Source organism: Comamonas sp. SCN 65-56, from assembly GCF_001724135.1.
In the GTDB taxonomy this organism is placed as follows: domain Bacteria; phylum Pseudomonadota; class Gammaproteobacteria; order Burkholderiales; family Burkholderiaceae_C; genus Comamonas_C.
Window position 1 is genome coordinate 1 of sequence record NZ_MEDS01000026.1, and the last position, 45,324, is coordinate 45,324.

46 protein-coding genes and 1 pseudogene are annotated in these 45,324 nt (G+C 65.9%); 32 read left to right on the forward strand and 15 right to left on the reverse strand.

The features are described 5' to 3' along the window. Window positions 1-106 precede the first annotated feature (106 nt). Together ABS45_RS15810 and ABS45_RS15815 are read right to left on the reverse strand one after the other, a co-directional pair. Entirely contained in the window at window positions 107-751 is a 645-nt protein-coding gene (locus tag ABS45_RS15810; protein ID WP_291557315.1) for an OmpA family protein, read from the reverse strand. 13 nt (window positions 752-764) lie between these two features. Then, a complete protein-coding gene (locus ABS45_RS15815) occupies window positions 765-917 on the reverse strand; it encodes a hypothetical protein (protein WP_291557317.1) in 153 nt (50 codons plus the stop codon). Between ABS45_RS15815 and ABS45_RS15820 the strand changes: the two genes are divergently transcribed. The 3 genes from ABS45_RS15820 to gap are packed head-to-tail and all read left to right on the forward strand — an operon-like array spanning window position 850 to window position 5,195. Then, entirely contained in the window at window positions 850-2,079 is a 1,230-nt protein-coding gene (locus ABS45_RS15820; RefSeq protein WP_291557320.1) for an MltA domain-containing protein, read from the forward strand. The two genes, ABS45_RS15815 and ABS45_RS15820, sit on opposite strands and share 68 nt — an antisense overlap. A gap of 45 nt (window positions 2,080-2,124) precedes the next feature. Beyond that, complete coding sequence (gene tkt / locus ABS45_RS15825; protein WP_291557323.1) at window positions 2,125-4,164, forward strand: transketolase; 2,040 nt, start codon at window positions 2,125-2,127, stop codon at window positions 4,162-4,164. 29 nt (window positions 4,165-4,193) lie between these two features. After that, window positions 4,194-5,195, forward strand: coding sequence for a type I glyceraldehyde-3-phosphate dehydrogenase (gene gap, locus ABS45_RS15830; protein WP_291557325.1), 1,002 nt, complete (start codon window positions 4,194-4,196; stop codon window positions 5,193-5,195). Window positions 5,196-5,267: 72 nt separating this feature from the next. On the opposite strand, the gene ABS45_RS15835 is transcribed toward gap, so the two are convergent. The 4 genes from ABS45_RS15835 to purE form a co-directional block, all read right to left on the reverse strand. Further along, on the reverse strand, window positions 5,268-6,254 hold the full coding sequence (locus tag ABS45_RS15835) for an SGNH/GDSL hydrolase family protein (protein WP_291557327.1): 987 nt from the start codon (window positions 6,252-6,254) through the stop codon (window positions 5,268-5,270). Between the two features lie 63 nt (window positions 6,255-6,317). Next, a complete protein-coding gene (locus tag ABS45_RS15840; RefSeq protein WP_291557329.1) occupies window positions 6,318-7,316 on the reverse strand; it encodes an L-threonylcarbamoyladenylate synthase in 999 nt (332 codons plus the stop codon). Window positions 7,317-7,330: 14 nt separating this feature from the next. Continuing rightward, entirely contained in the window at window positions 7,331-8,500 is a 1,170-nt protein-coding gene (locus tag ABS45_RS15845) for a 5-(carboxyamino)imidazole ribonucleotide synthase (protein WP_291557332.1), read from the reverse strand. Next, window positions 8,497-8,994, reverse strand: a complete 498-nt coding sequence (gene purE, locus ABS45_RS15850; protein WP_291557336.1) for a 5-(carboxyamino)imidazole ribonucleotide mutase — start codon at window positions 8,992-8,994, stop codon at window positions 8,497-8,499. The genes ABS45_RS15845 and purE overlap by 4 nt, the downstream gene beginning before the upstream one ends. A gap of 120 nt (window positions 8,995-9,114) precedes the next feature. On the opposite strand from purE, the gene trxA reads away from it, so the two are divergent. Then, complete coding sequence (gene trxA, locus ABS45_RS15855) at window positions 9,115-10,008, forward strand: thioredoxin (protein WP_291557340.1); 894 nt, start codon at window positions 9,115-9,117, stop codon at window positions 10,006-10,008. Next, a complete protein-coding gene (locus tag ABS45_RS15860) occupies window positions 10,008-10,823 on the forward strand; it encodes an META domain-containing protein (RefSeq protein ID WP_291557342.1) in 816 nt (271 codons plus the stop codon). The genes trxA and ABS45_RS15860 overlap by 1 nt, the downstream gene beginning before the upstream one ends. On the opposite strand, the pseudogene ABS45_RS15865 reads toward ABS45_RS15860, so the two are convergent. Then, window positions 10,813-11,683 (reverse strand): annotated as a pseudogene (locus ABS45_RS15865) (phosphoribosylaminoimidazolesuccinocarboxamide synthase). The gene ABS45_RS15860 and the pseudogene ABS45_RS15865 sit on opposite strands and share 11 nt — an antisense overlap. Before the next feature lie 216 nt (window positions 11,684-11,899). Here ABS45_RS15865 and raiA point away from each other — a divergent pair. From raiA to ABS45_RS15880, 3 genes are all read left to right on the forward strand, one after another. Next, entirely contained in the window at window positions 11,900-12,250 is a 351-nt protein-coding gene (gene raiA / locus ABS45_RS15870; protein WP_024539721.1) for a ribosome-associated translation inhibitor RaiA, read from the forward strand. Window positions 12,251-12,366: 116 nt separating this feature from the next. Next, on the forward strand, window positions 12,367-14,526 hold the full coding sequence (ppk1, locus tag ABS45_RS15875) for a polyphosphate kinase 1 (RefSeq protein ID WP_291557345.1): 2,160 nt from the start codon (window positions 12,367-12,369) through the stop codon (window positions 14,524-14,526). A gap of 2 nt (window positions 14,527-14,528) precedes the next feature. After that, window positions 14,529-14,990: a histidine phosphatase family protein gene (locus ABS45_RS15880; protein ID WP_024539719.1), complete on the forward strand. Its 462-nt coding sequence runs from the start codon at window positions 14,529-14,531 to the stop codon at window positions 14,988-14,990. 61 nt (window positions 14,991-15,051) lie between these two features. On the opposite strand, the gene ABS45_RS15885 is transcribed toward ABS45_RS15880, so the two are convergent. Together ABS45_RS15885 and ABS45_RS15890 are read right to left on the reverse strand one after the other, a co-directional pair. Then, the gene (locus tag ABS45_RS15885) at window positions 15,052-15,402 is read right to left on the reverse strand and encodes a hypothetical protein (RefSeq protein WP_024539718.1); all 351 of its coding nucleotides are present in this window, start codon (window positions 15,400-15,402) and stop codon (window positions 15,052-15,054) included. Between the two features lie 59 nt (window positions 15,403-15,461). Then, window positions 15,462-16,940: a Ppx/GppA phosphatase family protein gene (locus ABS45_RS15890; protein ID WP_291557351.1), complete on the reverse strand. Its 1,479-nt coding sequence runs from the start codon at window positions 16,938-16,940 to the stop codon at window positions 15,462-15,464. Between the two features lie 141 nt (window positions 16,941-17,081). Here ABS45_RS15890 and ABS45_RS15895 point away from each other — a divergent pair, with 141 nt between their 5' ends. Then, window positions 17,082-17,549, forward strand: coding sequence for a PTS sugar transporter subunit IIA (locus tag ABS45_RS15895; protein WP_291557353.1), 468 nt, complete (start codon window positions 17,082-17,084; stop codon window positions 17,547-17,549). 22 nt (window positions 17,550-17,571) lie between these two features. Beyond that, window positions 17,572-18,531 carry an HPr(Ser) kinase/phosphatase gene (gene hprK, locus ABS45_RS15900; RefSeq protein ID WP_291557355.1) on the forward strand — a complete coding sequence of 320 codons (960 nt, stop codon included), beginning with the start codon at window positions 17,572-17,574 and terminating at the stop codon, window positions 18,529-18,531. Between the two features lie 9 nt (window positions 18,532-18,540). Here the strand turns inward: hprK and fur are convergent, their stop codons facing one another. Beyond that, on the reverse strand, window positions 18,541-18,960 hold the full coding sequence (gene fur / locus ABS45_RS15905; RefSeq protein ID WP_291557357.1) for a ferric iron uptake transcriptional regulator: 420 nt from the start codon (window positions 18,958-18,960) through the stop codon (window positions 18,541-18,543). 72 nt (window positions 18,961-19,032) lie between these two features. Here fur and ABS45_RS15910 point away from each other — a divergent pair, with 72 nt between their 5' ends. The 6 genes from ABS45_RS15910 to ABS45_RS15935 all read left to right on the forward strand — a co-directional run bounded on the left by ABS45_RS15910 (window position 19,033) and on the right by ABS45_RS15935 (window position 23,061). Continuing rightward, a complete protein-coding gene (locus ABS45_RS15910) occupies window positions 19,033-19,593 on the forward strand; it encodes an outer membrane protein assembly factor BamE (RefSeq protein WP_291557360.1) in 561 nt (186 codons plus the stop codon). Window positions 19,594-19,644: 51 nt separating this feature from the next. Beyond that, window positions 19,645-20,460: a 4-hydroxy-tetrahydrodipicolinate reductase gene (dapB, locus tag ABS45_RS15915; RefSeq protein ID WP_291557363.1), complete on the forward strand. Its 816-nt coding sequence runs from the start codon at window positions 19,645-19,647 to the stop codon at window positions 20,458-20,460. Between the two features lie 20 nt (window positions 20,461-20,480). Next, on the forward strand, window positions 20,481-21,143 hold the full coding sequence (locus ABS45_RS15920) for a MotA/TolQ/ExbB proton channel family protein (protein ID WP_291557365.1): 663 nt from the start codon (window positions 20,481-20,483) through the stop codon (window positions 21,141-21,143). Between the two features lies 1 nt (window position 21,144). Further along, window positions 21,145-21,570 carry a biopolymer transporter ExbD gene (locus tag ABS45_RS15925; RefSeq protein WP_291557367.1) on the forward strand — a complete coding sequence of 142 codons (426 nt, stop codon included), beginning with the start codon at window positions 21,145-21,147 and terminating at the stop codon, window positions 21,568-21,570. A 105-nt stretch (window positions 21,571-21,675) separates the two neighbouring features. Continuing rightward, window positions 21,676-22,725, forward strand: coding sequence for an RAMP superfamily CRISPR-associated protein (locus ABS45_RS15930; protein ID WP_291557369.1), 1,050 nt, complete (start codon window positions 21,676-21,678; stop codon window positions 22,723-22,725). Between the two features lie 9 nt (window positions 22,726-22,734). After that, window positions 22,735-23,061, forward strand: coding sequence for a hypothetical protein (locus tag ABS45_RS15935; protein ID WP_291557371.1), 327 nt, complete (start codon window positions 22,735-22,737; stop codon window positions 23,059-23,061). A 27-nt stretch (window positions 23,062-23,088) separates the two neighbouring features. On the opposite strand, the gene ABS45_RS15940 is transcribed toward ABS45_RS15935, so the two are convergent. From ABS45_RS15940 to ABS45_RS15955, 4 genes are all read right to left on the reverse strand, one after another. Beyond that, complete coding sequence (locus ABS45_RS15940; protein ID WP_291557373.1) at window positions 23,089-23,502, reverse strand: type II toxin-antitoxin system VapC family toxin; 414 nt, start codon at window positions 23,500-23,502, stop codon at window positions 23,089-23,091. Next, on the reverse strand, window positions 23,503-23,733 hold the full coding sequence (gene vapB, locus ABS45_RS15945) for a type II toxin-antitoxin system VapB family antitoxin (RefSeq protein ID WP_291557376.1): 231 nt from the start codon (window positions 23,731-23,733) through the stop codon (window positions 23,503-23,505). 187 nt (window positions 23,734-23,920) lie between these two features. Beyond that, the gene (locus ABS45_RS15950; RefSeq protein ID WP_291557421.1) at window positions 23,921-24,349 is read right to left on the reverse strand and encodes a type II toxin-antitoxin system VapC family toxin; all 429 of its coding nucleotides are present in this window, start codon (window positions 24,347-24,349) and stop codon (window positions 23,921-23,923) included. Next, complete coding sequence (locus tag ABS45_RS15955) at window positions 24,346-24,636, reverse strand: type II toxin-antitoxin system prevent-host-death family antitoxin (protein WP_291557377.1); 291 nt, start codon at window positions 24,634-24,636, stop codon at window positions 24,346-24,348. The genes ABS45_RS15950 and ABS45_RS15955 overlap by 4 nt, the downstream gene beginning before the upstream one ends. A gap of 177 nt (window positions 24,637-24,813) precedes the next feature. Between ABS45_RS15955 and ABS45_RS15960 the strand changes: the two genes are divergently transcribed. From ABS45_RS15960 to csx2, 3 genes are read left to right on the forward strand one after another with little or no spacing between them, the layout of a single operon-like run. Next, window positions 24,814-25,077 carry a hypothetical protein gene (locus ABS45_RS15960; protein WP_291557379.1) on the forward strand — a complete coding sequence of 88 codons (264 nt, stop codon included), beginning with the start codon at window positions 24,814-24,816 and terminating at the stop codon, window positions 25,075-25,077. Next, window positions 25,074-25,379 carry a CRISPR-associated protein Csx16 gene (gene csx16, locus ABS45_RS15965; RefSeq protein ID WP_291557381.1) on the forward strand — a complete coding sequence of 102 codons (306 nt, stop codon included), beginning with the start codon at window positions 25,074-25,076 and terminating at the stop codon, window positions 25,377-25,379. Before ABS45_RS15960 ends, csx16 begins: the two co-directional genes overlap by 4 nt. Beyond that, window positions 25,376-26,344: a TIGR02221 family CRISPR-associated protein gene (csx2, locus tag ABS45_RS15970; RefSeq protein ID WP_291557383.1), complete on the forward strand. Its 969-nt coding sequence runs from the start codon at window positions 25,376-25,378 to the stop codon at window positions 26,342-26,344. The genes csx16 and csx2 overlap by 4 nt, the downstream gene beginning before the upstream one ends. Before the next feature lie 196 nt (window positions 26,345-26,540). On the opposite strand, the gene ABS45_RS15975 is transcribed toward csx2, so the two are convergent. Beyond that, window positions 26,541-26,723, reverse strand: a complete 183-nt coding sequence (locus ABS45_RS15975; protein WP_291557385.1) for a hypothetical protein — start codon at window positions 26,721-26,723, stop codon at window positions 26,541-26,543. A 413-nt stretch (window positions 26,724-27,136) separates the two neighbouring features. Here ABS45_RS15975 and leuS point away from each other — a divergent pair, with 413 nt between their 5' ends. From leuS to gshB, 13 genes are all read left to right on the forward strand, one after another. After that, window positions 27,137-29,869 (forward strand): leucine--tRNA ligase, encoded by a 2,733-nt coding sequence (leuS, locus tag ABS45_RS15980; protein WP_291557387.1) that lies wholly within the window; start codon window positions 27,137-27,139, stop codon window positions 29,867-29,869. Between the two features lie 5 nt (window positions 29,870-29,874). After that, window positions 29,875-30,375 carry an LPS assembly lipoprotein LptE gene (gene lptE, locus ABS45_RS15985; RefSeq protein ID WP_291557390.1) on the forward strand — a complete coding sequence of 167 codons (501 nt, stop codon included), beginning with the start codon at window positions 29,875-29,877 and terminating at the stop codon, window positions 30,373-30,375. A gap of 20 nt (window positions 30,376-30,395) precedes the next feature. Next, on the forward strand, window positions 30,396-31,445 hold the full coding sequence (gene holA, locus ABS45_RS15990) for a DNA polymerase III subunit delta (protein WP_291557392.1): 1,050 nt from the start codon (window positions 30,396-30,398) through the stop codon (window positions 31,443-31,445). A gap of 319 nt (window positions 31,446-31,764) precedes the next feature. Beyond that, window positions 31,765-33,477 (forward strand): methyl-accepting chemotaxis protein, encoded by a 1,713-nt coding sequence (locus ABS45_RS15995; protein ID WP_291557393.1) that lies wholly within the window; start codon window positions 31,765-31,767, stop codon window positions 33,475-33,477. A 48-nt stretch (window positions 33,478-33,525) separates the two neighbouring features. Further along, the gene (locus tag ABS45_RS16000; protein ID WP_291557395.1) at window positions 33,526-34,362 is read left to right on the forward strand and encodes an NAD-dependent protein deacetylase; all 837 of its coding nucleotides are present in this window, start codon (window positions 33,526-33,528) and stop codon (window positions 34,360-34,362) included. Between the two features lie 273 nt (window positions 34,363-34,635). Continuing rightward, window positions 34,636-35,466 carry an SDR family oxidoreductase gene (locus tag ABS45_RS16005; protein ID WP_291557396.1) on the forward strand — a complete coding sequence of 277 codons (831 nt, stop codon included), beginning with the start codon at window positions 34,636-34,638 and terminating at the stop codon, window positions 35,464-35,466. Between the two features lie 42 nt (window positions 35,467-35,508). After that, entirely contained in the window at window positions 35,509-36,831 is a 1,323-nt protein-coding gene (locus ABS45_RS16010) for a glutamate-5-semialdehyde dehydrogenase (RefSeq protein ID WP_291557399.1), read from the forward strand. 20 nt (window positions 36,832-36,851) lie between these two features. Next, window positions 36,852-38,330: a Trk system potassium transporter TrkA gene (gene trkA, locus ABS45_RS16015; protein ID WP_291557402.1), complete on the forward strand. Its 1,479-nt coding sequence runs from the start codon at window positions 36,852-36,854 to the stop codon at window positions 38,328-38,330. 16 nt (window positions 38,331-38,346) lie between these two features. Further along, window positions 38,347-39,813, forward strand: coding sequence for a potassium transporter TrkG (locus ABS45_RS16020; RefSeq protein ID WP_291557405.1), 1,467 nt, complete (start codon window positions 38,347-38,349; stop codon window positions 39,811-39,813). A gap of 47 nt (window positions 39,814-39,860) precedes the next feature. Continuing rightward, the gene (gshA, locus tag ABS45_RS16025; protein ID WP_291557408.1) at window positions 39,861-41,129 is read left to right on the forward strand and encodes a glutamate--cysteine ligase; all 1,269 of its coding nucleotides are present in this window, start codon (window positions 39,861-39,863) and stop codon (window positions 41,127-41,129) included. Between the two features lie 56 nt (window positions 41,130-41,185). Beyond that, on the forward strand, window positions 41,186-43,057 hold the full coding sequence (locus ABS45_RS16030; RefSeq protein WP_291557411.1) for a potassium transporter Kup: 1,872 nt from the start codon (window positions 41,186-41,188) through the stop codon (window positions 43,055-43,057). Between the two features lie 21 nt (window positions 43,058-43,078). Then, window positions 43,079-44,263 (forward strand): benzoate/H(+) symporter BenE family transporter, encoded by a 1,185-nt coding sequence (locus ABS45_RS16035; RefSeq protein WP_291557414.1) that lies wholly within the window; start codon window positions 43,079-43,081, stop codon window positions 44,261-44,263. An 11-nt stretch (window positions 44,264-44,274) separates the two neighbouring features. After that, entirely contained in the window at window positions 44,275-45,225 is a 951-nt protein-coding gene (gene gshB / locus ABS45_RS16040) for a glutathione synthase (RefSeq protein WP_291557417.1), read from the forward strand. The last annotated feature ends 99 nt before the right edge of the window (window positions 45,226-45,324 follow it).

Genomic DNA, 45,324 nt, shown 5'->3' on the forward strand with positions numbered 1-45,324 from the left:
ACAATGTTCGATAAGGGCGAATTGCTCGGGTGTGATCTCCATGGTCAGCAGTGTCATTCATCCGAACCATTCATTCAATTAGTGTTAACACTCCCTAGTGGGGAGGTCAACCCTGCTGGCGATCGCCGACGTAGATTTCCACACGGCGGTTGCGCGCACGGCCTTCGGCCGTGTCGTTGCTGGCGATCGGCTCGCGCGAGCCACGACCGGCCACCTGGACATGCGCCGCGTTCACGCCGCGGTCCGCCAGGTAGTTGCGCACGCTGGTGGCGCGCTCCAGCGACAGCGGGTTGTTGATCGCATCCGAGCCGGTCGAATCGGTGTGGCCGATGATGCGCACGTCGGCGTTCGGGCTGGCGCGCAGGCCGCTGGCAAAACGGTCCAGGATGGCGCGGAAATTGGGCTGGATATCGGCGCGCCCGGTGGCAAACGAGATATCGCTGGGGATATCGAGCTTGAGCTGGTTGTCCGCCGTCTGCGTCACCGCCACGCCGGTGCCTTGCGTGGCGGCCTGCATCTCGCGCTTCTGCTTTTCCATGTGCTGCGACCAGATGTAGCCGCCCAGTGCGCCGGCACCCGCACCAATCACCGCGCCCGTGCCTGCGCTGCCGCCCACAATAGCCCCCAGCGCCGCGCCCCCCAGCGCGCCCACGCCGGCGCCGGTGGCAGTGTGACGCTGGGTGTCGCTCATGTTGGCGCAGCCGGTGAGCAGTGCCGCGGCCGCTACAGTCGAAATGATCAATGTGCGCATGGTGTCTTTCCTTTCATGGACGCTTGGAACCGGGTGATTCGGTATCGTCTGCCGGGTCCTGGTCCGCATGCAGTTCGCCCTTCTTGCGGCCGGAAAACATGGTCCACCAGATCAACAGCAGAAAGAGCACCAGCGCCAGCAGGGCTTCAAGGAAAATCAGCAGCATGTCGCTCAGTCTCTTGCGTCAAATCATCGTTGTTGCGATTGTAGGAGTGCTGACCGCGTGCGGCACGCGCCCGCCCGCGCCACCTGTGGCTGAGCCAAGTGGCGAGGCTGGAACGCTGGGTCCGCCGCGCCTGGGCCCGCTGGGCGGGCCGCTGGCGGTTCCGGGCACGCTCGCGGGGTACCGCAGCCGCTGGGTGCCGGTGGATTGGAACGATCTGCCGGGCTGGCAGCAGGATGCAATGCATGAAGCTTGGCAGGCGTGGCTGCGCAACTGCGAGCGCCCGGCGCCGGCGTTTGTGCCCCTGTGTCCCGAGGTGAGGCGCCTGGCGATTGCTGGCGAAGAGGAGCAGCGTGCCTGGATGCAGCAGCGCCTGCAGCCCTACCGCATCGAGGCGCAGGATGGCAACCTCAATGGTCTGCTGACCAGCTATTTCGAGCCCGTGCTCGAAGGCGCGCGGGTGCGAGGCAATGGTTTCGAGGTGCCGATCTATGCACCACCGCCGGGCCTGCCGGCCAAACAACCCTGGTACACGCGCCAGCAGATCGAGAGCGATTCACAGGTGCAGGCGCAGCTGGCGGGGCGCGTGATCGCCTGGGTGCGCGACCCGGTGCAGGCCATGGTGCTGCATATCCAGGGCACGGGGCGCCTGCGCTTGCATGAGCCCGATGGCAGCACACGCCTGGTGCGCCTGGCCTATGCCGCAACCAATAACCAGCCTTATCAGAGCGTGGGACGCTGGCTGCTCGACCGCGGCCTGGTGCGCGACGCCACCTGGCCGGGCATCAGCGCGTGGGCGCAGTCCAATCCGGGCCGGGTGCAGGAGATGCTCTGGGGCAATCCGCGCTATGTTTTTTTTCGCGAAGAACCACTCGACGGTGTTGCTGCGGACGAGGGGCCGCGGGGTGCGCAAGGCGTGCCGCTCACGCCCGGGCGCTCGATTGCGGTGGACCGCACCAGCATCCCGTATGGCACGCCGGTGTGGCTGGTCAGCGAGGGGCCGGTCGTCCGGCTCGATCGCCTGGTGATGGCGCAGGATACGGGCAGCGCCATCGTCGGCGCGGTGCGCGCGGACTATTTCGCGGGCTCGGGCGATGCAGCGGGTGCTCTGGCGGGGCGCCTGAAACAAGGCCTGCGCCTGTGGGCGCTCTGGCCGCGCCAGTAAAATAGAACGTTCTCGTGCACCTGCGCGCTGGCGCGCGCCCTCCCCATGGCCAATGCCTCACAAATGGCGAACGCAATCCGTGCGCTCGCGATGGATGCCGTTCAACTTGCCAACTCCGGCCACCCCGGCGCGCCCATGGGCATGGCCGACATGGCGGTGGCACTCTGGGGGCGGCATCTGTCGCACAACCCGGCCCATCCACACTGGGCCAATCGCGACCGCTTCGTGCTGTCCAACGGCCACGGTTCCATGCTCATCTATGCCTTGCTGCATCTGACGGGCTACGACCTGCCGATGGCCGAGCTGAAGAACTTCCGTCAGCTGCACAGCAAGACCGCCGGTCACCCCGAGGTCGGAGTGACGCCGGGCGTGGAAACCACCACCGGCCCACTGGGCCAGGGCGTGACGAACGCGGTCGGCATGGCGCTGGCCGAAAAGCTGCTGGCCGCCGAATTCAACCGTGATGGCCACGCCATCGTCGATCACCACACCTACGTCTTCCTGGGCGACGGCTGCCTGATGGAAGGCATCAGCCACGAGGCCTGCGCGCTGGCGGGTGCCTGGAAACTCAACAAGCTCATCGCGCTGTACGACGACAACGGCATCAGCATCGACGGCCAGGTCAGCCCCTGGTATGTGGACGATGTGGCGCAGCGCTTCAACGCTTACCAGTGGAGCGTGATCGGCCCGATCGACGGGCACAACCCGGATGTCGTGGACGCTGCCATCGCCCAGGCGCGCGAGGAGACGGAGCGCCCCACGCTCATCATCTGCAAGACCCACATCGGGCACGGCAGTCCCAACCGCGCGGATACCGCCAAGGCGCACGGCGAGCCGCTGGGGGCGGATGAAATCGCGCTCACGCGCGCCGCGCTGGGTTGGAACCACGCACCATTCGAGATTCCTGCCGAAGTCTACGCCGACTGGGATGCCAAGGCGGCAGGGGCGGGGCGCGAGGCGGCGTGGAACGAGCGTTTTGCCGCCTATGCGGCGGCGTACCCGGAAATGGCCAGCGAGTTCACGCGCCGCATGGCGGGCGAGCTGCCCAAGAGCTTCGCGCAGACCGCGGTGGACGCCGTCGTCGAGGCCCACACCCGACAGGAGACCGTGGCCAGCCGCAAGGCAAGCCAGATCACGCTTGAACCGCTGACGGCGAAGATTCCCGAGCTGCTCGGCGGCAGCGCCGACCTGACCGGCTCCAACCTCACCAACACCAAGAGCACGCCGCAACTGCGCTTTGACGCGGCCGGCGCGGTGGTGATGAACGAGGCGGGCCAGGGCGGACGCCACATCAACTACGGCGTGCGCGAGTTCGGCATGGCCGCGATCATGAACGGCATCGCGCTGCACGGCGGCTTCATTCCGTATGGCGGCACCTTCCTGACCTTCAGCGACTACAGCCGCAATGCCATCCGCATGGCGGCGCTGATGAAGCAGCGCGTGATCCATGTTTTCACGCACGACAGCATCGGCCTGGGCGAGGACGGCCCGACGCACCAGCCGGTGGAGCATGCGGCCAGCCTGCGCCTGATTCCTGGCCTGGACGTCTGGCGCCCGGCCGATACCGCAGAAACCGCCGTGGCCTGGAGCGTCGCGCTGACCAATGCGCAGCGCCCGACCGCGCTGCTGCTCAGCCGCCAGAACCTGCCCTATCTGCCCAAGAAGGCGCTGGGCGACATCTCGCGCGGCGCCTATGTGCTCGCCGAGCCACAGGCTGTCGGCCTGAAGAAAAAGGCCCAGGCGGTGATCATCGCCACCGGTTCCGAGGTGTCTCTGGCACTGGAGGCGCAAAAATTGCTTGCCGGCAAAAAGATAGCTGTCCGCGTAGTTTCCATGCCGAGTACGACTGCATTTGATCGTGAGTCGGTCAAGTACAAGAAGCTGGTTTTGCCCGAAGGCCTGCCGCGCATCGCGGTGGAGATGGGCGTGAGCGAAGGCTGGTGGAAGTACGGCTGTGCCGCGGTGGTTGGCATCGACAGTTTCGGCGAGTCGGCACCGGCCAAGGTGCTGCTGCCGCACTTTGGCTTCACGGCAGACAACGTTGCCGCGACCGTGCAGGCGGCGCTAGTGCGTCGCCGCAAATGATTCTTCAGCAACTGTGAAAGGGTGACCTCATGACGATCAAGCTTGGCATCAACGGTTTTGGCCGCATCGGCCGCAATGTGCTGCGCGCAGCGATCCAGAACTTCCCCGACATCGAGGTCGTCGGCATCAACGACTTGCTTGAGCCCGACTACCTCGCCTACATGCTCAAGCACGACAGCGTGCATGGCCGTTTTGACGGTGAGGTGGCGGTCGATGGGAATACGCTCATCGTCAACGGCAAGAAGATCCGCCTGACGGCTGAAAAAGACCCGGCGGCGCTCAAGTGGAACGAAATCGGCGCCGACATCGTGCTCGAATCCACCGGCCTGTTCCTGACCAAGGAAACCGCGCAAAAGCACATCACCGCTGGCGCCAAGAAGGTGCTGATGTCCGCGCCGTCCAAGGACGATACTCCCATGTTCGTCTTCGGCGTGAACGACAAAACCTATGCCGGCGAGGCGATTGCCTCCAATGCTTCCTGCACCACCAACTGCCTGGCGCCCGTGGCCAAGGTGCTGAACGACAAATGGGGCATCAAGCGCGGCCTGATGACCACGGTGCACGCCGCGACGGCGACGCAGAAGACGGTGGACGGCCCTTCCAACAAGGACTGGCGCGGCGGGCGCGGCATACTGGAGAACATCATTCCGTCCAGCACCGGCGCCGCCAAGGCCGTGGGCGTGGTCATTCCCGAGCTCAACAAGAAGCTCACTGGCATGAGTTTTCGCGTGCCGACCTCCGATGTGTCGGTCGTGGACCTGACGGTGGAGCTGGAGAAGGAAGCCAGCTACGAAGAGATCAAGGCCGAGATGAAGGCGCAGGCACAGGGCGCGCTCAAGGGCGTGCTGGGCTATACCGACGACAAGGTGGTGGCCACCGACTTCCGTGGTGATGCGCGCACCTCCATCTTCGACGCGGACGCCGGCATTGCGCTGGACAAGAACTTCGTCAAGCTCGTGGCCTGGTACGACAACGAATGGGGTTATTCCAACAAGTGCCTGGAGATGGTGCGGGTGATGGCGAAGGCATGACGCGGCGGCGCATGCCGGCATGAAAAAAACGCGCCTCGGGCGCGTTTTTTCATCGGTGCTGCAGGCGAGAAATCACCAGGTGTCGCGCAGCACGTCGTTGAAGGCGTGGTCTCCGAGCTGGCGCTGCGAGGTGGGGGAGACGTAGATCTGGTCGGCGAACTCGTAGTTGGTGGGGTCGGCACCGGGGAGCAGCGTGCTGCTGGTGCACAGCGCGGAATTGACCTGGCCTGCGCCCGTGCCTATGCCTGCGCCGGAGTCGATCGAGGTGCACACCGGATTGGTGCTGTTGGCAAAGCCGATGTAGTTGTACGGGCGGTGCACGCTGTCATCGAGGGGGTTGACGTAACCCGCCATCTCCACATAGCGAACGCGTGTGCCCAGATCTTCGATCTTGAGCAGCAGAGTGGCGTTGAAGGCGTCGCTGGCCTGCGTGAGCAGACTGGTGTTGCTGTTGCTGTCGCTTTGCCCCAATGCCGCAGCCCAGGGGGTGCGACCCAGGCGATAGACGCCGCTGACGACCACATGCAAATTGGCATTGGCCAGACGACGTACTTGCGTGGCCAGGTCTTCGCCGGCCTGCCGCACCTGCGCCAGGTATTGATCCGCTGTCTGCGTGCCCGCCTGAACCGCCATCATGCCGACAATCAGGTCGGCCGTGCCGGCGCTGATCAGCACCATGTCGCCCGACTGCACCGTCTGGGTGGCGAGAAAGCCATCCACCTGCTCGCTGACCGTTGGCGTGCCGGCGTTGCCCGCGGCGTCGGGTTTGGCGGTGATGCGTGCATTGCCCCGGGCGTAGCTCTGGCCGCCGGCGGCGCTGGAGCTGAGCGTGAGGCCGTAGCGCTGCGCGACCTGCACCGTCCAGTTGTTGACGCTGCCATCGTTCACGGTGTAGCGGCCGTTGCCGGAGGCGTCGCCAAGATAGGCCATGCTGTCGCCGAAGGCGATCATGCGCTGGGGTTTGAAACCGTCGACGACGCTGGAGCCGCAGGCGGCGAGCCAAGCGGTCGATGCGCAGGCCGCCGCAAGCAGGGTGCGGCGCAACCAAGGTGCTGACATGGGGTCGTTCTCCGAATAGAAGCAGCGAGTGTAAACGGTGCTCCGGGCCCGAATCAGCCCGAATCAGCGTGTGGCGGCCGCGCGCTGCAGCCGGTCGCGCACGCCGTCCCAGGCGGCGGCGGTGGGGGGGATTTCGACCCAGATCAGGCGCGCGCCGACATCGTCGAAGGCGCGCAGCTGGGCAAACAGTTGCTGCGCCGCGGCTGCCGGATCGTCGGGCATGCGCCGCAGCAGCGCGTGCTTGGCCGTGGCACGCAGGGTGCTGCGGGCATAGACGGCGACATGTGTTCCGTCCTCACCCAGCAGGTTCAGGCCGGTCTGCAGTTCCTGGGCGCTCATCAGGCGTACGGTCGCCTTGGGAGCGTAGTGCATCAAAAGTGTGCCTGACGCCCGTGGTTCATGCGCTGGCAGCTCCTCTTTCAATAGAACACGCTGACCGCAGACAGTGGAAATCTGCTCGCCTGTCAGCATTCCGGGGCGCAGCAGCACGGGGGCGCCACGTGTGCAGTCGATGATGGTCGATTCGATGCCGACGCTGCAGGCACCGCCGTCGAGCACCAGCAGCGCATCGCCGAATTCGTCCTGCACATGCCGGGCAGTGGTGGGGCTGACGCGGCCGAAGCGGTTGGCACTGGGCGCGGCCAGGCCCCGGATGGCCGGCTGGTGCGCGGCGCAGGCGGCCAGCACCTGCTGCGCCACCGGGTGGGCCGGGCAGCGCAGGCCGACGCTGTCTTGACCGCCCGCGGCAGCCTGCGCCACGCCATGGCGGCGCGGCACGATGAGCGTCAGCGGCCCGGGCCAGAAGGCGGTCATCAGCCGCTGGGCAAACGCCGGCAGGTGGTCGGCGTAGTGCAGCGCCGCCTCGGCGTTGGCCACGTGCACGATCAGCGGGTGGTTCGCGGGTCGTCCCTTGGTCGTGAAGATGCTGGCGACGGCCGCCGCGTTGTCGGCGTCGGCGGCCAGGCCGTAGACGGTTTCGGTGGGCAGGCCGAGCAGGTCGCCGCGCGCCAGCGCCTGTACCGCTGCCTGTATCGAGGGTTCGAGGGTGCCGTCCAGGACCATGGCAGGCAGCCGCCCTACACCTCGAAAGGCGCGATGCCGAGGATCTGCGCCACGCGCAGCGCGGTGGCGCGCACCGCGGCGCTGCTGCTGCCGGTCACCGTCAGGTGTCCCATCTTGCGCCCGGCGCGGGCTTCGGCCTTGCCGTACAGGTGCAGGTGGCAGCCGGGCAGGCCCAGCACTTCGTCCCAGGGCGGAGGGCTGGCGGCGGCGCCCCGCGCGAACCAGAGCTCGCCGAGCAGGTTCAGCATGAGGGCGGGGCTGTGTTGGCGCGGCTGTACCAGTGGCAGGCCGGTCATGGCGCGCACCTGCAGCTCGAACTGTGAAACGTCGGCGCCGTCGATGCTCCAGTGCCCGCTGTTGTGCGGGCGCGGCGCGATTTCGTTCACCACCAGGCGCCCGTCAGCGAGCACGAAGAATTCGATGCACAGCACGCCAACGTAAGCCATGCCCTCGGCGATCGATCGGGCAGCATCCACGACCTGGCGCGTAAAGGTGGCAGGCATGGTTTCTTCGAGAACTTCGGTCACGGCGAGGATGCCGCCCCGGTGCAGGTTGCGCTGCACCGGCAGCTGCACCATCGCGCCGTCCTGTCCGCGCGCCAGCACGACGGAGCATTCAAAGGCCAGCGGCAGGCGCTTTTCCAGCACGCAGGGCGCGCGCCGCAGCTGTTCCCATGCGGCCGCCAGCTCCTGCGGCGTGCCCACGCGCACCTGACCCTTGCCGTCGTAGCCCAGGGTGGCGGTCTTGAGAATGCCGGGCAGCAGATGGCTGCTTACCGCGGCGAGTTGCTCTGGGGATTCGATCACCGCATGTGGCGCCACGGGGACGCCGCAGCGCTCGAAATGGGCTTTCTCCCGCGCCCGGTGCTGGGCGATGGCAACTGCATCGGCCGACGGCGCCACCGGCCGTTCATGCGCCAGGGTTTGCAGCGCCGCGGCGGGCACGTTCTCGAACTCGGTGGTTACCGCCGCGCAGAGGCGGGCCAGCTCCGCCAGGCCCTGCGGGTCTTGGTAGCCGGTGCGAATGTGGTGATGGCTGACGCGCCCCGCCGGACTGTCCGCATCCGGGTCGAGCACCGCCGTGAAGTAGCCCATCTTCTGCGCTGCGTGCACGAACATGCGCCCGAGCTGTCCGCCGCCCAGCACCCCCAGCGTTGCGCCGGGCAGGATCATGCCGTGGCTCATGGCGCCACCGGCGGCAATTGCATCGCTTGCGCCGCCGCGGTCTGCTCGGCCCGGAAGGCTTGCAGACGCTCACGCAAAGCAGGGCGTTCATTGGCCAGCAGCGCCACGGCAAACAGCGCGGCGTTGGCGGCGCCCGCGGCGCCGATGGCAAACGTGGCCACCGGCACACCCCTGGGCATCTGCACGATGGAATAGAGCGAATCCACGCCCTGCAGGTGGCGGCTGGCCACCGGCACGCCCAGCACCGGCACGGTGGTCTTGGCCGCCAGCATCCCCGGCAGGTGGGCCGCGCCGCCGGCGCCGGCGATGATGGCCTTCATGCCGCGGGCGGCGGCGCTTTCGGCATAGGCAAACATCGCGTCGGGCATGCGGTGGGCCGAGACCACCTGCGCCTCGTGCGGGATCTCGAATTGCTGCAGGATGGCGACGGCATGCTGCAGGGTCTCCCAGTCGCTGGAAGAGCCCATGACAACGCCGATGTCGATGGAATTCATGGTTGGGGCGCGGCAAGCGCGCCATGCGGTGCAAGGCCCTTGATTTTAGTGACTCGTGCCTGCAACTGACTGGTTTGCCAGACAATCGGGCGCACAGCGCCTTTGCAGGAATGGATTGCCATGGATGTCACCACGCAGAATTTTGAAGCCGAGGTCATCGCCGCCTCGATGACCACCCCTGTCCTCGTCGACTTCTGGGCGCCCTGGTGCGGCCCGTGCAAGACGCTGGGCCCCATATTGGAAAAGCTGGAGGCGGACTACGGCGGGCGCTTCAAGCTCGCCAAGGTCGATTCCGACCAGGAGCAGCAACTCGCCGCCATGTTCGGCGTGCGCAGCATCCCGACGGTGGTGCTGATGATGAACGGCCAGCCGGTGGATGGCTTCATGGGCGCGCTGCCCGAGAGCCAGGTGCGGGCTTTCCTGGACAAGCATCTCCCGCCGGCCGATGAAATGCCTGAAGAGCCTGCCGGGGCGCTTGAGGAAAATGCTGACGCTGGCACCACCCTGGAAGCGCTGCAGGCCGCGGTGGATGCGGCGCCGGCCAACGACGACGCTCGTTTTGAGCTGGTGAAATTCCTGCTGCAGCAGGGCCAGCTTGACGCCGCCAAGATGGCCTTCGCGCCGGTCGCCGCCAAGGTCGAGATCTCGCGCCATCTGGCGGCGTTGCAACTGTGGATCAATGCCATCGATTTTGTAGCTGAAACCGCAGATGCACAAAGCGCAATGGCTGGTTTTGACGCAAAAATTGCAGCCAACAAACGCGACTTTGCGGCCCGCTTTGGACGTGCGCGCGTTTTGATCGCCGGTCAACACTGGACCGATGCCATGGATGAACTGCTCGAGATCCTGATGCGTGACAAGGCCTGGAACGAGGACGCGGCGCGCAAGGCTTATGTCGCGGTGCTTGACCTGATCGAGCCGCCCAAGGTCAAGGTGGCCGATGGTCAGATTCCGCCCGAGGACCCGGTAGTGGCCAGCTACCGCAGGCGGCTGTCGAGCGTCGTGCTCAGCTGATGCGCCTTGCCGGTGCCGCGCTGGCGCTGGCGGCGTTGGGGCTCGCCGGTTGTGCCAGCGTGCCGCCGCCGGACGCATTGCTCAGCGGGGTCGCGCTCACGCGCCAGCGGGTCAGTCTGCCCGGGGACAGCGTTTTCGAAGCTGCGCTGCTGCAATGGCCGGGTGGCGGCGCGCCTCCCGTCGTGCTGGCGCGCCAGCGCATCGATGACGCAGGCAGTCCGCCCTATGCCTTGGCACTGCCCTATCGCCAGGCGGCGGTCACTCCGGGCCTGCGCCACGAGGTGCGCGCCAGCGTCTTGCAGGGCGACGGCTTGATCCTGCACAGCCCCGAGGACGTGGTGGTGCTGCTCGATCCGGCGCTGCGCCGTGTCGATGTGTTGCTGGCAGCGGTGGCGACGGCGCAAGCCCAGGCAGCGGTGGCGCTGCAGCAAACCTGGTGGCGTCTGGTGGACATCGCGGGTGGCGGCCCGCTGGTCGGCCTGCCTGCGGCGCAGGCGCAGCCTGCACATTTGCTGTTGCATGGCGCTGAGGCACGGGTGACAGGCTCTGGCGGCTGCAACCGCTTTGGTGGGCAGTACCGGCTGCAGGGACAGTCGCTGCGGTTTTTCGGGCTCAGCGCCACCTTGCGCCTGTGTCTGGATGGCGGGTCGAGCGAGGCAGGGTTTTTTGAGCGCCTGCCCCAGGTGGTCTCCTACTGGCAGAAGGACAGGCGCCTGGAGTTGCGTGGCAGTGACGGCAAGGCATTGCTGACATTTGAAGCGCAAGAGGACGGCGTGCCGCCGTTCGCACCCCGGCCCGACGCGTTCAGGCGGTGAGGCGCGCTAAGGCTTCGCGGTACTTGGCGGAGGTTTTGGCGATCACTTCCTGCGGCAGACGGGGTGCCGGCGCGGTCTTGTTCCAGGGTTTGCCGTCCACCAGCGCCTGCTCCAGCCAGTCGCGCACGAACTGCTTGTCAAAGCTCGGCGGGTTGGCGCCGGCGGGGCGTGAGCACCTCGTCCATCAGCACCAGCGCGCCGGAGGAGGTCAGGCCAAACTCGAACTTGGTGTCGGCAATGATCAGCCCCTTGGTCAGCGCATGCGCCGCGGCGGCCTCGTAGAGCGCGATCGCGGTGTCGCGGATTTTTGCCGCGAGGGGCTCACCCACCATCTGCACGGTGGCCGCGTAGCTGATGTTCTCGTCGTGCCCCGACGCCGCCTTGGCCGCGGGCGTGTAGATGGGGTGCGGCAGGCGCGCCGCGTTGGTCAGGCCCGCGGGCAGCGGCACGCCGCAGACCTCGCGGCTCGCCTGGTATTCCTTCCAGCCGCTGCCGGCCAGATAGCCGCGCACCACCGCCTCGATGGCGATGGGCTGCAGGCGCCGGACCAGCATGGAGCGGCCCAGCACCTGCGGCCGTTCCTCGGCCGTCACGGCGGATTCGGGCGCTTCACCCGTCAGGTGGTTGGGAATGATGCGGGCGAGGCGCTCGAACCAGAACAGCGCCATCTGCGTGAGCAGCTGGCCCTTGCCCGGGATGGGTTCGCCCATGATCACGTCGAACGCCGAGAGCCGGTCGCTGGCGATCATCAGGATGCGGTCGTCGCCTACCGCGTAGTTGTCGCGCACCTTGCCGCGCGCCAAGAGCGGCAGCGAGGTGATGCGGGAGGTGTGCAGGGCGTTGGAAGCGGTGTCTGTCATGGTGCGAATCGGTGCCACGCAGACCGCCGCACCCCGGACTAATCCCGCCATTGTGCCGTCTTTTCGACCGCTTGCGGGGCAAAGCCACTGGCGCCAGGCGGATGTCCTTTGCGCGGCGCAACTTCCCGGTGCATAGTGGCTCCAAGGGACAGGACAGGTTCGTCGGCCGCCCGGCACCGGGCGGCATTCTTCCACCGTGAACTACAGGAGAGTTTCATGAATTTGACGATCAGCGGCCATCATCTCGAAGTGACCCCCGCCTTGCGCGGCTACGTCACGTCCAAGCTGGAACGTCTCATCCGGCACTTTGACCAGGTGGTGGACATCAAGGTCCTGCTCACCGTCGAGAAGCAGAAGGAAAAGGAAAAGCGCCAGCGCGCCGAATGCAACGTCCGCGTCAAGGGCTCCGATCTGTTCGCCGAGGCCAGCCACTTCGATCTCTATGCCGCGATCGACGAACTCATGGACAAGCTCGATCGCCAGGTGGTGCGCCACAAGACGCGTACGCAGGACCACCAGGCCGATCTGCGCCGCGCCACGATGCAGGCGGCGGGCGCGATGGCCTGAGCCCAGCCTCGCACCCAGCGCAGCCGTCTTTCGGGGCGGTTTTTTATCGGTGTTTGTCCTTGGGCCGGACACCGATGTCATGAAATTGTCACCGGCGCACCCAATACTCCGTCGGCATGACGCCTGTGCAGACCCTCGACCCCGCTGCCGCGGGGTTCGCCGCTGGTGACGGACCCGAGGCGGCGGCCCTTGCGCCCGCCCGCCTGCTGCTGCTGAACCGCGACCACAGCATCCTGGCCTTCAACGAGCGCGTGCTGGACTGGGCGGTGCGCGAGGACGTGCCGCTGCTCGAGCGCCTGCGCTACCTGTGCATTGTCTCGTCCAACCTGGACGAGTTCTTCGAGGTGCGGGCCGCGGCCCATCTGGCCGCGGCCAGGGCGGCGCAGGCGGGCGAGACCGCCGATGACGGCTACGGCGCCGGCAGCTTCGAGGCCCTGTCGCTCAAGACGCACGCGCTGGTGGCGCGCCAGTACGCGCTGTACAACGATTCGCTGATGCCGGCGTTCGCGGCGCATGGCATCCGCATCGTCTCGCACGGCGAGCGCACGCTGGCGCAGCGGCGCTGGGTGCGCGAGTACTTCCGGCGCGAGGTGCGCCCGCTGCTGATCCCCGTGGGGCTGGACCCGGCGCACCCGTTCCCGCAGGTGGCCAACAAGTCGCTGAACTTCATCGTGCGCCTGCGCGGCGGCGACGCCTTCGGGCGCGAGAACGAGATCGCCATCGTCAAGGTGCCGCGCGCGCTGCCGCGGCTGATGCGCCTGCCGGCCGGCGTCGCGCCGACGGGGCTGCGTTTCGTCAGTCTGTCGAGCATCATCCGCACGCACCTGGCCGAGCTGTTTCCGGGGCGCCAGGTGTGCGAGTTCTCGCAGTTCCGCGTCACGCGCCACTCGGACCTGGCGGTGGACGAGGACGACGTGCGCAACCTGCGCACCGCGCTGCGCCAGGGGCTGCAGCACCGCCACTACGGGCAGGCGGTGCGGCTGGAAGTTTCGGCCGGCTGCTCGCCCGTCCTGGCGGATTTCCTGCAAACCCAGTTCGCGCTGCCGGCGGCGGCGCTGTACCGGGTGCATGGCCCCGTCAATCTGGTGCGCATGGGGCAGCTGGTGGACCTGGTGGACGATGCGGCGCTGCTGTTCACGCCCTGGCGCCCGGCCTGGCCGGCCCGGCTGCCGCAGGCCGGCGCCATCCTGGCGCGGCTGCGCCGGCGCGACGTGCTGATCCACCAGCCGTTCGAGAGTTTTGATGGCGTGCTGGCCTTCCTGCGCGAGGCCGTGGGCGACCCGCAGGTGCTGGCCATCAAGCAGACCATCTACCGCACCGGCGCCGATTCCGAGCTGATGGAGCTGCTGCGTGAGGCGGTGCACCGCGGCAAGGAGGTGACGGCGGTGGTGGAGCTGAAGGCGCGTTTCGACGAGGAGGCCAACATCAACTGGGCCGAGGCGCTGGAGTCCATCGGCGCGCAGGTGGTGTATGGCGTGGTGGGCCTCAAGACGCACGCCAAGATGCTGCTGGTGACGCGCCGCGAGGGCAGCGGCCTGCGCCGCTACGGACACCTGTCCACCGGCAACTACAACCCGCGCACCGCGCGCCTGTACACCGATCTGAGCTACCTGACGGCCGACGAGCACGTCACGGCCGACATGGACGCCGTGTTCGACCACTTGGCCAACCAGAACCGCCTGCCGAAGCTGCGCCGGCTGCTGCTGGCGCCGTTCGAGCTGCAGCGCAGCCTGATCGGCAAGATCGACGCGGCGGGCCTGGCGGCCGAGCGCGGCGAGGGCGGGCGCATCGTCGCCAAGATGAACGCGCTGACCGACGAGGACCTGATCCGCGCCCTGGTGCGCGCGGGCCAGCGCGGCGCGCGCATCGACCTGATCGTGCGCGGCGCCTGCATGCTGCCCGCGCGGGTGCCAGGCATCACCGACAACATCCGCGTGCGCTCGGTCATCGGGCGGTTTCTGGAGCACACCCGGGTGTTCTACTTCTGCGCCGGCGCGCAGGAGGAGCTGTACCTGGCCAGCGCCGACTGGATGAACCGCAACATGCTGCGGCGCGAGGAGATCGCCTGGCCGGTGACCGATCGCAAACTGCGCCAGCGCATCATCGACGAGTGCCTGGTGGCCTACCTGCACGACGACCGCGACGCCTGGACGCTGGAGCCGGACGGCCGCTACGCCAGGGCGCCGCGCGCGCTGGACGGCGCGGGCGCGCAGAACGCACTGATGGCACGCTATGCGCCGTCGCCTGCGTCCACGGCCCCCCATCCGGACACCTGAAAATGGACCTGATTCTCTGGCGCCACGCCGAGGCGGAGAGCGAGGGCGACGAGGGCGAGGACATCGCCCGGCCCCTGACGCACCGTGGCGAGAAACAGGCCGCGCGCATGGCCGTCTGGCTGGAGCGCCAGCTCCCGGACGGTCTGCGCGTGCTGGCCAGCCCGGCGCGCCGGGCCGAGCAGACCGCGCGTGCGCTGGGCCGCAAGGTCAAGCTGCGTGCCGAACTGCTGCCCGGCGGCAGCCCCGACGAGCTGCTGACGCTGGCCCAGTGGCCGGACGCCCGCAGCGCCGTGCTGGTCGTCGGCCACCAGCCGCTGCTGGGCCAGACGGCCGCGCGCCTGCTGGGCTTGCAGGCGCCGGATTGCGCGATCCGCAAGGGGGCCGTCTGGTGGCTGCGGCACCGGCGGCGGCAGGGGGTCGAGGAAACCATCCTGCTGGCGGTGCGTTCGCCGGATTTTTTCTGAAAACTATCGAAAAATGAGCTACTGGCACTTGTATATCAAGCGCTTTATCCACTTTTGACCATTATTTTTTCGCTGCCTTGGGGCGCCCGGTCTTGATCGCCGGAACGGCCTGCAGGGCCACCAGCAGCGCGGCGTCGTCCAGGCCGGCGAGCAGCTTCAGGCCGGCGCGCAGCAGCTCGCTCTTCTTGGCCGGGCGCGCCAGCGCCGCCGCGCGCTGCTTGAGCGCGTCGATGGCGGCGTATTCGTCCTTGGGCATGGTGAAGCCGTCGCGCACCAGCTTGGGCTTGCGCGGCTTGGCGTCGGGCTCGGCGGCGGCCGGAGCGGGCTTCTTGCCCGGTGCGGGTGCGGCCGCGGCCGTTTTGGTTTTGGTCTTGGCGGCCGGGGCGCGAGGGGTTTTGGCGGTGGCGGGCATGGTCTGGATCGGTTTGAAAACGGTATAAACAGTTTATACCGTTTGAAGACGCCGCGCCATCACGCCAGCTCGGCCACGTATTCCCAGGGCGTTTTCTGCCAGGCCTGCGCCTCCTCGCGCAGCAGGTGCGCCGACTGCGGGAAGGCCGCCGCCCAGCCGGGGCGCGAGCGCACGCTGCAGCGGCGGCCATCCAGGCGCAGGGTCAGGCCTTGCACGTCGGGCGCGCGGCGTGCGTGGCACAGCGCGATGGCGGTGCGCAGGCACATGAGCTGCAGCGCCAGCACCGGGTCATCCAGGCCGGCTTCGAGCTTGCGCAGCTTGCCGCGGTGGCCCAGCACCAGCAGGCCCAGGGCGTGCAGCTCGGGCAGGGCGAAGCCGACGGCGTCGGCGTGCTCAAGGATGTAGGCGCCATGGCGGTGGTAGTCTTGGTGCGAGATGCGGCAACCGATCTCGTGCAGCTCGGCCGCCCATTGGAGCTTGCGCGCGGCGCGCTCGCTGCCCGGCGGCGCTGCGCCGGCGAACAGCCGCAGCGCCAGCTGTGCCACGCGAGCGGCCTGCGCCTCGTCCACGGCGAAGCGCCGCATCAGTGCGCGCACGCTGGCCGCCCGCAGGTCGGTGCCGGGCTGCTCGCGATCCAGCAGGTCGTACAGCGCGCCCTGGCGCAGCGCGCCCTGCGCCACCGCCATCCGCTCGACACCCAGCAGCTCGAAGAGCGCGCGCACGATGCACAAGCCCCCGCCGATGACCGGGCGCCGGTCGTCCTTGAGCCCTTCCAGGCGCACGCGGTCGGCATGGCGGGCGCGCAGCAGCTGCTCGCGCAGCCAGTCCAGCCCGGCGCGAGTGATGTATCCCTGTTCCCGGCCGGCCGCGGCAAGCATGGAGCCGATGGCGCCCGCCGTGCCCGAAGAGCCGTAGGCCACATCCCACAGTTCACCGCGGTATGGCTGGGCCGCCTCGTCGAGCACCGCCTTGGCGGCGGTCTCGGCGATCTCGAAGGCTCTGGGCGTGAACATGCCATCGGCGAAATAGCGCGCCGACCAGGCCACGCTGCCGACGCGGCAGGAGACGACGGCGCTGGACTCGAACTGCCGGCCCAGGATCAGCTCGGTCGAGCGCCCGCCGACATCCACCACCAGCCGCCGCTCGTCGGACTGCGGCAGCAGCCGTGCCACGCCCTGGTAGATGAGGCGTGCCTCTTCGGGGCCGGAGACCACGTCGATCGGGAAGCCCAGAATCTGGTTGCCGCGGGTGATGAAGGCTTCACGGTTGCGCGCCTCGCGCAGGGTCTGCGTGGCGATGGCGCGCACATGCCCTCGCGGGAAACCCGAGAGGCGCTCGGCGAAGCGCGCCAGGCAGTCCCAGCCGCGCTGCATGGCGTCGGGCGTGAGGTTGCGCTCCTCATCGAGCCCGCCGCCCTGGCGGACGGTTTCCTTGCGGTATTCGACGCGGTGGATGTGCCCGTGTTCGAGGCGGCCGATTTCGAGGCGAAAGCTGTTGGAACCCAGGTCCACGGCCGCCAGCAGTGTTCCGTCTTGCATGGTGCGCTGCGTGCTTGTTGAGGTGGGGGCGGCGCAGCATAGCACCGCGCCGTGACGGCGGCAGCCGCCCGGCGGCGGGCGCCGTGCGCAGGCGGGTTACTAGGGTTTACGCTAGTTGTGCATAATTACGACCCATTCGCCATGAACCGACTCGCATCCATATTGCCCCCTGCGCAGGTGCTCGTGGGCGTTGACGCCACCAGCAAGAAGCGCGCCTTTGAAGAGGCCGGTTTGCTGTTCGAGAGCCAGCACGGGCTGTCTCGGGCATTGATCACCGACAGCCTGTTTGCGCGCGAACGCCTGGGCTCCACCGGCCTGGGGCACGGGGTGGCGATTCCGCATGGACGCATCAAGGGCCTCAAGTCGCCGATGGCGGCAGTGTTCCAGTTGGCGCAGCCCATCGGTTTCGATGCGCCGGATGAGCAGCCGGTACGCTTGCTGATTTTTCTGCTCGTGCCCGAAGCGGCAACCCAGAAGCACCTGGAAATCCTCTCGGAAATTGCCGAGCTTCTGGGCGATGGCCAGCTGCGCGACCGTATCAAGACGAGTGCCGATGCAGCCGAATTGCACGGCTTGATCGCCGGCTGGCAAAGCGCGCACACGGTGTGACCCGGGCGCAGCGGCGGGCAGCATGAAAGCCAACGTCGTTCGCGCCGATACCCTGTTCGAGGAATTTCGCTCGCTGCTGCGCTGGCAGTGGTTGGCCGGGCAGGAGGCGGGTGAGCGCTGCTTTGAAGATGGTGCGGTGCGTGCGGCACGCTCCAGCGCCGACCTGGTCGGGCACCTGAACTACATCCATCCGTATCGGGCGCAGATCATTGGCGAGCGCGAGATCGCCTATTTGTTGCGCGGCGATGCGCAAGACTGCAAGCGGCGCCTGGCGCGCATCGTCACACTCGAGCCGCCGGTGCTGGTTCTGGCCGACGCCCAGGAAGCGCCCAACGCCATGCTCCAAATGTGCGAACGTGCGCAGATCCCCTTGTTTGCCACGCCCGAATCGGCCGCGTTCGTCATCGACGTGCTGCGCGCCTACCTCTCCAAGCACTTTGCCGAACGCAGCTCGCTGCACGGCGTGTTCATGGATATCCTGGGCATGGGCGTGCTCATCACTGGTGAGTCAGGTCTGGGCAAGAGCGAACTCGGGCTGGAGCTGATTACGCGTGGCAATGGCCTGGTGGCCGATGATGTGGTGGATCTGGCCCGCATCAACCAAAGCACCATCGAAGGCAAGTGTCCCGAGCTGCTGCAGAACCTGCTGGAGGTGCGCGGCATCGGGCTGCTGGACATCCGCGCCATCTTTGGCGAGAACGCGGTGCGCCGGCGCATGCGGCTGCGCCTGATCGTGCACCTGGTGCGCAAGGAGACGCTGGAGCGCGACTATGAGCGCCTGCCGGGCGAACCCTTGAACCAGGATGTGCTGGGCGTGCCGATCCGCAAGGTGGTGGTCGAGGTGGTGGCCGGGCGCAACATCGCGGTGCTGGTGGAAGCCGCCGTGCGCAACACCATCCTGCAGCTGCGCGGCATCGATACCTACCAGGAATTCGTCCAGCGCCACCGCGAGCTCATGGCCAGCGGCCGCGAGCCAATGTAAAGCGCTGCCTCAGCGCTTGGCGGCGCAGGCCTGGCACAGGCCGTAGAGTGACATCGCGTGGTCGTGCACCTCCCAGCCGCGCTCTTGTGCTATCAATTTTTGGCGCTTTTCGATTTCGCTGTCGAAAAATTCTTCTACCTTGCCACAGCCGGTGCAGATGAAATGGTCGTGGTGCTGGCCCTCGTTGAGCTCGTAGACGGCCTTGCCGCTCTCGAAGTTGCTGCGAATCAGGATGCCTGCCTGCTCGAACTGCGTCAGCACGCGGTAGACGGTGGCCAGCCCGATGTCCGAGCGCTCCTCGAGCAGTACGCGAAACACGTCTTCGGCCGTCATGTGCCGTTGCGAGCCCTGTTGAAAGACTTCCAGAATTTTCAGGCGCGGCAGCGTCGCTTTCAGGCCGGTGCTCTTGAGCTCTTCAATATTTGTCATCGTGGTGGCGCCCCGTGGTGGCAGACTTGCGGGCGCAGGCCTGCCGCTACAATGAAAACAATCATAGACCGGATGCACAAAACCATGTCAGCCCTTCCCCGTTGGGGCGCTCTTGCGCTCGCCGTTGTCATGCCCGCAGCGGGGTTGCTGGCGGGCTGCGCTGGTTCGGGCGAGCGGTTGGCGAACATGGTCACGCCTTACCGGCCGGAGGTGGTGCAGGGCAACGTGGTGACGCGCGAACAGGTGGATGCGCTCAGGCCGGGCATGAGCCGCCAGCAGGTGCGCGAGATCCTGGGCACTCCCCTGATGACCAGCCTGTTTCACGCCAACCGCTGGGAATATGTTTTCACCCTGCGCCGCCAGGGCGTGCAGGATCAGGCGCGCCACCTGACGGTGTTTTTCGACAAGGACCGGTTCGAGCGCACCGAGGGCGACGAGATGCCGACCGAGCAGGAGTTCATCGCGTCGCTGTCCACCAGCATGAAGGACGTGAAGGTGCCTGAACTGGAGGCTACCGAGGCGCAGCTGGAGCGTTTTCCCAAGGCTCAGACCGAGACGGACAAGGCATCGCCCCAGCCTGCGGCGCCGCCTGCCGGCACGCGCTACCCGCCGCTCGAATCCCCGGGCCGCTGATGTTCTCCGGTGGCGCCAAGCGGCTGCCGGTTTTTTCTGAATGAGGATGGCATGACTTCCACTACTGCACGGCGCATCGCGATTGCCGGTGCCAGCGGCCGCATGGGCCGCATGCTGATCGAAGCCGTGGGCGAGAGCGCGGATTGCGTGCTGGCTGGCGCGCTGGACGTGGTGGCCAGCCCGGCCATGGGGCATGACGCGACGGCCTTTCTCGGTCGCACCAGCGGTGTGCTTGTCACCGCGGACCTGCGCGCGGGTCTGGCAGGTTGCGACGTGCTGATCGACTTCACCCGGCCTGAAGGCACGCTGGCGCATGCCAAGGTCTGCACCGAGTTGGGCGTGCAGATGGTGATAGGCACTACAGGTTTTGATGATGCAGGCAAGGCCCAGCTTGCGCTGGCGGCTGAAAAGACGGCCATCATGCTGGCCCCCAACATGAGCGTGGGCGTGAACGTCACGATGAAGCTGCTGGAGCTTGCCGCCAAGGCGCTTTCCGACGGCTACGACATCGAGATCATCGAGGCGCACCACAAGCACAAGGTGGACGCGCCCTCGGGCACCGCGCTCAAGATGGGCGAGGTGATTGCCGAAGCCCAGGGCACGCGGCTGGCCGACCGCGCGGTGTACGAACGTTACGGCCATACCGGCGAGCGCGAGGAGGGCACGATAGGCTTTGCCACCGTGCGCGGCGGCGATATCGTGGGCGACCACACCGTGCTCTTTGCCGGTACCGGCGAGCGCGTGGAAATCACGCACAAATCCAACAGCCGCGCCGGTTACGCCCAGGGCAGCCTGCGCGCGGTGCGTTGGCTCGCGGCCCAGCCGCGCGGGCTGTTCGACATGTTCGACGTGCTCGGCCTGCGCTGAGGCGTTTGGCAAACTGGCCCATGAATGCCCTGCAATGGCTGCGTGAGGCGGACGCCGTCATCCAGGCCTGCGCCGCCGTGCTGCTGGCGATGTCGGTGGCCAGCTGGGTCGTCATCCTCGTGAAGCTGCGGCTCATGGCGCATGCACGCACCGACATGGTGCGCGCCGTGAACGCGCTCTGGGCTGCGCCGCAGTTGCAGGCCGCCACCGAGCACGTGCGCCCGCTTGATCGCCACGCCCTCGTCTGGCCGCTGGTGCAGGCAGCCGCCGCCCTGCAGGCGTCGAGCCTCTCGGACGCACTGGCGCAGCAAGCCAGCCTGGCGCAGCGCGCCACCCGTGCGCTGCGCACTGCCTTGCACGGCGCGCTGGCACGCTTGCGCTGGGGGCAGGTGCTGCTCGCCACCGTCGGCGCCACCGCCCCCTTCGTCGGTCTGCTGGGCACCGTCTGGGGCATCCAGCATGCGCTCACCGCGTTGGCGGGCAACGGCCAGATCAGCATCGAGCGCCTGGCGGGCCCGGTGGGCGAAGCGCTCATCATGACGGCTGCGGGCCTGGCGGCAGCGATACCGGCGGTGTTGGCCTACAACGGCTTTGGCCGCTCGGTTGGCGAGGTCGAGGCCGAACTCGAAGGCCTGGCGCATGACTTGCACACGCTGCTGACCGATCCCCCTTTGGCGCGCTGACATGGCCTTTGGTCGCTTCACCGAACCGGCCTCCTCGCGCCCCATGAGCGAGATCAACGTCACGCCACTGGTGGACGTGATGCTGGTGCTGGTGGTGATCTTCATCCTCGCCGCGCCGCTGCTGGCCAGCAGCATCCGGCTCGATCTGCCGCAGACGCGGCAAAGCCATCCGGGGGCGACGGCCGCCGGTGCGCTGGTGCTCTCGCTGGACGCGGCGGGCACGGTCTTCTTCGATGAAAAACCGGTGTCTGACACCCAACTGCAAGAGCGCCTGCGCTCCCTGGCCGCCACCGCGCCCGACAGCGAAGTGCAGTTGCGGGCCGACACCCGGGTGCCCTACGGGCGCGTAGTCCATCTGATCGAGGCGTTGCAACTCGCTGGCTTGCAGCGCATCGGGTTTGCCACGCAGCCGGCGGCCCGGCCATAGAGCGACGGCTGACGAGTTTGGTCGGCACGGCAAGCTTGCCGTGATTCAGGGGCTTGGCGTCGGGTTGCACAATGCAACGAATCCAGTTCCCCTGCTCCCAAGGCCATGAAGACTTGCAGCTATCAGATTCGCTTCCTGACCCCCGCCTTTCTGGGAAACGCCAGCCAGCAGGCGCAGTGGCGCACGCCACCGATCAAGGCGCTGCTGCGCCAGTGGTGGCGCGTGGCGGTGGCCCAGCAAGTTCGCTACAACCCCGATGCCTTGCGTGAGCGCGAGGCCGAGCTGTTTGGCGTGGCCGCCGATGGCGGGGATTCGCACCAGAGCTTGATCCGGTTGCGCCTGAGTCACTGGAATGAAGGCAACCTGAAGGAATGGCCTCGGCATGGGGCGGTATCGCACCCTGAAGTTCGCAACCCTGTAGGCAGCGATCTGTACCTGGGGTTTGGGCCTTTGACCTACAACACAGCCACCCGCAGCACCGGCCTCAAATCCAAAGCCGCCATCCAGGCAAACGACAGCGCCATCTTGAGCTTGGCCGTACCCGACCAGCATGCCGATGCGATCCGCACGGCGCTGACGCTGATGAATTTCTACGGCACACTGGGCGGGCGCAGCCGCAATGGCTGGGGCTCGTTCTCGCTGCTGCCAGAAAACGGCTCGCCCGCGCTGGACGAGGCACTCGACAGCCGCTTCATGCGCCCTTGGCAAGAAGCACTGCAGCTCGACTGGCCGCACGCCCTGGGTCGTGACAACCAACGCCGGCTGATTTGGCAATCCGCTGCGTTTGACGACTGGACAAAGCTCATGCGGGAGCTGGCGCAAATCAAGATCGGGCTGCGCACGCAAAAAACCTTTGAGTTTCCGCAAATGCGCCCGGATGGGCAGGTTCACAACCGTCATTGGCTCAGCTATCCAGTTACCACCCACAAGGTCTGGGATTGGGACAAGAGCAACTTGCGTCTTCCCAACAGCCTGCGCTTCAAGGTGCGCCCCGCGCCGGGCAACCCCAAGCAGCTCGTCGGCGTGATCTTTCACCTCCCCTGCCTGCCACCACCGGCTTTTCAGCCGCACCTGTCCAGCATTGAACGCGTCTGGCAAACCGTCCACGCCTTCCTGGATCAGCCAGAACAAAAACTCACCCGCATTCCCGCCTGAGACCTGCCCATGAACCACGAAACCCTCTGGCAAACCAAACTCGCCGCTCGCCTGCACGACCCGGCCGAAAAAGCCCTGGTGCTGCTGCGCGACCCCGTCGGCCACGAAAACGGCACCAGCCGCGCCCTGACGCGCCTGCTTGGCTACGCCACGCACGGTCAGCCACGCTACGCCGTGGTCTGGCAAGAAGGGCAGGGCACGGGCTACGTCATCAAGCCCGACGCCAGCCAGCCCCAGGGCATCCGCGTGCAGAGCGTGCCGGTGCAAAAGCTGCAAGCCTTCGAGGCCGCCGGGCAGGCCAGCGCGGCGCAGCTGGAAGCGCTGTTTCGCGTCTGACCTGCGAGAGGCCTGTTCCGCGTTGTCTTACGCGGCAGCCACCCAGTTCTCCACCGCCAAGCCGGGCACCCTGCGAAATTCGCGCTCGTTGTTGGTCACCAGCACCAAACCCTCGGCGCGCGCGTGGGCGGCAATCCACAGGTCGTTGTTGCCGATGGGTTGCCCGGTGCGCTCCAAGGCGGCGCGGATCTGGCCGTAATGCGCACCGGCGGCGGGCGCCAGGGGCATGACCTGGATGGCGCCTTGCAACTGCTGCAGCACCGCCAACGCCTTGTCCTTGGCCTGGCTTTTTTCTGCGCCGTGCTGCAACTCGCCCAGGGTGACCACCGACATGGCCAGCGCGTCAGCGCTCAACTGCTCAAACCGCGCGCGCACGGCGGGTGGGTTGTGCTTGGCGATGTAGATGCAGATATTGGTATCGAGCAGGTAGCGGATGGCCATTCAGAAAGCCTCGCGCTCTTGGGGCAGGGCGTCATCCCGGCCGTCTTGCATAAAGTCCGCCGGCAGGCTGGCCAGCGCATCAAAAATGGCCGCAGCGCTGGCAGGGCGCTCGCGCAGCACAATGTCATTGCCCTGGCGGAAGATCTCCACCTGCTCGGCGTTGAAGCGAAATTCCTTGGGCAGGCGCACGGCCTGGCTGTTGCCGGACTGGAAAACACGAGCGTAGGTCATGGAAGTCCCTCATGGATATACGAAAAGTATATACATCACATAGTGCGTGTCAAACGTGGACATCGGGATGGTCTGAGGTGCTGATTTCAATTACACCTTTCAGCGAGCCGCTTCCATGCCACAAAAGATGGCTGAGCAACATGCTTGCCGAGCTCGGGCTCTCCGAAGCTCGTCGATTCACTGCATATCAATCCTGCCCAACAAACTCCCAAGGGTTGAACAGCGCCACCCCCATGTGCGCAAAATCCCGCACATTGCGCGTCACCAACGTCAGGCCATGCCGCAAGGCCGTGGCAGCGATCAGCGCGTCATGCGGCGGTGCCGGGTCGGGCACATGCAGCGGCGCGCAGCGCTGCACCACCGCGTCATCCACCGGCAAGCTGCGCTCGGCAAACAGGGCGCGCACGCCATCCAGCCACGCGCGCAAAGCCTGTGCTTGCGCGGCATCGCGCCGTTGCAACCGCAAGATGCCGATGTCAATTTCCAGCCAGGTCAGCACGCTTGTGTACTGTGCCGCCAGTGGCACGCTGGCCGCCCAGGCCAGCACACGCGCATCCGCCTGCGGCTTGTCGGTGCGCAACTCGGAGATCACGTTGGTGTCGAGCAAATACATCAGCGCGGCTCGTGTTCGCCAAATTCGGGAATCCGCAGGTTGATATCAGCGGCGCCCGGGCGTTCGGGCAAAGGCAACTCGACCCCCGAGGGCGCACCCACCCCCCGCATGGCCAGCAGCAGACTCTCGCCGCCCACCTGCCCGGTCAGGCGGTAATAGTCCTCGATCTTGAGCACCGCCAGCGCTGGCTTGCCGCGTTCAGTGATGATCACCGGCCCCTGCTGGGCCGCGCGTTTGACCGCCGCCGCATCCCGCGCAAAGGTGCGGCTGTTCATGGTGGCAATGCTCATCTGCGCCTCCTGGAGTTGATTGTCTGCATGTTACGACACATAGCCGTGAACCAGCCAATCACCGTGAAATTTGCCCTCGTAGGGCACCGCGCACGGCAAGCTTGCGATAGCTCGGGAAAAGGCCCTGTCGGCCAACAATCCACCCATCGAAAACAACCCGCAACAAGGACACACACCATGACCATCCCCCAAGCCGCCGCCGCCGGCATCGCCGCCGACAAACTCTCGCGCAAGATCACCCGAAGCAACAAGGTGAGCGTCACCCGCAGCACCATCTCCACCGTGGGCGGCGGGGCGCTTGCCGGAGCAACGACGAGCGCGGTGGCCACGACGGCCAGCCTCGTCGGCCTGTCCACCGTCGCCACCGCTGCCGCCCCGGTGGTCATCCCAGCCGTCATCGTGGCCAGCGGCATCGGCCTCCTGTGCAGCCTGTTCGAATGACCACCTGGTTCGTCAGCCGTCACCCCGGTGCCCTGCACTGGATGCGCCAGCACGGCCCGGTCTTTGACCGGCACGTGCCACACTTGGACCCTGCGCAGGTACAGCCCGGCGACACTGTCATCGGCACGCTGCCCGTGAATCTGGCGGCGCAGGTCTGCGCGCGCGGTGCAGCCTACTGGCATCTGGCGCTGGAAATTCCCGCACAGGCGCGCGGGCGCGAACTCAGCGCTGATGAACTTCAAGCGCTGGGTGCTACGCTGCAACGCTACATCGTCTTGATACAAGAGGAGGCCAGCACATGACGACCTTGATAAGTTTCCTTGGCAAGAGTAGAGCCGATGCCAGCGCTGGCTACCGAGTTGCCAACTATCGTTTTGCGCCAAACTTCGCACGCAAAGTACCGTTCTTCGGAATGGCGCTGCTTGAATATGCCAAGCCTGAACGCCTGATTTTGGTTGGAACCGCCGGCAGCATGTGGGACGTGTTCTTCGACCATCAGCACACCGACGATGAAGCCACCCTGGTCGTGAGCGACGCCGTGGATCGTGCAACCGTCACGCCAGAGTTGTTGCGCACCCATGAGGAAATCCTGACACAACGCCTTGGCATGCCGGTTCAATGCCTGCTGATTCCTTACGCCCGAGATTCAGCCGAACAGGCCGCCGTGCTTTCGGAATTGGCTGTGGTGCTGCAACCCAGTGAGGAAATCATTCTCGACGTGACCCACGGTTTTCGCCATCTCCCCATGCTAGCGCTGGTGGCGGCACGTTACTTGACGCATGTGCGTGGTGTGCGCGTGCAGGAGTTGTACTACGGCGCGCTGGAAATGACCAACGCCGAGACGGGCGAGACCCCCGTGTTGCGATTGGGCGCAATGCTGCAAATGCTCGATTGGGTCGAAGCCCTGGCGAGCTACGGCCAAAGCGGTAACTATGGTGTGTTCGCTGACCTCTTCAAGACCGATGGCATGCCAGCCAGCCACGCAGATCAATTGGCCAAAGGCGCCTATTTCGAGCGTGGCAGCAACCCGGTACAGGCACGACAGGCACTAGGTGTAGCGCACAAGAGCCTGCAAAGTCACCACGGAGCGATGAGTGAGCTATTCAGACAAACCTTGACTGACCAGATCGACTGGTTTCGGACAGGTAATCGCGCGGACTGGGAATTCCGTCTGGCCGATCGCTACCTCACACGCAAGGACTACTTGAGGGCCGTGATTTACCTGGGCGATCTCAATTTTGAAGTGCAACACTCTCACATGAGGTAAGTTGCACAGATGGAAACACGATACAAACAACTGCAGGCTGAAGAGCGCATGTGGCTGCGCGCCGTCGCGCCAAGACTCTGAGACCCGCCAGAAAAGCGCGGCATGGGCTTTTTTGTGCCACCGTGGCCCGCGGTGCGGATGACCGGGGTTATCTGGCGCCCATCCCGTCGAGCGAGCGGGCGCCGTGCACGAGGTTTCACGCCCCGCGTCGGCACTGAGCGGCGGCGGTGTCGGCGGCCGTCAGCCCGAGTTCCTTGCGCCGCGCGGCGATCGGGTCGGCGGCAGGCCGTTGGCCCCGGCTCTTGCCCTTGTCGTGCGCCGTGATCGACACGGAGGCCATGTATGCGGGCATGTCCTGCGGCGCTTTTCCTGCATCCATCCAGGTGAAACCGTGTTACGGATGCAGGGCGCCGATCTTGATGCGCCCGCCCACGATCTGGACGCTGATGGCACGGCTGCCCGCAGGCAGGGCCGCCTTGTCGGTCAGTGCCAACAGGTGTTCGGCGGGGTGGGAGCGGTGCGCTTGCGCAGGGCGAGCAGTTCGCGCTGCGCCAGGCGCAGCGTCTTGTCCAGGTGCGGGTGGTTCAAGACGGCGTGCACTCTGGCGGCGATGGCCCGTTCTGCCGGGTTGGCCGATTGCGATTCGATGAGTTCAAGCTTTGAGTGCGCCGTGGCACGCTTGCCGTGTGCTGGCCGTGCTTGCCCTGCTGGCCGGGTGCGGCCGGGCGAACGCCTAGAATCGATTGCCGCCGCGCCTTTTCCTGCGCGGCCGTTTGTTTTTCCCCCGCAGCCATGCAAGACAAATACGACCCCGCCGCCGTGGAGCGCGCCGCGCGCGAACACTGGAACGCCATCGATGCCTACCGCGTGAGCGAAGACGAGAACCGGAAGAAGTTCTACGCCTGCTCGATGCTGCCCTACCCCAGCGGCAAGCTGCACATGGGCCATGTGCGCAACTACACCATCAACGACATGCTCACGCGCAGCCTGCGCATGCAGGGGTTCAACGTGCTGATGCCGATGGGCTGGGACGCGTTCGGCCTGCCGGCCGAGAACGCGGCGCTGAAAAACAAGGTGCCGCCCGCCAAGTGGACCTGGGACAACATCGCCTACATGAAGGGCCAGATGCAGGCCATGGGCCTGGCGATCGACTGGAGCCGCGAGGTTGCGACCTGCTCGCCCGAGTATTACAAGTGGAACCAATGGCTGTTCCTGAAGATGCTGGAAAAAGGCATCGCCTACCGCAAGACGCAGGTGGTCAACTGGGACCCGGTCGATCAGACGGTGCTCGCCAATGAGCAGGTGATCGACGGCAGGGGCTGGCGCACCGGGGCGCTGGTGGAAAAGCGCGAGATTCCGGGCTACTACCTGAAGATCACCGACTACGCGCAAGAGCTGCTGGATCATGTGCAGTTGGGTGGCGAGAAGGCCACGCTCACCGGCTGGCCCGACAAGGTGCGGCTGATGCAGGAGAACTGGATCGGCAAGAGTAGCGGCGTGCGTTTTGCCTTCACGCATGACATCAAGGGAGCGGACGGCGCCTTGATCCAGGGCGGCAAGATGCATGTCTTCACCACCCGCGCCGACACAATCATGGGCGTGACCTTTTGCGCCGTCGCGCCCGAGCACCCGCTGGCGGCGCATGCGGCGGCGAGCAACCCGAAGCTGGCGGCCTTCATCGCGCACTGCAAGGAAGGCGGCACCACCGAAGCCGAGCTGGCGCTGAAAGAAAAAGAGGGCCTGCCCACGGGTTTGTTCGTGACGCACCCGCTCACCGGCAAGCCGGTCGAAGTCTGGGTCGGCAACTACGTCTTGATGAGCTACGGCGACGGCGCGGTGATGGGCGTGCCGGCACACGATGCGCGCGACTTTGCGTTTGCAAAAAAATACGGCCTGCCTATCCAGCAGGTGGTCGCCGTGGAGGGCGAAAATTTCTCGCTTGACGGCTGGCAGGAGTGGTACGGCGACAAGCAAAAAGCCGTGTGCGTGCATTCGGATGGACTCGATGGCCTGCCGTATGCGCAGGCGGTCGACAAGGTAGCCGAACTGCTCGCGGCCAAGGGCCTGGGCGAAAAGAAAACCACCTGGCGCCTGCGCGACTGGGGCGTCAGTCGCCAGCGCTACTGGGGCACGCCGATTCCCATCATTCATTGCCCCTCGTGCGGCGTGGTGCCGGTGCCCGAGAAGGATTTGCCGGTGGTGCTGCCGGAAGGCCTGGTGCCCGATGGCAGCGGCAATCCTTTGACCAAATGCGAGGCTTTCTTCAAGGTCGCCTGCCCGTGCTGCGGCAAAGAGGCGCGGCGCGAGACCGACACGATGGACACCTTCGTTGACAGCTCGTGGTACTTCATGCGCTATTGCGATCCGAAGAACGATCAGGCGATGGTGGCGGACGGTACGGCGTACTGGATGCGGGATCAGCACCATGCCACTGGCGGCAGCGGCATGGACCAGTACATCGGCGGCATCGAGCACGCCATCCTGCACCTGCTGTACGCGCGCTTCTGGACCAAGGTGATGCGTGACCTGGGTCTGGTGAAGGTCGATGAGCCCTTCACCCGCCTGCTCACGCAGGGCATGGTCTTGAACCACATCTACAGCCGCCGCACCGCCAAGGGTGGCAAGGACTATTTCTGGCCCAAGGATGTCGAGCACGTGTTGGATGGGGCGGGCAAGATCGTCGGCGCGCGGCTGATTCATCCGGCCGAAAGCGGCGATGGCTTGTTGCCGGTGGGCACGGCGATCGATTACGAGGGCGTGGGCACGATGTCCAAGTCCAAGAACAATGGCGTTGATCCGCAGGAGCTGATCGAAAAGTACGGTGCCGACACCGCGCGGCTGTACACCATGTTCACCTCGCCGCCAGAACTCACGCTGGAATGGAACGACTCGGCGGTGGAGGGCAGCAGCCGCTTCCTGCGCCGCGTCTGGGGCTTTGGCAGCAAGCTGTCCACTATGGATATGGAAGCTGTCGGCCCAAGCGTGGCGCGCGCTGCAAGCCTGAAAGACCTTGAATTCGGCAAGCATGCGAAGGCGCTGCGGCTGGAGATCCACGGCGTGCTCAAACAGGTGGATTACGACTACCAGCGCATGCAGTACAACACCGTGGTCTCGGGCGCGATGAAGATGCTCAACGCGCTGGAGGGCTACAAGGCGCTGGAAGACGCAGGCGCGCAGGTGGCGCTGATCGAGGGTTTTTCCATTCTGCTGCGCGTGCTCTACCCGGCCACGCCGCACCTCACGCACGTGCTCTGGCAGGAACTGGGCTATGCGGGCACATTGGGCGAACTGCTCGATGCACCCTGGCCCAAGGTCGATCCCGACGCGCTCAAGCAAGACGAGATCGAGCTGATGTTGCAAGTGAACGGCAAGCTGCGCGGTGCGATTCGCGTGAGCGCGGATGCCGACAAGGCGACGATCGAGCAGGTGGCGCTGGCCAACCCCGAGGCGCAGAAATACCTGCAAGGCGCGGCGCCGAAGAAGGTCATCGTCGTGCCTGGGCGCCTCGTCAACATCGTGGTGTGAGCCGCATGCGCAGGCGTTCCTTGCTCACGTTGTGCGCCAGTGCGCCGCTGGCCGCGTGCGGCTTTCACCTGCGCGGTGCGCCGAACTTCGCCTTCAACTCGCTGTATGTGGCGCCGTCCGGCACCTCGCTCAACAAGGAGATGATCCGCACGCTGCAAGGCGCCGGCGGTCATCTGCTGCTCATCACTGACGCCGCGCAGAGCCCGCAGGCCGAGGCGCAACTGGAGCTCTTTGGCGAGCAGCGAACGCGTACCGTGGTGGGCCTGACCAGCGCCGGCCAGGTGCGCGAACTGCAGCTGGGCCTTTCGGTGCACTTTCGTCTCAAGGGGCAGCACGGACGCGAGTGGCTGGGCGATACGCGCCTGGCCCGCACCGAGGACGTGAGCTACAACGAATCCGTCTCACTTGCCAAGGAGTCGGAAGAAGCGCTGCTCTACCGCAACATGGCGACCGATCTGGTGCAGCAAATCGTGCGCCGCCTGGCGGCGGTGAAGGCGCCGCAGTGACGCTGGCCTGAGGAGCGCCCGTGCAGCTTGCCTTGAACCAGCTTGAAGCGCACCTGGGCAAAGGTCTCAAGCCACTGTACCTGCTGCATGGCGACGAACCGCTGCTGCAGCAGGAGGCGCAGGACGCCATCCGCGCCAGCGCGCGCGAACGCGGCTACAGCGAACGCAGCAGCTACACCGTGCAGGGCGCGCATTTCGACTGGAGCGCGGTGCTTGCCGCCGCTGGCAGCCTGAGCCTGTTTGCCGACCGCCAGATCATCGAGATCCGCATCCCGAGCGGCAAACCCGGCAAGGATGGATCTGTCGCCCTGCAGCAGATTGCGGCCAGCGCGCAGGGCAACGACAGCGTGCTCACGCTGGTGAGCCTGCCGCGGGTGGACAAGGCCACGCGCTCAAGCGCCTGGTTCACCGCGCTGGAGGGCGCGGGCGTCGGCATCGCCATCGAGCCCATCGCCCGCGAGCAATTGCCGGGCTGGATTGCCACGCGCCTGGCTGCGCAAGGCCAGCGCGTGGCCGTAGGCAGCGAGGGCCAGCACACGCTGCAGTTCTTTGCCGATCGTGTGGAGGGCAATCTGCTCGCGGCGCACCAGGAAATTCAGAAACTCGCGCTGCTGTACCCGGCAGGCGAACTCAGCGCCGAGCAGGTCGAATCCAGCGTGCTCAACGTTGCGCGCTATGACGTGTTTCAGCTTTCCGAGGCGGTGCTCGCCGGGCAGGCGGCGCGCGTGCAGCGCATGCTCGACGGCCTGCGCGCCGAGGGCGAGGCCGAGGTGCTGGTGCACTGGGCGCTGGCCGAAGACATCCGCCAGCTCGCGCGCGTGCGCGCGGCGATGGATGCGGGCCGCCCGCTGCCGCTGGCGCTGCGCGAGGCACGCGTCTGGGGCAAAAAGGAGCGCCTGTACGAGCACCTGCTGCCGCGGCTGAACGCGCGTCGCCTGGCGCAGCTGTTGATGGCCGCGCACCGCGTTGACGGCATCGTCAAGGGCTTGAAGGCGCCGGGCTGGCCCACCGAGCCGTGGCAGGCGCTGGCGCGGCTGGCGCAGCAGCTGTGCCAGCTGGCGCGGCACTGAATTTTTCCCTACCGATTCTCGGAAATTGGCGGAAACCGGCCTGTAGTCGGTTAAACCTAGAAACGGCAGTTGACCGCTTGTCATTGTTGGGCAACCCGCATGAATGCTGAGTTTTTTGGCTTCGATCGCGTTCACCGCTTGGGTGAAAGCGCTACGCCAGCACCACTGTTGCCGCGCCATGCGGCGTTGCTTCTCCTTGCAGGCAGTAGCCTGCGTCGTCGTCGCGTCTTGCCTGGCACGCCACCAGCGGCACTGGTGGGCGCATCCAACTGCCGTTTCTAGGTTAAAAAGAGGCACTTCATTTTTGTGAGCAAACAACATGAGCCTCATCAACCGCCTCAACCTGCGACAGCAATCATTGATCCTGATCGGCATGCTGCTGCTGGTAGTCGTGATCCTCGCGGTGACGCAGTGGGGCGTGAATCGCGCCAACGGCGCGATTTCCGAAGCGCGGGCCAATCGCTACGACTCCTACCTGCTGGCCGACGAGCTGCGCCAGACCTCGGACGACTTGACACGCCTGGCGCGCACCTACGTGGTGACAGGCGATCCGAAATGGGAGAAGCAATACAACGAGGTGGTCGGCATCCGCGCCGGCACCCTGCCGCGCCCGGCCGGGTATGAGGGCATTTACTGGGATTTCCGCGCGGCGGACATGCAGCTGCCGGGCCAGCCGGGTGAGCGCATCTCCCTCATCGACATGATGAAGCGCGCGGGCTTTACCGAGGCGGAGCTGGCCAAGCTGGCCGAGTCCTCGAACCGCTCGGCCACGCTGGTGCAGACGGAAACCGTGGCCATGAATCTGGTGAAGGGCCTGGTGGCCGATGGCAAGGGCGGCTTCACCCAGGGCGAGGCCGACCCGGCCAAGGCGCGCGAGATGCTGCACAACGCCGACTACCACCGCACCAAGGCCAGCATCATGGAGCCGGTGGGCGAGTTCTACAAGCTGCTGCAGGCGCGTACCTCGGGGGCGATCGACGCGGCGGAGGCAACGGCGCAGACCTGGCGCTGGTGGCAGATGGGCACTACCGCCGTCGCGCTGCTGTTGCTGTTCGCGCTGCTCTACAGCACCTTCAGCCATTTGATCGCCTCGATTCAGCAGGCAGTGCGCGTTGCCGAGGCCACCGCGCGGGGCGATTTGACGCAGCCCATCCACGCCCAGGGCACGAACGAGGTGGCGCGCCTGCTGCAGTCGCTCGCCACGATGGAAGACGGGTTGGTGCGCGTGGTGGCCACGGTGCGCCAGGGCAGTGATTCGGTGGCAACCGCGAGTACCGAGATCGCCCAGGGCAACCACGACCTGAGCGCACGCACCGAATCGCAGGCGAGCGCGCTGGAGCAAACCGCGGCTTCGATGGAGGAGTTCACTTCCACGGTGGAGCAGAACGCGGCCAACGCACGTCAAGGCAATCAGTTGGCGGTGAGCGCCTCCAGGGTGGCCGAGCAGGGCGGGCAGGTGGTCTCGCAGGTGGTCAGCACCATGCAGCAGATCAGCGAGAGCTCGCACAAGATCGCTGACATCATTTCGGTGATCGACGGCATCGCGTTTCAAACCAACATCCTGGCGCTCAATGCCGCCGTGGAGGCCGCTCGCGCGGGCGAGGCGGGCCGCGGCTTTGCGGTGGTCGCGGGCGAGGTGCGCTCACTGGCCGGGCGTGCGGCCGAGGCGGCCAAGGAGATCAAGCAGCTCATCACCGAGAGTGTCGAACGCGTGGAGGCGGGCACGGTGCAGGCGGGTCAGGCGGGCACGACGATGAGCGAGGTGGTGACCAGCATCCGCCGCGTGACCGACATCATGGGCGAGATCAGCGTCGCGAGTTCCGAGCAGAGCCAGGGCATAGGCCAGATCGGCGAAGCCATCAGCCAGATGGATCAGGTGACGCAGCAAAACGCCGCGCTGGTGGAGGAAATGGCGGCGGCCGCGACCAGCCTCAAGGGCCAGGCGCAGGAGCTGGTGGATGCGGTGGCGGTGTTCAAACTGCCCGCAGGCAGTGCGGCAAGCCATTCCAAATTGATAGCTATTGGCGCTTGATTTGCAATTGCTGAAGGTGGGTATGCATCTGAGTCATCATCGCTCTCCATGAGCGCTGCCATCGCGCAACTTGCCCAATTCATGGCGCGCCACCCGCGCCTGTTGGTACTGACCGGCGCCGGCTGCAGCACCGAAAGCGGCATCCCCGACTACCGCGACGAGGACGGCCAGTGGAAGCGCCCCGCGCCCATGACGTATCAGGCCTTCGCGCGCGAGCACGCGGCGCGCCAGCGCTACTGGGCGCGCTCGATGATCGGCTGGCCGCGCATGGCTGCCAGCAGACCGGGGCCCGCGCATACCGCGCTGGCGCAGCTGGAGGCGGCGGGGCATGTGCGCTTGCTCGTCACACAGAATGTGGATGGCCTGCACGGTGCGGCAGGCAGTCAGCGCGTCATCGACCTGCATGGCCGGCTCGATGGCGTGCGCTGCCTGGCTTGCGCTGCCAGCGTGGCGCGCCACGATTTGCAGCAGTGGCTGCAGGCGGCCAATGGCGACTGGTTGCGTGCGTATGTGCCGCAGGGCGTGGCTGCGGCGCCCGATGGCGATGCCTGTCTGGACGGCGTGGACTTTTCCGGTTTTCAGGTGCCGCAGTGTCCGGCCTGCGGTGGCGTGCTCAAACCGGATGTGGTGTTCTTTGGCGAAAACGTCCCGCGTGCGCGGGTTGATGCGGCGATGGCCGCGCTGCAGGCGGCCGATGCGTTGCTTGTCGCTGGTTCCTCGCTCATGGTGTATTCGGGCTTTCGCTTCGCCCGCGCCGCCGCAGAGTGGGGCAAGCCGATGGCGGCGGTGAATCTGGGGCTGACGCGGGCCGACCCATGGCTGGCGCTCAAGGTGCAGGAACCGGTGGGGGCTGCACTTGCGGCGCTGGTGGCAGCTCTGGGCTAGGAGCGTGGGCGGCAGAAGGGACGTCGGCTGCAAATGTGCCGCAGCGGTCCATTTCTCACCGGCTTCTTGACCCATAGCGGAGCTATGAGCCTGCGAATCCGGCAAAAACTGTCCTCGCCGGAGCCCATTTTCGCAATCGACGCCTTCTGCCGCCCACGCTCCTAGCGGCGCCGAACATCCCGATACATCCGCCCGCGAGCAGATGCTATGTTTGGCGTGCTGCGGCGCGCCGAGCGCGCACCGCGAACACCAGCCATCCAAGGAGATAGCGACATGCCATCCACGGTCCTCATCACCGGTTGTTCTTCCGGTATTGGCGCTGCCGCGGTGCAGTGCTTTGCAGACCGGGGCTGGAACGTGGCGGCGACGCTGCGCACGCCAGCGCAGGCACGGTTCGATCGGGGCAGCGGCTGCGTTGAGGCATTCGCGCTCGATGTGACCGATCAGGCGTCGGTGAATGCGGCGGTGGGGCAAGCCATCAAGCGCTTTGGCCGTATCGACGTGCTGATCAACAACGCGGGCTATGGGCTGTTTGGTCCGTTCGAGACGGCCACGCCAGAGGCGATTCGCCAACAGTTCGCCACCAATGTGGAAGGCGTGTTTGCCGTCACGCGCGCGGTGCTGCCAGGCATGCGCGCGCAGGGCAGCGGGGTGCTCATCAACATCGCCTCGCTCACCGGGCTGGTGGCGATGCCGCTGTATTCGCTGTACGCGGCGTCCAAGTACGCGGTGGTGGGGTTTTCTGAATCGCTGAGCCACGAGCTCGCGCCGCTGGGCATCCGCGTGAAGGTGTTCGCGCCGGGCGCGGTGGCGACGGATTTCTCGGGCCGCTCGATGGTGCGCACCTTCGAGGGCGACGGTGGACCCTACGCCGATTCGATCGCCAAGGTGCAGGCCACGTTTGCATCCAACCGTGCCAGTGGTGGTGCGGCGTCGTCGGCGCAGCAGCTGGCGCAGGCGTTGCATGGCGCGGCCACGGATGGGAGCAGCCAGGTGCGCTACGTGGTGGGCGCTGACGCGCAGCAGGTGATGCAGATGCGTCAGCAGATCGGGGAAGAGGCGCTGCTGGCGGGGCTGCGCCAGCGCTTCGGGCTGGCGGCCTGAGCACCCCGTTGGTCGCGGCGCCGATTGCGTCAAAATCCGTGCATGAACGCCCTGAACATCGCCGAATACACCGAATCACTGGGACTGCAGGCAAAACAGGCTGCAGCGCTTATGGCGTCTGCGTCAACAGCTATCAAAAACAAGGCTTTGCTGGCGCTCGCACGACGGTTGCGCGAAAGCGGTGGACCACTGGCCGAGGCCAACGCGCACGACCTGGAGCAGGCCGGGGCCGCGGGCCTGGCGGCGCCCATGGTCGATCGCCTGCGCCTCACGCCCCAGGTGATAGAGACTTGCGCGCTGGGCTGTGAGCAGCTCGCCGCGATGCCCGACGTCATTGGCGAGATCATCGGCATGAAGCAGCAGGAGAGCGGTATCCGCGTCGGCCAGATGCGCGTGCCGATCGGGGTGTTCTGCATGATCTACGAGAGCCGCCCCAACGTGACGATCGAAGCGGCGAGCCTGTCGATCAAGAGCGGCAACGCGGCAATCTTGCGCGGCGGCTCGGAGGCCATTCATTCCAATCGAGCGCTTGCTGCGCTGGTGGTGCAGGCGCTGGTGGAGGCAGGCCTGCCCGAGCACGGCGTGCAGCTGGTACAGACGACGGACCGTGCGGCGGTGGGCCAGTTGATCGCCATGCCGCAATATGTGGATGTGGTGATCCCGCGCGGCGGCAAGGGATTGATCGAACGCATCAGCCGCGAGGCGCGCGTGCCGGTGATCAAGCACCTGGACGGCAATTGCCACAGCTATGTCGACGACCCCTGCGACATCGTGCTGGCGCTCAAGGTGGTGGAGAACGCCAAGACGCAGAAAGTCAGCCCCTGCAACGCAACCGAAAGCCTGTTGGTGGCGCGTGGCGTGGCGCACGAATTTTTGCCGCGCATGGGGGCGATCTTTGTCGCGAGGGAGGTGGAGATGCGTTGCGACGCGGAGGCGGCGGCCATTCTGGCGCCCGCGCACCCGGGCAACGACATCGTCAAGGCCTATGCGTCGATGAGCGCGAAGAAATACGTCAAGCTGGCGCACGAATCCGATTGGTCCGAGGAGTACCTGGCGCCCATCATCAGCATCAAGGTGGTGGCAGGGCTGGACGAGGCCATCGCCTGGATCAACCATTACGGCAGCCACCACACCGATGCGATTTTGACCACCGACCACCGCCATGCCCAGCGCTTCCTGCGCGAGGTGGATTCGGCCAGTTGCATGGTCAACACCAGCACGCGCTTTGCTGATGGCTTCGAGTACGGACTGGGCGCGGAGATCGGCATCAGTACCGACAAATTCCACGCCCGCGGGCCGGTGGGCATCGAGGGCCTGACCTCGCTCAAGTGGGTGGTGCTGGGTGAGGGCGAGGTGCGCCAGTAGGCGTTGCCGGGCCGCACGGCATGAAGATCATCATCGTCGGAGCCGGGCGCGTGGGCCTGGGCGTGGCCGAAAGCCTGGTATCCGAGAAGAACGACATCACGGTGATCGACAACGATGCCGATCGCCTGCGTGAGCTGCAGCAGCGCCTGGACTTGCGAGGCGTGGTCGGCAGCGGCACCGATCCTGCCGTGCTGGCCGAGGCGGGCGCGAAGGATACCGATCTGCTCATCTCGTGCGCCTCGCAGGACGAGGTCAACCTGGTGTGCTGCAAGCTGGCGTGGATGCTCTACCAGATCCCGACGCGCATCGCGCGGGTGCGGGCGCAGGGCTTTGAGGACGGCAGCGAACTGCTGTCCAAGGAGGGCTTCGCGGTCGATCACATCCTGTGCCCCGAGGATTCGCTCACGCGCTACATCGGCCTGCTGGTCGAATACCCCGAGGCGCTGCAGGTGCGCGAGTTCGCCGGCGGGCGTGCCTGCCTGGTGTCGGCGCGTGCGCGCCAGGGGGCACCGGCCGTCGGCATGCAGATTCGCCTGCTGCGCCAGCAGCTGCCCGAGGTGGCGATGCGCATCGTCGCGATCTACCGGCGCTTTACCGACGGGCCGGACCGTTTCGTCGCCTGCGATGGCGATACGCGCATCGAACCAGGCGACGAGGTCTTCGTGCTGGCCGGGCGCCAGCGCATCGCGCAGGTGCTCGCCAGCCTACACCGGCGCGAGGGCCAGGCGGCGCGGGCGGTGCGCCGCATCATGGTGGCGGGCGGCTCCAGCGTCGGCGAGCGCCTGGCGCAGGAGCTGGCGCGCCAGGCCGGACGCTTTCACATCAAGCTGATCGAGGGCGATGCTGCGCGCTGCGAGCAGCTCGCCGCGCGCGTGCCCGCCGGCGTGCTGGTGCTGCACGGCGAGGCGTCGGACGAGGAGTTGCTGAGCGAGGAGGGGGTGGAGGAGGTCGACCTGTTCCTCTCGCTCTCGGAGGATGACGAGGACAACATCATGTCCAGCCTGCTGGCCAAGCGCATGGGCGCGCGCCGGGTGCTGGCGCTGATCGATCGCCACACCTATGCCGACCTGATGCACGGCACGCAGATCGACATTGCGCTCTCGCCAGCGCAGACCATTCTGGGCGAGTTGCTGACCTATGTGCGCCGCGGCGACGTGCAGGCGGTGCACAGCCTGCGCCGCGGCGTGGCCGAGGCGTTGGAGGTGGTGGTGCGCGGCGACCGGAAAAATTCCCGCGTCGTGGGGCGCGCGGTGCAGGATCTGCCGCTGCCGCCCGAGGTGCACATCGGCCTCATCGTGCGCGGCTTGCCCGATGCGGATGCACCCCCGCCGGCCGAGGGCGAGGCGCCGCCCAAGCCTGCCCTCGATGAGCCCGAGATCATCATCCCGCACAGCCACACGGTATTGGAGAGCAACGACCACGTGGTCTTCTTCCTGCCGCGCAAGCGCCTGGTCAAGGAAGTGGAAGCGCTGTTTCGCGTGCGCGCCACCTTCTTCTGATCGGTCCGTCCCGGCGATGAAAGACCTGCTGCCCGTCGCCCGCGTGCTCGGCATGCTGCTGTGCATGTTCGCGCTGGCGCTGCTGCTGCCGCTGGCGATTTCGCTGGCCTGGCACGACGGGCTGTGGCGGCTGTATGCGTTCTCGGGCTTGGGTATCCTGGCAGCGGGTGGCCTGCTGTGGTGGGGCCTGCGGCGCCAGCGCCGCGAGCTGCTGCCGCGCCACGGTGTGATCCTGGTCACGCTCTCCTGGGTGGTGCTGCCGCTGGCCGCCAGCCTGCCGCTGGCGCTGGCGTTGACCTTCGTCGGCAAGCCGCTGTCGTTCACGCATCTGTACTTCGAGGCCGTCTCGGCGCTCACCACCACCGGCGCGACAGTGATCACCGGGCAGGATGAGCTGCCGCTCTCGCTCAACGTCTGGCGCACCTTCCTGCAGTGGATAGGCGGCATGGGCATCCTCATCATGGCGATGGCGGTGCTGCCCATGCTGGGCGTGGGCGGCAGCCAGCTCTTTCGCGCCGAGGCCGCAGGCCCGATCAAGGACGCCAAGCTGACTCCGCGCATCACCGAAACGGCCAACGGCATGTGGGGCGTGTATCTGGTGGTCTCCACCGCCTGCGCGCTGGCCTTCTGGGCGGGCGGCATGCGGCCCATGGACGCGCTGATGCACATGTTCGCCACCATGAGCCTGGGGGGCTTGTCCTCGCACGATGCGAGCTTTGCCTGGTTCAATTCGCCGCTGCTGGAAGGCATTGCCGTGGTCTTCATGGTGCTGGCCAGCTGCAATTTCACGCTGTACTTCGTCGCGCTGCGCAAGGGCAAATGGTTCGCCCTGTGGCGCGACCCCGAGGCGCGCGCCACCATTGCCGCGCTGTTGGGCGCGGGGCTGATCGTCTCGCTCATCCTCTGGGCCAAGGGCGTGTACACGCCGCTGGATGCGCTGCGCCATGGCATGTTCCACGCCGTCTCGGTGGCCACCACCACCGGTTTTGCCAGCGTCGACTATCCGCACTGGCCGGTGGTCATCCCGGTGTTTTTGCTGCTGCTCTCGGGCGTGGCCACCAGCGCGGGGTCGACGGGCGGCGGCATGAAGATGGTGCGCATGCTGATTCTCGTGAAGCAGGCGCGGCGCGAGCTCACGCGCCTGGTGCACCCGCACGCCACGCAGCCGGTAATGCTGGGCGGCAGCGTGGTGGATAACCGCATGATTTTCTCGGTGCTCGCCTTCATGCTGGTCTATGGTGCGACGGTAACGGTGCTGTGCATGGCGCTACTGCTCACCGACCTCGATCCGCTGACGGCGTTCTCCGTCGTGCTCTCCAGCGTGAACTGCACCGGCACCGGCCCGGGTACGCTGGGCGTGGACCTGGGCTATGGTGGGTTGAGTGACTTTCAGATCTGGGTCTGCACACTGGGCATGCTGCTGGGACGGCTGGAAATTCTGAGTTTCTTGGCGTTGCTGTCTCCGGCATTCTGGCGACGCTGAATTCGCTTTTTACAATGCCGCGCTGAACCACGAGACGAGATGCCCGCATGGTCCCCCACCTCATCACCGCGTTGACCGGCCCGATCAATGAATTGGAGCAGCGCATGCTCGATGCGATGCCCGCGATCGAGCGCTGGTTCCGCCTGGAATGGATGGAGCACACGCCCCCGTTCTACACCTCGGTGGACTTGCGCAACGCCGGCTTCAAGCTTGCGCCGGTGGACACCAGCCTGTTCCCGCACGGCTGGCATAACCTCACACCGGAAATGCTGCCGCTGGCGGTGCAGGCAGCGATGGCGGCGATCGAAAAAATCTGCCCCGAGGCGCGCAACCTCCTGATCATTCCCGAGAATGGTTTGCGCGGGCCGGCCGATCTGGCCGACGTGGCGCAACTGCAGCGCATTTTCAATCTGGCTGGGCTGAACGTGCGCGTCGGCTCGATAGACCCGGAAGTGAAGAAGACCGCAGGCTTCGATCTGCCGGATGGAGGCAGTGTGCAGGTGGAGCCTGCGCTGCGTCTGCGCAAGCGGGTAGGGCTGAAGAATTTCGACCCCTGCACCATCCTGCTCAACAACGAACTGGCGGCGGGCACGCCAGGCATCCTGGAAGAACTGTACGAGCAGTACCTGCTGCCGCCGTTGCAGGCGGGCTGGACGGTACGCAGGCGCAGTCGGCACTTCCAGAGCTATGAAGAGGTGGGCAAGCGTTTTGGCAAGATGCTGGGCATTGACCATTGGCTGATCCATCCGATCAGCGCCAGCGCCGAGATCGCAAGTGGCAAAGGCAAGGAACTGGAGCCGTTGCGTGCCGCGGTGGATACGGTCATCTCCAAAGTACGCCGCAAGTACAAGGAGTACGGCATCAATGAGAAGCCGTTTGCCGTGATCAAGGCCGACGATGCGAGCGATGCGGCTGGAGTGGTGTTGCTGCGCGATGCCCGAGACCTTGAGGCGCTGGCGGCCGAGGGACGCCTGCCTCAAAGCGGGCACTGGCTGGTGCAGGAGGGGGTGCTGACACAGGAACGTGTGCACGAGGCCGTGGCCGAGCCAGTGGTCTACACCATGGACCGCTACGTGGTCGGCGGCGTCTATCGCGTGCATGCCCAGCCGAACACGGCCGAGGGCGCGCGCGTGCATGGTGCCTGTTACGTGCCGCTGGCGTTCGAGCACAGCACCCACCTGCCGCAGCTTGGCGTGCGTCCCGGTGCGAGTGCGCCCAACCGGTTCTACATGTATGGCGTCGTGGCGCGCCTCGCAATGCTGGCTGCGAGCTATGAACTCGAAGCCACGGACCCGGAGCTGCGGGAGCTCGTCTGAGTTTTCGATCTTTCGGGCGCACAATGGCCGCCCCGTCGCACTTCGCGTACACCTGAATGTCCGATTCGCGCTCTTCCCTGCCGACCCTGATGGTGGGTGCCATTGGGGTGGTATTTGGCGATATCGGCACCAGCGTGCTCTATACCGTCAAAGAGGTTTTTGGCAGCGGTCACGTGCAGTTCACGCCGGACAACGTCTATGGCGTGCTGTCGCTGATTTTCTGGACCCTGACCATCATCGTGTCGGTCAAATACGTGGCGCTGGTGCTGCGCGCAGACAACAATGGCGAGGGTGGTCTGGTGGCGATGCTCACGCTGGCATCGGGTGCGGTGGCCGACAAGCCGGTGCTGCGTCGGCGTATGCTGCTGGTCGGCATCTTCGGCACCTGTCTGTTTTACGGTGATGGCGTGATTACGCCCGCCATCACCACGCTGGGCGCCATGGAAGGCCTGCAGGTCTTTTCGCCGGCGTTGGGCGACTATGTGATCGAGCTCACGCTGCTGGTGCTATTGGCGCTGTTTCTGGTGCAGAAAAAAGGCACGGCAGGCATTGGGCGGTTTTTCGGTCCGGTGATGCTGTTGTGGTTTGCCGTGATTGCGCTGCTGGGTCTGCTGCAGATCTGGCATCACCCGCAAGTCCTCTGGGCAGTCGTGCCCGTGCATGCGTTCAAGTTCGCGCTGCAAGCGCCCGGGGTCACCTTCATCATTCTGGGGGCAGTGGTGCTGTGCGTCACCGGCTGTGAAGCGCTGTATGCCGACATGGGGCATTTCGGCAGGCGTCCGATCCGTCTGGCCTGGTTCTGTATCGCGATGCCGGCGCTGGTGCTCAACTATTTCGGCCAAGGCGCCTTGCTGCTGGCGCGTGGCAAGGCGGTGGTGGACAACCCCTTCTTTCATATGGCACCCGGCTGGGCCACACTGCCGTTGGTGGTGCTGGCGACAGCTGCGGCCGTGATCGCCTCGCAGGCCTTGATATCGGGCGCGTTCAGTGTCACCAAGCAGGTGATCCAGCTCGGCTTTCTGCCGCACCTGAAAATGGACCACACCAGCGTGCGCAACCTCGGGCAAATCTACATGCCGCTGGTCAACTGGGGATTGTTCGCGATGATCGTGCTGGCGGTGGCAATGTTCCGTTCGTCCAACAATCTTGCGGCTGCCTATGGCATCGCGGTGACGACGGACATGCTGATCACCACGGTGCTGACATTTTTCGTGGTGCGCTACGCGTGGAAGATGTCGCTGGTTCTGACGCTGGTGGTGACAGGGCTGTTCCTCACGGTCGATCTGCTGTTCTGGAGTTCCAATCTGCTCAAGCTGTTGCATGGCGGCTGGTTTCCGCTGGCGATTGCGGGTGTCGTGTTCATGCTGATGATCACGTGGCGCGACGGTCTGGAGCTGCTGCGCCGCGCGCTGCAGGCCACCGCGCTGACACTGGAGGATTTCCTTGAATCGCTGTTTGTTGCGCCGCCTGCGCGGGTGGCGGGCACCGCCGTGTTCCTCTGCGCCGATCCGGCCATCGTGCCCAACGCCTTGCTCCACAACCTCAAGCACAACAAGGTGCTGCATGAACAGAACCTGTTTGTGAGCGTGCACCAGCATGAAGTGCCCTGGATCGGCATGGAAAAACGCGTGCAGATTGAAGCGCTGGGTCACGATTGCTGGCGCGTGGTGTTGCACTACGGTTTCAAGAACGATCCTGATCTGCCCAAGGCGCTCGGCTTGCTGGCGGGGCGGGGCGTCAATCTTGACCCCATGACCACCAGCTATTTCCTGTCGCGCCACATCGTTGCGCCGGGGCTGGCGACCGGCCTCGCGCCCTGGCGGGAAAAGCTCTTTGCCTACATGCACCACAGCGCCACGGCTGCGGCGGAATACCTCAATTTGCCGAGCAATGCCGTCGTCGAACTCGGCTCCAAGGTGGAAATTTGATGCTGTCTGCACAATCGCCAGATGTCTTTTGTTCGTGATTTGAGCGTCTCGGCGGCGAGTGCAGGCTTTGTCGCCACGCTGGTGGGTTTTACCAGTTCGGTGGCGCTGGTGTTCCAGGCGGCACAGGCCTTTGGCGCATCGGAAGCCGTGATCGCCTCGTGGATGTGGGCGCTGGGCCTGGGGATGGGTCTTGCGACGGCCATCCCTTCGCTCATCCTGCGAAAGCCGGTCATGATCGCGTGGAGTACCCCGGGTGCTGCCGTGCTGGCCAGTGCCGGCCTGGGCTTTGATCTGGCGCAGGCCACGGGCGCGTTCATGCTGTCTGCGCTGATGATCGTGTTGGCGGGCTTCACAGGGTGGTTTGAACGCGTGATGAACCGCATTCCGATGGCCATCGCGGCAGGGCTTCTTGCTGGCGTGCTGGTGAATTTCGGCATGGCGGCCTTCAGTGCCGCGCAGGCCGCGCCATTATTGGTACTGGCGATGCTGGCCACGTACTTGCTGAGCAAACGCTGGTTGTCGCGCTACGCGGTGCCGCTGACCTTGCTGGTGGCGGTTGCAGTCGCTGCGGTTCAGGGTGGCATTGCCTGGTCGGAGGTGGCGTGGGATTGGGCGGTGCCGGTCTGGACGACACCGCGCTTCACCTGGCAAGCGGCAGTGAGTGTGGCGCTGCCGCTGTTTGTCGTCACCATGGCATCGCAGAACATGCCAGGCGTGGCAGTCATCCGCGCCACTGGCTACCAAATGCCGATCAGCCGCATCATCAGCATGACCGGCCTTGCCACATTGGTGCTTGCGCCGTTTGGCGGTTATGCCTTGAACCTGGCGGCCATTACGGCGGCCATCTGCATGGGGCCGGAGGCACACCCTGACCCGAAGCGCCGTTATGCGGCGGCCGTGATCAACGGTCTGCTTTACGTGCTGATCGGCCTGTTTGGCGCGGCGGTGGCAGGTTTGCTGATCGCCTTTCCCAAGGAGTTGGTGGCGGCCATCGCCGGGCTGGCGCTGCTTTCCACCATAGGCGGTGGGCTGGTTGCCGCGCTGCAGGACGAGGCACATCGCGAGCCGGCGCTCATCACCTTTCTGGTCACTGCCTCTGGCGTCACCCTTGCCGGCATTGGTTCTGCGTTCTGGGGCGTGGTTGCCGGCAGCGTGGCGCTGTTTGTGCAACAGTACGGTCGAACGCGTACTGCCACACGCACTTGAGAACTTGCGCCATGAACTTGCTTTACGTTGCCGATCCACTCGAGCATTTCAAGATTTACAAAGATACGACTTTCGCCATGATGCGCGAAGCCCAGCGGCGCGGGCATCGCATTGCTGCGTGTGAGCCACGCGACCTCCACTGGCAGCGAGGCGACATGGTGCAGGCACGCGTGCGGTGGATTCAACTGACCGGCGGTGCATCGGAGTGGTTCAAAGAAACGGCGCTGGAGAGCGCCGTACTCAAGGACTTCGACGGCGTGCTGATGCGCAAGGACCCGCCGTTCGATGCGGAGTTCATCTACGCCACGCACCTGCTTGAGCAGGCCGAGCGCGAAGGTGCGCGAGTCTTCAATCGCCCCGCGGCGCTGCGCAATCATCCTGAAAAGCTCGCCATCATGGAATGGCCCGAATGGATTGCTCCGACACTGGTCACGCGTTCGGCACAAGAGATCCGACGCTTTCATGACGCGCATCGCGACATCATTCTGAAGCCACTGGATGGCATGGGCGGCATGGGCATATTTCGTGTCCAGGCCGATGGCTTGAATCTCGGCTCCATCATCGAAACCTTGAACAAGGGCGGTGCGCAGACGGTGATGGTGCAGCGTTACTTGCCCGAGATCGTCGATGGAGACAAGCGCGTGTTGGTCATTGGTGGCAAGCCAGTGCCGTACTGCCTCGCGCGTGTGCCGCAGGGCAATGACATTCGAGGCAATCTGGCTGCGGGTGCCAAGGGGGAGGCGCGCCCCCTCACGGTGGCGGATCGCGCTACCGCCGAGGCGATCGGTCCCGTTCTCGCGCAGCGCGGGTTGTTGTTGATTGGCCTGGACATCATTGGTACGCACATCACCGAGATCAATGTCACCAGCCCTACATGCTTCCAGGAGATCACGGAGCAGAGCGGTTGCGATGTTGCAGCACTGTTCCAGGATGCGCTCGAAGCGGCGATCACAGCGGCTTGAAACTTTTTTCACCTCCTTCTTGCGTTCTTGTTGAAAGCAGGTATACAATGCAAGGCTTCGCTGATCGCAGCGTACTTTCCTGAAGGGGTGATCTGGTGG

Excerpts from the sequence above, each read along its gene's own strand:
- ABS45_RS15895 (WP_291557353.1), top strand. The coding sequence starts at position 17,082 with ATGAACCGACTCGCATCCATATTGCCCCCTGCGCAGGTGCTCGTGGGC.
- csx16 (WP_291557381.1), top strand. The coding sequence starts at position 25,074 with ATGACCACCTGGTTCGTCAGCCGTCACCCCGGTGCCCTGCACTGGATG.
- ABS45_RS15995 (WP_291557393.1), top strand. The coding sequence starts at position 31,765 with ATGAGCCTCATCAACCGCCTCAACCTGCGACAGCAATCATTGATCCTG.
- ABS45_RS16035 (WP_291557414.1), top strand. The coding sequence starts at position 43,079 with ATGTCTTTTGTTCGTGATTTGAGCGTCTCGGCGGCGAGTGCAGGCTTT.
- dapB (WP_291557363.1), top strand. The coding sequence starts at position 19,645 with ATGACTTCCACTACTGCACGGCGCATCGCGATTGCCGGTGCCAGCGGC.
- ABS45_RS15815 (WP_291557317.1), bottom strand. The coding sequence starts at position 917 with ATGCTGCTGATTTTCCTTGAAGCCCTGCTGGCGCTGGTGCTCTTTCTG.
- ABS45_RS15920 (WP_291557365.1), top strand. The coding sequence starts at position 20,481 with ATGAATGCCCTGCAATGGCTGCGTGAGGCGGACGCCGTCATCCAGGCC.
- ABS45_RS16000 (WP_291557395.1), top strand. The coding sequence starts at position 33,526 with ATGAGCGCTGCCATCGCGCAACTTGCCCAATTCATGGCGCGCCACCCG.
- ABS45_RS16030 (WP_291557411.1), top strand. The coding sequence starts at position 41,186 with ATGTCCGATTCGCGCTCTTCCCTGCCGACCCTGATGGTGGGTGCCATT.
- ABS45_RS15810 (WP_291557315.1), bottom strand. The coding sequence starts at position 751 with ATGCGCACATTGATCATTTCGACTGTAGCGGCCGCGGCACTGCTCACC.
- vapB (WP_291557376.1), bottom strand. The coding sequence starts at position 23,733 with ATGACCTACGCTCGTGTTTTCCAGTCCGGCAACAGCCAGGCCGTGCGC.
- gap (WP_291557325.1), top strand. The coding sequence starts at position 4,194 with ATGACGATCAAGCTTGGCATCAACGGTTTTGGCCGCATCGGCCGCAAT.
- ABS45_RS15860 (WP_291557342.1), top strand. The coding sequence starts at position 10,008 with ATGCGCCTTGCCGGTGCCGCGCTGGCGCTGGCGGCGTTGGGGCTCGCC.
- ABS45_RS15910 (WP_291557360.1), top strand. The coding sequence starts at position 19,033 with ATGCACAAAACCATGTCAGCCCTTCCCCGTTGGGGCGCTCTTGCGCTC.
- ABS45_RS15930 (WP_291557369.1), top strand. The coding sequence starts at position 21,676 with ATGAAGACTTGCAGCTATCAGATTCGCTTCCTGACCCCCGCCTTTCTG.
- leuS (WP_291557387.1), top strand. The coding sequence starts at position 27,137 with ATGCAAGACAAATACGACCCCGCCGCCGTGGAGCGCGCCGCGCGCGAA.
- ABS45_RS16005 (WP_291557396.1), top strand. The coding sequence starts at position 34,636 with ATGCCATCCACGGTCCTCATCACCGGTTGTTCTTCCGGTATTGGCGCT.
- ABS45_RS15840 (WP_291557329.1), bottom strand. The coding sequence starts at position 7,316 with ATGGTCCTGGACGGCACCCTCGAACCCTCGATACAGGCAGCGGTACAG.
- tkt (WP_291557323.1), top strand. The coding sequence starts at position 2,125 with ATGGCCAATGCCTCACAAATGGCGAACGCAATCCGTGCGCTCGCGATG.
- ABS45_RS15955 (WP_291557377.1), bottom strand. The coding sequence starts at position 24,636 with ATGAGCATTGCCACCATGAACAGCCGCACCTTTGCGCGGGATGCGGCG.
- trkA (WP_291557402.1), top strand. The coding sequence starts at position 36,852 with ATGAAGATCATCATCGTCGGAGCCGGGCGCGTGGGCCTGGGCGTGGCC.
- ABS45_RS16010 (WP_291557399.1), top strand. The coding sequence starts at position 35,509 with ATGAACGCCCTGAACATCGCCGAATACACCGAATCACTGGGACTGCAG.
- lptE (WP_291557390.1), top strand. The coding sequence starts at position 29,875 with ATGCGCAGGCGTTCCTTGCTCACGTTGTGCGCCAGTGCGCCGCTGGCC.
- ppk1 (WP_291557345.1), top strand. The coding sequence starts at position 12,367 with ATGACGCCTGTGCAGACCCTCGACCCCGCTGCCGCGGGGTTCGCCGCT.
- ABS45_RS15940 (WP_291557373.1), bottom strand. The coding sequence starts at position 23,502 with ATGGCCATCCGCTACCTGCTCGATACCAATATCTGCATCTACATCGCC.
- ABS45_RS15880 (WP_024539719.1), top strand. The coding sequence starts at position 14,529 with ATGGACCTGATTCTCTGGCGCCACGCCGAGGCGGAGAGCGAGGGCGAC.
- ABS45_RS15885 (WP_024539718.1), bottom strand. The coding sequence starts at position 15,402 with ATGCCCGCCACCGCCAAAACCCCTCGCGCCCCGGCCGCCAAGACCAAA.
- gshA (WP_291557408.1), top strand. The coding sequence starts at position 39,861 with ATGGTCCCCCACCTCATCACCGCGTTGACCGGCCCGATCAATGAATTG.
- ABS45_RS15845 (WP_291557332.1), bottom strand. The coding sequence starts at position 8,500 with ATGAGCCACGGCATGATCCTGCCCGGCGCAACGCTGGGGGTGCTGGGC.
- hprK (WP_291557355.1), top strand. The coding sequence starts at position 17,572 with ATGAAAGCCAACGTCGTTCGCGCCGATACCCTGTTCGAGGAATTTCGC.
- csx2 (WP_291557383.1), top strand. The coding sequence starts at position 25,376 with ATGACGACCTTGATAAGTTTCCTTGGCAAGAGTAGAGCCGATGCCAGC.
- ABS45_RS15960 (WP_291557379.1), top strand. The coding sequence starts at position 24,814 with ATGACCATCCCCCAAGCCGCCGCCGCCGGCATCGCCGCCGACAAACTC.
- ABS45_RS15975 (WP_291557385.1), bottom strand. The coding sequence starts at position 26,723 with ATGGATGCAGGAAAAGCGCCGCAGGACATGCCCGCATACATGGCCTCC.
- ABS45_RS16020 (WP_291557405.1), top strand. The coding sequence starts at position 38,347 with ATGAAAGACCTGCTGCCCGTCGCCCGCGTGCTCGGCATGCTGCTGTGC.
- trxA (WP_291557340.1), top strand. The coding sequence starts at position 9,115 with ATGGATGTCACCACGCAGAATTTTGAAGCCGAGGTCATCGCCGCCTCG.
- ABS45_RS15935 (WP_291557371.1), top strand. The coding sequence starts at position 22,735 with ATGAACCACGAAACCCTCTGGCAAACCAAACTCGCCGCTCGCCTGCAC.
- ABS45_RS15890 (WP_291557351.1), bottom strand. The coding sequence starts at position 16,940 with ATGCAAGACGGAACACTGCTGGCGGCCGTGGACCTGGGTTCCAACAGC.
- gshB (WP_291557417.1), top strand. The coding sequence starts at position 44,275 with ATGAACTTGCTTTACGTTGCCGATCCACTCGAGCATTTCAAGATTTAC.
- ABS45_RS15835 (WP_291557327.1), bottom strand. The coding sequence starts at position 6,254 with ATGTCAGCACCTTGGTTGCGCCGCACCCTGCTTGCGGCGGCCTGCGCA.
- purE (WP_291557336.1), bottom strand. The coding sequence starts at position 8,994 with ATGAATTCCATCGACATCGGCGTTGTCATGGGCTCTTCCAGCGACTGG.
- raiA (WP_024539721.1), top strand. The coding sequence starts at position 11,900 with ATGAATTTGACGATCAGCGGCCATCATCTCGAAGTGACCCCCGCCTTG.
- fur (WP_291557357.1), bottom strand. The coding sequence starts at position 18,960 with ATGACAAATATTGAAGAGCTCAAGAGCACCGGCCTGAAAGCGACGCTG.
- ABS45_RS15925 (WP_291557367.1), top strand. The coding sequence starts at position 21,145 with ATGGCCTTTGGTCGCTTCACCGAACCGGCCTCCTCGCGCCCCATGAGC.
- ABS45_RS15820 (WP_291557320.1), top strand. The coding sequence starts at position 850 with ATGGTCCACCAGATCAACAGCAGAAAGAGCACCAGCGCCAGCAGGGCT.